Genomic DNA, 57,671 nt, shown 5'->3' with positions numbered 1-57,671 from the left:
TTTGTAAAGGGAGGACCTATTGATTTAATTGGTCATATTATATTTAGTGCACATATGTTTGAGATGGCAGTAATGTATATTGCGGTGCCTCCGTTATTACTGCTTGGTATACCGGTTTGGTTATATCGTTATATTACTTCTTTTAAGTTCGTTCAAATTGTGATAAAGTTTTTTGCTAAGCCGCTTATTGCGTTGTTTGTATTTAATGGCCTGTTTTCCTTTTATCATTTGCCAATTGTTTTTGATGCAGTAAAACAAAATCAAATAGCGCATCCTATTTGCCTTGCTATATTGTTTTTTGCAGCAATGATGATGTGGTGGCCGATGTTAAATCCGCTGCCAGAATATCAAACTTTAAGTGATATTAAGAAGCTTGGTTACATGTTTGCTAATGGTATTTTATTAACGCCAGCTTGTGCGTTAATAATTTTTGCGACTGCACCATTATTTGCAACATATACAGATCCGGCCGCTTGGATGAAGGCAATGGAACTCTGTGTACCGGCGGGTACTTTATCAGATTTAAATATAACTGGGCCAGAATTTTTACATTGGATGCCGGTAGTACAAGACCAGCAAACAGGTGGTATCATTATGAAAATTGTCCAGGAAATAGTGTACGGTACGATTATCGGTTATGTGTTCTTTAAATGGGCACGTAGAGAGCGTGAAAAGGATAAAGAGCAGCTGCAAGAATTACCTCCTTATTTGCAGACGAAATAAAAACTAGCGCATCGTATTAATGCGCTAGTTTTTTTGTTATTCAATAATTTGAAATTCTTTCAACTCTTTTTCAATATTTTGTAGGAGTTGTTCGCTTTTTTGAAGTACATTCGTTGGGAAAATCTCATCATCTCCATATTCAACGCCATGAGGATAATAATGTTTTCCTAATAAGGGTGGCAATAGTTTTACTTGAGCGTGTCTGCCGCCGATGTCACCTTCAACAGCAAATCCTTGTACACGTAAATAATAAATATCCTTTAATATTTCAAATTTATAATCATATGTAACGCGTTCGTAATCCCATTGTCCAGCAAGTACAAAATGATTGTTTTCCATAATCTCAGTTAAAAGAGTTAAATCAACGACTGCATCATTAAAGTTTGTATTTGTAAATTGCATAGAATACCTCCTTCTTTTAATGTTAGTGCATTATTTTTATAATAGTATGAATAATAAGAAAGTGCAATTCATATTGCGAGAAAAGGGATAATCCAGACTTTTTTCGTGAAAATATGATATAGTGAAAAGAGTACGGTACACACAAAAAAAGGAAAGAAAAGGATTTGTGTATATCTCGATTTTATGCTTTGTTCAGGAGGTATATCGTTTGAAGAAATTATTGCGTATCGTAATGATTACATTTTTAATTTTAGCTGTTGATTTATACGGGAAGTTACTCGTGTCACAATATATATTAACCCCATCTCACTCTAAGCAAGAAAATAAAATTGTGAAAAAGAAGAAGCAAGTAAATGAAGAATCCACAGACACGGTTTTAAGTATGATCGGTGGGGACTCTGAGAATTTATTAGCGAAGTGGGGCGAACCGTCTCGAATAGAGCCGTCTGCTTATGGATATGAATGGTGGGTGTATAATCAAGATTTAGCCCAGTATGTTCAATTTGGAGTTGCTGAACGTAAAGTTGTAACGGCGTATGTTGCTGGTGAGCAAGTTAAGGTGGCTCCCTATTATATAAATGAAAAGTATGAAGAGGTATATAAAAAGAATCCACTTTCACATGAGATTTCATTAAAAAGAGGAAAGAATAGTTATCAATTTGAGTTATCTGATACGGAAGTAATGGAACAACCGCTAGTACCTGTAGAAGATGGATGGGCACAATTATATTTTGATCACTTTACACATGAGCTTGTTGGTCTTCGTTATATGGATGATGAGACGTTATTAAGACAAAGACCATATCAACTTGTTTATTCGGGTGAATTAATAGCGGAACAGCCGCTGACGCCAGAAAAAATGAAGCAAGTAGAAAATGGAAATATGCAACAAATTCTCGATTTAACAAATATTATTCGAAGTCATCATCAATTACCGTTGTTAACATGGGACCAACAAACTGCAGATGTTGCATTTGGCCATAGTAAAGATATGAAGGATAATAATTATTTTTCACACGATTCACCTAATTTTGGTGCGTTAGGAGATCGTTTGCAACGTGGGCAAGTGGCTTTTCAACTTGCTGGTGAGAATATAGCGGCGCAACATAGTGATGGAATTTCGGCGGTACAAGGTTGGTTAAATAGTGAGGGTCACAGAAAGAATTTATTAAATGAACAATTTACTGGATTAGGTGTTGGGGTATATGATAAATTTTATACTCAAAACTTTATCCGAAAATAAAATGAAACTTTAATCAGTGGGGGCGCATTCTTCACTGATTATTTGCCTTCATCAATCGGGCTTTAACGGGCAGTAAGACTCCCGCCTATTCGTAGAAGTTTAAGGTGGGAGTCTTACTGTCCACAAATAGGGAGATAAAAAGGTGCATGAATCGTCTGAAAATAGGCGAACCATGTGCCTTTTTTTTTCTTACAATATAGTAGATATACATGAAGAGGTGAGGATTATGCCAACAACAAAAGGGCCGTTACATCCATCGGTTCAACAGTTTAAAGAGTTTGTAAACCATCACCCTAAAATGGTTCACGAGGTTAGAAGTGGTCAAAAAACTTGGCAGCAATTTTATGAAGAATGGTACTTACTTGGTGAAGAAGATCAAATATGGACAGCGTATAGACCTGATGGAGCGCCTGCTTTTTCTTCGGTAAAAGAAAATAAAGAAGAAAAAGAAAATCGAACAGAAGAGGAAAAAACTGCTGATGTGATGGGGCAAATGCTTTCTTTCTTTAAAAAGCTAGACGTAGAACAAATGCAACATCATTTAGCAAATGTGACGAGTGCGATTGGTAGCGTGCAACAAGTTATCCAACAATTTCAAGGGAACCGTGCGCAGCAAGAACAAAGTACTTCTGAAAATAATCCTTTTTTCTTTCAAAAGGATTAGGGGGAAAGAGGATGAGAGCAGAGCTTATGGAGTTTATAAAAGCTGATGAGGATTTAGCTCGCTATATTCGGGAACAGCCATACTGGTACCGGAAATTGACGCGTAACCCAGAAGAAAAAGAAGCTTTTGAGTTAGCTGCCATGCAGCATTTCAAAAAAACGATACCAGATAAAGTGGAAAAATTTCAAAATCAATTGGCGGTTGCTTCAATTATGATTGATATGTTCCAGTATATGAAGCAGCAAAATACGACGTAATTGGAAGGGAAAACTATGTCCGTTATGCAAAACTTTTGTTACAATAGAATCGGATTATTTAAAAAAGGAGTTGCAGCATGACGGAAATTTGTTTAGTACGACATGGACAAACTGATTGGAACTTTCAAGAGATTATTCAAGGGCGCGAAGATATTCCACTCAACGAAGTTGGGAAGAAGCAAGCGAGTCAAAGTGCAGCTGCCTTGCAAGCGGAATCGTGGGATATAATTATAAGTAGTCCGTTAATTAGAGCGCAAGAAACAGCTAAGGAAATTTCTGGGGCTATTGGATTACCATCTATTTTATTAGATGAGCGATTTATGGAACGTAATTTTGGGGAAGCTTCTGGGAAACCAGTTGCGGCCGTTAGAGAGCTAATTGCAGAAGGTAATGTAGAAGGAATGGAGCAGGATGAAGAAATTGTAGAGCGCTGTTTTACGGCTTTACAAGAGGTTGCAGCAGCACATGGAGATAAACGTATTATCATTGTTGCGCATTCACATGCAATAAAAGCTATTTTACACGCAATTGCACCAGATGAAATTACATTTAAAACGCCGTTAAAAAACGCATGTATTAGCTACGTGAAAGAGAATAGCGGGAAATGGGATGTTCTTAAATATAATATTGCGGAGCATATTAGTGTATAAGAGTGCAAGGGGATTGTATGAAAAGGAGTTAGAATCATATCTTTCTTTTAGGTGAGACACTTCAATTAGTAGTTCTGTTCCAAATGTGTTATGATGAATACTCGGAGGTGTCTCTCATGATTGTAGCGACGCTGGAAAGCGTATTGATTTTAGATAAGGCAGAGCAGCTTGCAAAAGCGATTATCTGTTCAGATATAGCAGAAGATTATCGTAAGTATTATAAGGATTTACAAGAAGATATAGAAGTCCAGACGCTAATTCAGCAGTTTACAGCGATGAAAGAGCGATACGAAGAAGTGCAACGTTTTGGTAAATATCATCCTGATTATACTTTCGTTTCGACGAAAATGAGGGAATTAAAGCGTTCTGTAGATATGCATGATAAGGTTGCAGCCTTTAAAAGAGCAGAAACTGCTTTACAAAAGTTATTAGATGAAGTTAGTGTAGCAATTGGTTCTGAGGTGTCTCCTTCCGTTAAAGTTCCAACAGGAAATCCGTTTTTTGATGCGGGTGGCTGTGGCGGTGGTTGTGGTACCGGAGGCGGTTGTGGTTGTAAAAAAACGGGGTAATTTACCCTGTTTTTTAGAATATAGAAGAAAACGTATACAGAGTTTGTCCTTTAATGTCATAAATTTTTGATTGGTTTTCATAAAATATAAGAATATAAGTTTTTAAAAGGAGAAGATGGAGAAGATTATGTTCGGGCAACGACAAAGTATGATTGTTTATTTACATTCATTGAAACATGCCAAGATTTTAAGGAAATATGGTAACATTCATTACATATCAAAACGTTTGAAATATGCCGTTGTATATTGTGATATGGAACAAATTGAGCATATGATGCAAAAATTGAATAAACTTCCTTTTGTAAAAAAAGTAGAACAGTCGTATCGCCCATTTTTAAAAACGGAATTCGAAAATTCGCGTCCTGATCGGGCAAAAGAATACGATTATAGCTAAGTAAAAAAATCCCCTGCTAAATTTAGCGGGGGATTTTTTTACTTGAAATAACGTGTTATTTCATTGGAGGAATGAAATTGTTCATTCGTAAAATACCAATTAGATGATTAAAGAATAGTTCTTTTTCAGGGAAAGTTGTTGATGGTTTTACAGTAAAGGGAGTAACTTTTTTCCCTATTTGTTCCGCCATTTCTTCAAATAAAACGACACGTTTACTTTTTTTATTTTCAAGTACAGGAATGCCTTCACGACATATGTATAATGGTTGGAAATCACCAGTAGTTGTCGGTTTTAGTATTACAACAAGTGAACACACTTTTTTTTCGTTTTTTACAGTTTCGAATTGTAACATATGTGTTACACGTTCTTGGTTTGTTTTGGCAATTTCAAGTAATTCATATAAGTCAGAGTAGCCTTCTCCGAGTTCTATAAAGCGTTGAATCATATTTTTTCCTCCTCTTTCTTTTACTGTACCACCTCACTTTTTAAATGAAAAGTAGACAAATAAAAAAACCCTGCAAAGCAGGGCCCTTCTAATACTAGTATGTACTAGTAAGAAGGAAAAGGGAGAGGAGAAACCGGAGGAAGAACTTATGGGGAAACGTAAGTCTTCTCCGCGGTTGGCAACAACATCGAAGATGATGTTGTTATATTTATTTATGTCCAATCTAAATGAAGATATACATAATGAAATTAAAATTTATGTTAGGCTTTTTATTTTTCTTTTTTTTATTTTATGATAGGATAAAAAAGGTAAAGTGGAACTGATGTACATAAAGGGTTTTTGTTCGCAAATAGTGAGATGAATATGCAAGAAATAGCGAACGGTTATTTTAACTAAAGTTCTCTATAGGTTAAGTAACGAATTAGTGAAGAATTGTATGGTTTGGTAGCGGTTACCGACTTGAGATGGATTTACTGTAATCGCTCGATAGATTGAAATAAAGGTAGTGACAACAGATGAGAGTAGTTTCAGGAAAATGTAAAGGGCACCCACTTAAAGCGGTACCTGGTAATACCACACGTCCAACGACAGATAAAGTGAAAGAATCTATTTTTAATATGATAGGTCCTTATTATGATGGTGGTACCGCTCTTGATTTATTTGGTGGTAGTGGTGGTCTTGGAATTGAGGCCATAAGTAGAGGGATTGATAAAGCGATTTTTGTTGACCGAGATAGTAAGGCGATAAAAGTCATTCATCAAAATTTAGAAAGCTGTAGAATACAAGAACAAGCTGAAGTGTATCGAAATGATGCGGAACGTGCGGTAAAGGCGCTTATAAAGCGTGAAATATCATTCGATCTTATACTAATTGACCCTCCATATAAAGGTCAAAAAATTTTGTCTTTAATTAGTGTGATGGATCAACATGGATTGTTAAATAAAGATGGCATCATTATGGCAGAGCATGGGGATGACGTGGTTTTACCTGATTCTATAGGAGAACTTGTAAAAGTACGGGCAGAAAACTATGGGATTACAGCAATTTCGATTTATAAGTATGAAGGTGAGGGGACAGAATGACAAGTATAGCTATTTCTTCAGGGAGTTTTGATCCGATTACCCTTGGACATTTGGATATTATTAAAAGGGGAGCAAAAGTATTTGATGAAGTATATGTAGTTGTTTTAAACAATTCATCAAAAAAACCATTCTTTTCGGTAGAAGAACGCCTAGAGTTAATTCGAGAGGCGACAAAGGATATTCCGAATGTAAAAGTTGATTCACATAGTGGATTATTGGTGGAATATGCAAAAATGCGTAATGCAAATGCAATATTACGTGGTTTGCGAGCGGTTTCTGATTTTGAATATGAGATGCAAATTACTTCAATGAATCGAAAATTAGACGAAAATATCGAAACCTTCTTCATTATGACAAATAATCAATATTCATTTTTAAGTTCAAGTATTGTGAAAGAAGTTGCGAGATATGGGGGAAGTGTAGTAGACCTTGTTCCTCCGATTGTAGAGCGTGCTTTAAAAGAAAAGTTTCAAACCCCGTTAAAGTGAACGGGGTTTTTCTTTATAAATGCGTAAAAACAATAAGATAACATATAAATATAAACAAAATAAGGTGAAGATTGGTCCGTAGTGTATAAATGATGTCCAAATATCAGTTAGTGTGTAAGAATGATTCAATAAAAATACGGGAAGATCTTCTTGCATAGGCGAGAAAGAATGAACTTTTTCATAAAATGGTCCCCAAAATATAAAAGTGAAAATTGGAGCGAGAATACTTTGGATAATTCGTGCTAAAAAATAAGGTTTAAAGCGGATGTCTGTCTCTGCTAATATGCTTGCTACTTGTGCCTGAATAGAAAGACCGCTAAAAGCTAAAATGAAGCTTGTCACCATCGCTTGTTGAAGAAGTGTTGATTCACTTATTTGACTGATCATTTGGCTTCCAAGCGTCATTTCAAAAAAACCGGATAATATCGGAATACTAAATTCGGATGTAAGTTGGAAGAATGATAAAATATGTTGCATAATAAAAGAAAGCGCTTTTGTAATTTCGAAAACAGTAATCATTTTATTTAAAACAGAGAATAAAATAATAAACCCGCCAATCATGAGTAATGTTTGAATAGAAGAAACGATAGCGTCTCCGAGTAATTTTCCAATGGGTCTTTTTTCTTGCATCCGCGTTTGGTGGAGGACTGAGAATGGGTTTTGAAAAGCACGCTTTTCGGTACTAGGTTTGTCTTTTATGTAAGTATTGTTATTACCATAAAAGCGCATAAGTAATCCGACGGTAAAGTTACTTATATAATGTGCGGCCGCTAATACGATCCCTAATTTCGGATTATTAAAAAAACCGATAGAAACTGCTCCGAAAATAAAAAGTGGATTAGAAGAATTTGTGAAAGATACGAGTCGTTCCGCTTCAATTTGTGTTAGTTGATTGCTCTTGCGTAGTCTAGCGCTTAATTTGGCCCCAGCAGGGAACCCTGAAGCCATTCCTATTGCCCAAACAAACCCGCCTACCCCTGGAACGCGAAAAAGTGGTCGCATTAGCGGTTCTAATATAACACCGATAAATTTTACAACACCAATACTGATTAGAAGTTCCGCAATGATGAAAAACGGTAGTAGTGAAGGGAATACAACTTCCCACCATATATTTAACCCGCGAATTGAAGCTTGCAAGGCAGCTTGGGGGTGGAGTACAAGAGAAAAGGTTAAAAATAACATTGATATGGTAAGAAAAGCAGTTTTCCATTTTTCGTACATGTAAAAAAATCCCCCTTTGTCCCAAAAACGTTCATTTCAGTATACGTGGATATGTGGTGAATTTAGACCATAAGTATGAAAAAGGAATGAAAAAAATTAAAGGGTGAGAAAAATGAAGGAACCAAAAATCGGTTTAGCACTTGGATCTGGAGGTGCGAAAGGTTTTGCTCACATTGGGGTAATAAAAGTGTTAAGGGACGCTGGCATCCCTATTCATATGATAGCAGGTAGTAGTATAGGAGCATTAATAGGTACATTTTATGCAGCGAGTTGTAACGTTGAAAGGTTGTATAAATTGGCAGCTGTTTTTAAAAGGAAATATTATTTAGATTTTACAGTTCCTAAAATGGGATTTATTGCTGGAAAACGTATTAAAGATATGATTAAAATGTTTACATATAATAAAAATTTAGAAGAGTTAGATATCCCGACGGCTGTTGTGGCTACTGACATTTTGAAGGGGGAAAAAGTTGTATTTACAAGTGGCCCAATTGCAGAGGCAGTTCGCGCTAGTATATCTGTACCGGGGGTGTTTGTTCCAGAAAAAATAGATGGCCGCTTATTAGTGGATGGAGGGGTAATTGACCGTATTCCCGTATCGGTTGCAAAAGATTTAGGGGCTGATATTGTTATTGCTGTTGATGTGTCTCCAATTAAGGTGAATGGAGAGGTAACGTCTATTTATGATGTGATTATGCAGAGCATTGAAATTATGCAACATGAACTTGTGATGAATCGGCAAATAGCATCAGATTTAATGATGCGACCAGCTGTTGAACAATTTAGTTCGCGTGCTTTTACACATATTGAAGACATCATTCGGGTCGGAGAAGTGGAAGCAGAAAAACACATTTCAAACATTTATTTACTAATTGAGCAGTGGAAGGAGCAACATAATGTTTAAGCGTTTTCGGTTTATATATGCAATTTTAATAGGGGTTATATTGGCGATGCTACTTGTTTATGTGCGTTTGCCGTATTATGTGACAAAACCAGGTATGGCGGCGAAATTAGCACCATACGTTCAAGTAGATGGTGGAACGAAAGAGTCGGGTGATTTCATGCTTGTCACTGTCTCAATGGGACCTGCCAATGTGGTGAATTTAATAGCAGCGCAATTTAATAAATATACACACGTTTCGAAGGCGGAAGAAATATTGCAAAAAGGCGAGAGTGATGAAGAATATCAATTTCGCCAAAATTATGCAATGAAAGATTCGCAAAATGCAGCAATCTATAATGCTTATAAACGTGCAAATCGCTCTGTTTCTTTTGAAAATAAAGGTGTACTAGTTGCTGGTGTAGCGAAGGGTATGCCGTCAGAAGGAAAGCTTAAGCTTGGAGATGTTATAGTAGCTGTCGATGGAAAAACATTCGACAAGACGGAACAATTTATTGAGTATATGACAGGGAAAAAAGAAGGGGATACAGTAAATGTTGAATATAAGCGGGGTGGAAAACAGTTTAAAGAAAATTTAAATGTAAAGACAATCCCTAATGGGAATGGACGCGTCGGTATAGGGGTCTCTATCGTTACGGAAAGAGAGTTAGTAGTAGATCCGAAAGTGAAAATTGATTCCCATGAAATAGGGGGGCCATCAGCAGGGTTAATGTTTACACTAGAAATTTATAATCAGCTCGTTGAAGAAGATTTAACAAACGGACATGAAATAGCTGGAACAGGTACAATCAATGATAAAGGAGAAATTGGTCCAATTGGTGGTATTCAGCAAAAAGTAGTAGCTGCTAGTGATGCAGGAGCTGAAGTGTTTTTTGCGCCAAATGAAAAAGGTGTAGAGAAATCGAATTATAAAGATGCTCTTGAAGCTGCGAAAGATATTAAAACAAAGATGAAAATTGTACCGGTGGACACACTGGATGATGCATTAACGTATTTGGAAAAAATGAGTAAAACAAAGTAAACCTCTCTGAAGAAGAGAGGTTTTTCTTATAGGAATTTTTTCATTATTTCATCATAACGAATTGGATGATGCGTTGCGTCTTGTTTTAGCAGTTGTGTCCGCAAAGGTTCTTGCATTATGGAGAAATATACAGCATTTGATTTCCGTTCTATGTCTAAAGTCGGATGTTCAAATGTTTTTGTATGAGTAAGGATTGGAAGTTCTATTTTTTTCTTATTTCTAGAAAGATAAGTTTGTCCCTTTTGTGACATTCCGAGAAGACGGATATACGGCGCATGTTGCTCTATATTTGCTTTGTGTATTTCTTCCTTCGTTGTATTTGTTAAAATATGTGTACAAGCTCTTTGCAATCTAGTCCATGTATAACGTTTTGTTTTTAATGCTTCCATGAATGAATAGAAAGATGAACTGTTTTGTATTTTTGATAAAATACGATGCTCTAAACCTTCTTCCATTTCATATATATGTTGTAAGTCTTGAGAAGACATCGTCATAAGTTTGTATTTAAAAAATGAAAAGTATTTTTCCCAGTTATGTAACGTCCCGTAGTTTTGCTTGTAGTTTTCTAAAAGAGAAGCAGTCATTTTCGGGATAAAAGGCTCAATAGTTGTAGAGGAACTGTTTTCATTAAATAGCTGTTTGCGAATACTTGTTGCACTTGCAATATGTTGATCGTGAAATGTTTCATCATGATAATGAGAGGCGAATCTTTTTATAGTTTGTGCTTGCATGGAACTATTTTGTAAGAGAATTGCTTTAATGTACTGTAAGCCTAAAATGTTATTTGGTTGTGACATATCTACGTTTTTTTCGGGTGGTAAGATGTGTAGAAAGGCTTCAGATGTAGCTTTTGCATAACTATTACCTGCATTCATAAATTGCTTCACAAAACGATTAAAAGTCTCTTCTTCATTTTTTTGTATAGCGATGGTATTGTAGAAATTTTCAGTTTGTCCATCTTCGCTACCAAAACAAATTTCAGAAACACCAAGGGCGTTTAAAATCGAAATTGCGCCATTTGCGAAAGTTTCGGCCTTTTGTGTTGCGAATGCATAAGGAAGCTCTACAACAAGGTCTACGCCGTTTGTTAAGGCCATTTTAGTACGATACCATTTGGAGATGAGTGCGGGCTCACCACGCTGCAAAAAAGGACCACTCATAACGGCGATAATAATATCAGACTGTGTTAACTTTTTTGTTTGTTGCACATGATAAGCATGACCGTTATGAAAAGGGTTATATTCAACAACAATACCACTGGATTTTATGGTAATCTCTCCTTTCGATGTAGCATCTTTTTGGAAAACGTGATAATCTATATATTATTTCCTATGATGACTTCATTATAGTGTAAAGAAAAAACATTGACAAATATAAAATGGCTAGCTATAATTTTGTTTGTTGCCTTGAGGTGATATGATATGAAATGGTCCATCCATCAATTGAATAAATTGAGAAATAAAGGATTGACATTAAATGAAATGGTAGATGTAAGTGAGCTAAAAGAGGTCGAGAAAGATATTCGTGAAATTAATCCTGTTCATGTAACAGGAAGAGTTGATTTTGGCTCCGGTAAGTTTACGTTTCATCTACATATAACTGGAAGCATGGTTTTACCATGTTCTCGCTCTTTAGTAGATGTGACATTACCATTTGACATTAAAACAACTGAGGTGTTCCAAACTTCAGAAGAAGAATTTGAAACAGAAGCTGAAATTCATTGTTTAGAAGGAGAAGTACTTGACTTACTGCCCGTAATCAAGGAAAATATACTTTTGGAGATTCCAATGCAAATTTTCAGTGATGATGTTTCTGGTGGAGCACCGATGCAAGGTCAAGACTGGCAAGTGATTTCGGAAGAAAACAAAGAAAAGACTGTTGATCCAAGATTAGCAGGACTTGCAAAGTTTTTTGACAAATAATCGGAAGACTGGTTTAGGCCTTCATATGAAAATAACTATTTCTTTTAAGGAGGTGGGAAGAATGGCTGTACCTTTTAGAAGAACTTCTAAAACAGTAAAAAGAAAGCGTCGTACGCATTTCAAATTATCAGTACCTGGTATGGTAGAGTGCCCAAGCTGTGGTGAAGCGAAATTAGCTCACCGTGTATGTAAAGCATGCGGTACTTACAAAGGTAAAGAAGTAATCAGCAAGTAATTGCGAAAAATAAACGTAGAAGATATCTTCTACGTTTATTTTTTTTTGTCTTATTCTTTATTTGTTGTATTCTATCTTTTCTAGTAACTGCATATGCTTAATAAAAAATGCATAGGGAGGACTAGAGAGATGGCGACAACAAGACAAGATGCTTGGACTGATGATGAAGATTTGCTTCTGGCAGAAGTAGTACTCCGGCATATTCGTGAAGGTGGAACGCAACTTTCCGCTTTTAAAGAAGTGGGGAGGCATTTGTCTCGTACACCTGCAGCTTGTGGATTTAGGTGGAATTCTTACGTTAGAAAGCAGTATAAAGCACGTATTGAAGAAGCAAAGCAACTTCGTAAGGTAGAAAATTATGAAGTGAAAGAGACAACGGTATTAGAGCCAAAATCTATTACGTTGAATGATGTTATTGAATTCTTGCGAAATTATAAAGATGAAAGCTCTTTAATGGTGTTGCAACAACAAATTGAATCGTTACAAACAGAGAAAGAACGTCTTCTGGAGCGATTATCAGTATATGAGGAAGAATATAGAACATTACTGGATTATATCGATCAAAAAAGAAGTGTAATGGTAGCAGAAAGAAATGGTGCTCGCTCGAATGGAGAATTAGAAAAATTAAAGAAATAAAAAACAGCTGCGTAACAGCTGTTTTTTTTATTTCTTATGCAGATTCTTCGTTTGTAATCGCATTCAAATTTGTTTCTGGATGCCAAATATAAAAATCACCATCAGTTACTGATACTGGCTGGAAGCTTAATTTATCCCAAAAACCAGCTGACTGGATACGTGCTATCGTTTTAATTGGGAATTGTAGTTGTTTCGCATAATTAACAAGCATTTGTCCGAATCCTTGTTTTTGAAAAGTCGGCAATACTTCAAGTTTATAAAGTTCTAGGTAAGTACCTGTAATTTCAAATGGTTCTCCACCGTTCCTTTTCATATATAGACTCATACGTGCGATTAGCGATCCTCCATAATAAATACCGTAAAATGGAGACTCACTATCATTTTCAATAATGTTTGCTTGTAATTCTTCCAACATGGATAGTTCTTGAGCTCCGCACCCTTTAAATTTTTTAAATTCATCTAATGTTTTATAATTGATGAGCAAGCGTTCAACTTTTGGGAATCCCATTACATCACATCCTATTCTTATCTTGTTGAATGCAGAAAAGTTAAAATATTTATAATAATATTATAACTCATTTTTTAATTTTTATGAAGAAGATAGAATATTTCTTTCATTATTTTTTTGAGGATTTGCTAAAATAAGAATAGAACTATGTATATAGGTAGTATATACATAGTGAAAGAAGAGATTGCATTTGTTAAAAGATAATTGAATCCTCAACTATGTAATTGTAATTTAATAAGATGTAAAGGGGGAAGGGCAAGGGAACTTATATCACTTGTTAATATGAGTTCTTTGTGTGAAGATGAAAATTGGAATTGTTGGACCGGGAGCTATTGGTCTCCTATATACATTTTATTTACAAAAAAGCAATCAAGATGTTACGTTGTTTACAAGAAACGCTAAGCAAGCAGAAGAATTAAACTTAACGGGTGTAACTTGTATTAGGAATGGAGAACGTGAAACGGTATTTCCGTCTATTTTACCGATAGAAAGTATGCTGGATAAACAGTTAGATTATACATTTATTGCTGTAAAGCAATATCATATAACTGATATATTACCTTTTGTGCAGGGAGAATCGTCATTAATCTTTTTGCAAAATGGAATGTCACATCTTCACGTTATGCAAAAAATAGGAAATGAATGTATAGCAGTCGGGATTGTGGAGCATGGTGCAAAAAAAGAGGATGGACATACAGTTCATCATACTGGAATAGGTGTTACAAAGTTTGGTGTAGTGCGTGGTCAATCTAGTTGTTTTAAAAAGGTATTTAATTGTTTTCCTTTTGATTATTTTCCGATTCAGATAGAAGGTGATTGGAAGGGGATTATGCGTAATAAATTAGTAGTCAATGTATGTATTAATCCATTGACGGCATTATTGCGGGTTGAGAACGGAGAGTTAATTTCAAATCCGTTTTTTTATCAAATGATGGAGCGAGTATTTCAGGAAGTTGCATTTCTTATTAAAGAAGAAGATAAGGAAATGGTATGGCAAATGGTATGCCAAGTATGTGAAAAAACATTTCATAATACTTCATCTATGTTAGCGGACGTAAGAGCGAATAGACAAACGGAAGTTAATGCGATTGTTGGATATGTACTAGAAGAAGCTAAGGAACAACAACGATCTGTTCCGACACTTCGATTTTTGTTCAATGCAATAAGAGGAATGGAATTATAAGTGTTTTTCTTTGCTTTTACGTGAAACATTGACTACAATGTGGGTTGGTGAGAGAACAGGATACGAAAGGAAGAATTATATGGAGATAAAAGAAATCTCTGTTCCACTACAAGGTGTTGTAGCGGACTATATGAACGGTGAAAAAGAGATACAGTCATGTTTTGATTATCTGTTAACAGAGGATGCTTTTAAACAGCGTTTACATGATTTACGTGAGAGAGAGTTTTTCCGTCAAGATTTAGTAACGCATTTATTAGAATATAATACACAATTGCAAGCGGGAGAATTTACAATTCAAAATATAAAAGCGCTTGAAGATGAAAATACATATGTTGTTATAGCTGGACAACAAGCGGGGTTATTAACTGGTCCGCTTTATACAGTGCATAAAATCATTTCAATTTTACAGCTTGCAAAAGAAAAAGAAGAGAGCTTAGGGATTCGGATTGTTCCTGTCTTTTGGATTGCCGGTGAAGACCATGATATGGATGAAATTAATCATACATTTGTAACGAAAAATAAAAAAATAAAAAAGACCATTTTTCATGATCGTTATCCGAAAAAGGCAAGTGCTTCTGAGTCTGAGCTTTCTATTGAAGACTGTAGAAAATGGGTCGAAGAGATTTTTAAAACATATCCGGAAACGAATTTTACAAAGGATGTATTACAATTTGTTGATGATGCTTTAGGTAAATCGCATACATATGTAGATTTCTTTGCACGCCTTATTACGAAAATGTTCGCAAATTCTGGTTTAATTCTTGTAGATTCACATCATCCTGCATTAAGAAAACTAGAAGTACCGTTTTTACAACAAATTATAAGTAAATATAAAGAAATTCAGGTAGGACTTCATAATCAACAGGAAGTAATTAAGGAATTAGGATTTAAACCGATTATTGAAACGAAGACAAATGCAGTGCATATATTTATGGAAATTGATAATGAGCGAGTATTGCTTGAAGAGAATCAAGGGAAGTTTATTGGAAAAGATGGAGTACATTCATTTTCGTATGAAGAATTGATGGAAGAGATGGAAAGAAGTCCAGAACGTTTTAGTAATAATGTTGTAACGCGCCCTCTTATGCAAGAATATGTGTTTCCTACGTTAGCGTTTATTGGCGGTCCGGGGGAGTTAGCTTATTGGAGTGAATTACAACAAGTGTTTCATACTGTCGGTTTTCAAATGCCACCCGTCGTTCCGCGTCTTACGATTACTTATATGGAGCGAGATATAGCGACAGATTTATATGATTTAGATTTGCAAGAAATTGATCCATTTCTAAATAATATAGATAATCTGCGTGACAATTGGCTTTCTAATCAAATAGAGGAACCGATAGACGAGCGATTTATAGAAGCGAAAAAAGAAATAATGGATATTCATACATCATTACAACAATTCGTGAAAAAAATAGATCCAGGGTTAAATGAGTTTGCTGGGAAAAATGAACTGAAAATTAATGAGCAAATTGAACTGTTAGAAAGAATGTTGAAAAGAAATGTTGAGAAGAAACATGAGGTTCAACTGAATAAATTCCGCCGTTTACAATTTGCGCTTCGTCCATTAGGAGCACCGCAAGAACGTGTGTGGAATGTCTGTTATTATTTAAATCAGTTCGGTCTTGATTTTGTTGATCGAGTAATGGAACAATCTTTTTCGTGGGACGGAAAACATCATGTAATAAAACTATAAAATCTTGCTCTTTTGAGCAGGATTTTATTTTTATTCCGTTGAATTAACTGTGAAGTGAAAAATTTCTGAATTATCCATCTTGTGTTAATGTAATGAATCGCTATGTATCAGGTATATATATATGACAAAATAGCACAAAATGTAAACGGATTATTATCTTTTTCGACAGGTTTTTGTTTAAATTCCCGCAAAAAATGATAAAATTTAGTATATAATAAAATAAAATAGCGATTTGTATAGCATGCTACCTTGTTGGAAGTTAAATGAGTCGTTCTTTAGTAGCATTTCATCCTCTAGTAGTAAATTTTGTTTGTAGAGTGAGAAATGTATTTAACATAATTAATTGGAAAAAGAGTAGGTGCAGCAATGTTCAAACACGTAACAGTACTTTTGAAAGAAACAGTAGATGGCTTAGATATAAAGCCGAGTGGTACATATGTAGATTGTACACTGGGTGGAGGAGGACATAGTTCTTATTTATTATCTCAGCTAACAGATGGTGGAAAATTAATAGCATTTGATCAAGATGAAATAGCGATTCAAAATGCGAAGGAAAAATTTTCTTCTTATGGTGAACAATTTGTAACAGTGAAGAGCAACTTCCGTTATTTATCTGAAAAACTACATGAATTAGGTATTACAGAAGTAGACGGGATTTTATTCGATTTAGGTGTTTCATCCCCACAATTAGATACACCAGAGCGTGGCTTTAGTTATCATCATGATGCACCGTTAGATATGCGGATGGATCAAGATGCCCCATTAACAGCATATGAAGTTGTGAACAGCTGGTCATATGAACAACTCGTAAGAATTTTCTTCCAATACGGAGAAGAGAAATTTTCAAAGCAAATAACAAGGAAAATTGAAGCTTATCGCGAGAATAAGGCTATTGAAACGACAGGAGAATTAGTGGAATTAATTAAAGAAGGTATTCCAGCTCCGGCACGTAGAACAGGTGGACATCCTGCGAAGCGAGTATTCCAAGCGATTCGTATTGCTGTAAATGATGAATTAAAAGTATTTGAAGAAGCGTTGGAATCTGCAATTGATATGGTCAAGCCTGGTGGAAGAGTTAGTGTTATAACATTCCATTCTTTAGAAGATCGTATTTGTAAAACGACGTTTAAGCGAAATAGCACAACGCCGCAATTACCACAGGGACTACCGATTATTCCGGATGAATTTAAGCCGAAATTAAAGCTTATTACAAGGAAACCGATTTTACCTTCTGACATTGAATTAGAAGAAAATAATCGAGCGCGTTCTGCGAAGTTGAGAATCGCTGAAAAACGATAAAAAGGAGAGAGAGGTATGACTAATTTAGCTGTAAAGTATAAACAACAGGCGCAAGAAGAGGTACAAATTCAAACGCCACCACAGCAGATGGTTAAGCCAAAAGTTAAAACGAAAATTACAAGAATTGAAAAGCTATTGTACGTAACGTTTATTGGATTTTTATTATATGCCTGTGTAGCTTTTATTGGGAATAAAGCGGGTTTATATCAAGTTAATGTAGAAGCAGCGACGATAGAAGAAGAAATTGTGAAAAAACAAAAGGAAAATCAAGAATTGCAGGCTGAAGTAGAGAAGTTAAGTCGTTATGAACGTATCGCTGAAGTTGCAAAAAAACACGGGCTAGAAATTAATGCGAATAATGTGAAAGGCCTAAAGTAAGGCAAATAGGTGTGAAGAAAAGATGAAGAGAACTATGAACAAATTTCATACCAATAAGGGAGCAGGTTATTTTATGATATTTTTCCTCCTGCTCTTTTTGCTGTTATTAGCCCGATTTTTTTACATACAAGTAACAGGAACAGTGGACAATCATGATTTGAAAAAACTTGCTGAACAGAAACATAGTAAAAAAGGAGTTCTCGAAGCGAATCGAGGAACAATTTATGACCAAAATGGCCATGTGCTAGCGCAAGATGCAAATTCTTATAAACTTGTAGCCGAGTTAAAAGGAGCCAACGCGGTTAAGGATAAAGAGGATACTTCAAAGAAAATCGCAGGAGTACTCGGAAAAGATGAAGATGAAATTTTAGCTACTTTAAATAAAGAAGGCAAAAGTCAAGTGGAATTTGGAACATTAGGTAAGGACTTGACGAAAGAAAAGAAAGAACAAATAGAAGCATTGAAATTGCCGGGAATCTCTTTTATTACTGAAAATGCGAGAGTTTATCCAAACGGTGATTTCGCATCTTACGTCATAGGGCATGCAAAACCGAATGAAGATGGAATTTCAGTAGGTCAATTTGGCTTAGAACAGAGTTTGGATAAGTATTTAGGTGCTTCTAATGGAGAGGTAGCTTATACAGGGGACCGTAAAGGAGTATCACTTGACGGTGGGAAAGTGGATGTAAAAGCGCCTAAAAATGGAGATAACGTGTATTTAACACTTGATCAACGTATTCAAAGTTATTTAGAAGACGCAATGAAAGAAGCGAGCAAACATTATGAACCAGAAAATTTAATTGGAATTGTTGCGGATCCGAAGACAGGGAAAATATTAGCGATGTCTAGTAAACCTAGTTATGACCCTAATGATCGTCAAATTAAATATTTCTTCAATGACGCAATTGCAAATGCATTTGAACCGGGATCAACAATGAAGATTTTCACATTAGCAGCGGCCATTAATGAAGGTGTATACAATGGACAAGACTTTTATCAGTCGGGTACATATCAAGTTGGTAATCGGAAAATAAAAGATCATAACGGCGGTGCTGGATGGGGTTCTATTACTTTTGATGAAGGGGTAGAGCGCTCTTCAAACGTAGCGTTTGCAATTTTAGGTGATCAAAAACTTGGTCCAGATCGTTTCCGAAAATATATTCATAATTTTGGATTAGATGAAAAAACAAACATTGATTTACCTGGTGAAGGGTCAAATACAATTTTATTTGATCAACAAATACAACAAGTAACAACAGCGTTTGGACAAGGTTCTACAGTTACACCAATTCAACTTGTACAAGCTGCAACAGCGATTGCAAATGATGGGAAAATGATGAAACCTTATACAATTGATAAAATTGTTGACCCAATAACAGGTAAAGTACAGCTAGAGCATAAACCAGAAGAAGTAGGAAAACCTGTTTCCAAAGAGACAGCAGCGCAAGTAAGGCAATTACTAGAACGTGTTGTTACATCACCGAAAGGAACAGGAACTGCATATAAAGTTGATGGGTACTCAGTCGGGGGTAAAACAGGTACAGCACAAATTCCTGACGGGAAAGGTGGCTATATGACAGGAAGAGAGAATTATATATTCTCATTCTTAGGTATGGCACCGATGGACGATCCGCAACTTGTTGTGTATGTGGCCGTTAAACAACCAAAATTAAAAGATGATGAAAACGGGGCTAAACCTTTAGCTGATATCTTTAAATATGTAACGAAAAATAGTTTAGAGTATTTAAAGATTAAGCCAAATGAAATAAAGGATCCGAAGAAATATGTGAAAGAGCAACAAACTGTCGTTCCAGATGTAACCGGAAAAACGATGGATGAAGCGAAGAAAGCAATTGATAAAGCAAAACTTCGTCCAATCGTATTAGGTGAAGGGAAAGTGCAGCAGCAAGTGCCGAAGGCAACTGAACAAACATTAAAGGGTGATCGAGTCTTCTTAGTAGGAGATAAACCTACAATGCCAAATATACAGGGATGGGCACTGCGTGATGTTATGAATTTAGCAAAAACATTAAAGCTTAACTTAAAACCTTCTGGTACAGGATATGTAACGGAACAAAGTGTGGCGGAAGGAACATTGTTGCAACCTGGTACAGAATTAGGTGTAACACTCGTACCACCACTTGAACCGCAGCAAGAAGCGGAAAAGCCATAATGGTAATAGGGAAGAAGTTCTAATTAAATAAGTACAAGCATATATTGGAACAAGCTAGGCGTAAGGGAGGCTTGTTCCAATATGCGTGTATCAAATGTAACAGTTAGGAAACGACTTATTTTTATACTTATATCGGGTATACTCATTTTCACCATTATCGATATTCGTCTTGGATATGTGCAATTTTTTCTTGGAAATATGTTAACGGATCGTGCGAAGGATTCATGGAGTCGTAATATTACTTTTGAACCAGAGCGAGGGAAAATTTTAGATCGAAATGGTGTGGAGCTTGCTACGAATAAAAGTGCACCGACCGTCTTTGTTGTGCCGAGGCAAATTGAAAAACCAGCAGAGACTGCAGAGAAGTTAGCTGCAGTATTAGGTGTGGAAAAAGATGATATTTATAAGCGGATTACAAAAAAAGAGTCGATTGTAAGGCTTGATAAAGGCGGAAGGAAAATATCGCATGACAAAGCGAAAGAAGTACGCGGATTAAGTTTAAAGGGTGTGTACATCGCAGAGGATTCTATCCGGTACTATCCATTCGGTAATTTTTTATCACACGTATTAGGATTTGCGGGCAGTGATAATCAAGGGCTTATGGGACTAGAGAAATATTATGATAAAGAGCTAAATGGTGATAAAGGTCATGTGCGATTTTTTGCAGATGCAAAAGGACAGAGAATGCCTAACGTTGGAGATGATTTCAAAAAACCAGAAGCTGGCTTGAATTTAGGATTAACAATTGATTCACGCATTACGAGGATTATGGAAAGAGAAATGAATATTGCGGAATCAACGTATAATCCTGATGGTATGATAGCAATTGCAATGAATCCGAAAAATGGTGAAATTTTAGGTATGTCAAGTCGGCCAAGTTTTGATCCAGCAGATTTCCAAAGTGTTTCTCCCGAAGTATATAACAGAAACTTACCTGTATGGAGTACGTATGAGCCGGGGTCAACATTTAAGATTATTACATTAGCTGCAGCCTTGAATGAAAATTTGGTAGACTTAGAGAAAGATACGTTTTATGATGATGGAGCAGCTGAAGTCGGTGGAGCTAGATTGCGATGTTGGAAAGCTGGAGGCCATGGTAGCCAAACGTTTTTAGAGGTAGTTCAAAACTCTTGTAACCCAGGATTTATTGAACTCGGTGATCGTCTTGGTAAAGATCGATTGTTTAAATACATTCGCAATTTCGGGTTTGGACAGAAGACCGGAATTGACTTACAAGGTGAAGGTAGCGGGATTTTATTTAATTTAGATAAAGTTGGTCCAGTCGAGCAAGCGACGACTTCATTTGGGCAAGGTGTTTCTGTTACACCGATTCAACAAGTAGCAGCTGTAGCGGCCGCTGTAAATGGTGGAACTTTGTATCAGCCATATATAGCGAAGGAATTTATTGATCCGAAGAATAATCAAGTTGTCAGCAAAAAGACACCTGTTGCGAAAAGGGAAGTTATTTCCAAGGAAACTTCAGAGAAAGTTCGTTACGCATTAGAGAATGTTGTAGCGAAAGGTTCTGGTAAAGGGGCTTATATTGATGGATATCGTGTAGGTGGAAAAACTGGAACTGCTCAAAAGGTGAAAGATGGAAAATATTTGGATAATAACTATATTGTATCATTTATCGGTTTTGCTCCAGCCGACGATCCGCAAATTGTTGTTTATGTGGCAGTGGATAACCCAAAAGGAGTCACTCAATTTGGTGGAGTTGTAGCAGCACCTATTGTTGGGAATATTCTTCGTGACGCACTTCCTGCAATGGGAGTGGAACCGAGAAAAGAGCAAGTTGAGAAAGAATATAAATGGGGCGATACACCAACTGTGGAAGTTCCGAATTTAATTGGTATGAAAAAGAAAGATTTACAAACGCAACTTGTAGACTTGAAGCTTGATATAAGTGGTGATGGTGGGAGAGTAATTAAACAATCACCAGAAGCAGGAGCTAAAGTAAAAGAGGGTTCAAAAGTTAGAATTTACTTCGGGAATTAAAGGTAACTGATTGTGTTTTATGGTACAATTGGTGGAAGTGAGTTCTTTATAGAAAAATTGCTTTATTTGAGACGATAAGTGTCTCATTAATAAATAAATCTATTGATTAGACTATAGTAGCACTTACCTCCTATTTTTATATAACTAGGAGGTAATGTGTTACTTGCTAAAATAAGAGATAAATAAACAATGTAGAGAGGGTTTAGTGAAATGAAGTTGCATACACTTGTATCATGTTTGCATGATTTTCCAGTTGTTCCAAAAGAAAATCCAGAAATAACATCTATTGAAGCTGATTCACGTAAAGTGAAAGAGGGAAGCTTATTTATATGTATGAAAGGATATACGGTTGATAGCCATGACTTTGCTAAGCAAGCAGCCGCACAAGGAGCGGCTGCTATTGTTGCGGAAAGACCAATTGATGTTGACGTTCCAGTTGTACTTGTGAAAAATACTTTTCGTTCGTTAGCGGTTTTAGCTGATTATTTTTATGGCCAACCAACACACAAGTTACATTTAATCGGTATTACAGGTACAAATGGAAAGACAACAACATCGCATATTATGGATGAAATTATGCGCGCACATGGTCATAAAACAGGGCTAATTGGAACGATTAATATGAAAATCGGTGATGAAACATTTGAGGTGAAAAATACAACACCAGATGCACTAACACTTCAACAGACGTTTTCAAAAATGGTTGAACAAGGTGTGGATAGTACAGTAATGGAAGTTTCGTCTCATGCTTTAGATCTTGGCCGTGTACACGGGTGCGATTATGATGTTGCAGTATTTACGAATTTAACACAAGATCATTTAGACTATCATAAAACGATGGAAGAATATAAACATGCGAAAGGGTTGCTTTTTGCACAGCTTGGCAATAGTTATCATCATAATCGTGAAAAATACGCTATATTAAACAGTGATGATCCAGTGGCAGAAGAGTATATGAGAAGTACAGCAGCTACTGTTGTAACATACGGTATAGATGTTGCAAGCGACATTATGGCACGAGATATCGTAATGACGAGTGGCGGTACAACATTTACACTTGTAACACCGTATGAAACTGTAAATGTTACGATGAAATTAATTGGTAAGTTTAATGTATACAATGTGTTAGCTGCTACAGCAGCAGGTCTTGTTTCAGGAGTGAGCTTACAAACAATTATTGATGTAATTAAAGAGCTTGCTGGCGTTCCTGGACGTTTTGAAGTTGTTGATGGTGGACAAAATTACACAGTTATTGTTGACTATGCACATACACCTGATAGCTTAGAGAACGTACTAAAAACAGCAAAACAGTTTGCAAAAGGTGATGTATATTGTATCGTTGGTTGCGGTGGAGATAGAGATAGAACGAAAAGACCAATAATGGCAAGTGTTGCAACCGAATATGCAACTCATGCAATTTACACATCAGATAATCCAAGAAGTGAAGATCCGAAGGCTATTTTAGATGATATGGTAAATGATGCAAATGGGAATAATTATGAAGTAATTGTTGATCGAAAAGAAGCGATACGTTCCGCTATCTCGAAAGTGAAAGCAGAAGATATTATTATTATTGCTGGTAAAGGGCATGAAACGTATCAAATTATTGGTAAAGAAGTTCATCATTTTGACGATCGTGAAGTTGCTAAAGAAGCAATCACGGAGCGTTTAAACAACGAAGTGTAACAGCATGAGAGGAGGACTACATGTGCTTGAACAAGGTTTATTAGTAACGGCTGGGGTAGCATTCTTAATTTCTGTTGCCCTTTCGCCATTATTTATTCCATTTTTAAGAAAGTTAAAGTTCGGACAGAGTATTCGTGACGAAGGACCGAAGTCACATCAAAAGAAATCAGGGACACCAACGATGGGTGGTATTGTCATATATGTATCTATGATGGTGACTACGCTTATTATGGCGATTAAATTTAACAATTTAGGTGCAGAAGTATCATTGTTATTATTAGTTACATTTGGGTACGGATTAATCGGATTTTTAGATGACTACATAAAAGTAGTAAAGAAAAGAAATCTTGGTTTAACATCAAAACAAAAATTGATTGGTCAGCTTGTAATTGCTATTGCGTTCTTTTTAATTGGAAAAGGGCAAGCATTTCACACTTATATCATGATTCCGGGAACTGATGTTAAATTTGAATTAGGCTGGGCATATTTTGTTCTTGTATTATTTATGCTTATTGGTGGATCAAATGCGGTTAATTTAACAGATGGTTTAGATGGTTTATTATCAGGAACAGCTGCTATTGCATTCGGAGCATTTAGTATTATTGCTGTAGCTCAAGAACAATTTGGGGTAGCGATTTTCTGTATGGCAGTTGTAGGAGCTGTACTTGGCTTTTTAGTATTCAATGCGAATCCAGCGAAAGTATTTATGGGGGATACAGGTTCTCTAGCTTTAGGTGGTGCTATCGCAGCTGTAGCGATTTTGTTAAAACAAGAATTGTTACTCGTTATTATTGGCGGCGTATTCGTAGCGGAAACTTTATCTGTTATTATCCAAGTTATTTCGTTCAAAACAACAGGAAAGCGTGTCTTTAAAATGAGTCCATTACATCATCATTATGAATTATGTGGTTGGTCAGAGTGGCGCGTTGTTGTAACGTTTTGGTCTGTAGGATTTTTATTAGCTGTGCTAGGAATTTATATCGGGGTGTGGATGTAATTGAAAACTGTAACTGAATATCAAAATAAAAATGTTCTTGTATTAGGTATTGCTAAAAGTGGTTATGCAGCAGCTACTTTATTAAAAAAATTAGGGGCAAACGTCATTGTAAATGATGGGAAACCATTAGTGGGTAATGTGCTTGCTGCTGAGTTACAAGCGGAAGGAATGGATGTTATATGTGGTGGGCATCCGTTAGAATTGCTGGAGAGAAACATTTCACTTGTCGTAAAAAACCCAGGAATTCCATATTCTAATCCACTCTTAGTGGCGGCGAAAGAAAAACAAATTCCAATTGTAACTGAGGTTGAATTAGCATATCGCATTTCAGCAGCACCGTTTGTTGGGATTACAGGATCTAACGGCAAAACAACAACGACAATGTTAACGTTTGAAATGTTAAAAGAAGGACAAAAGCACCCAGTTATTGCGGGGAATATAGGTACTGTAGCTTGTGAAGTTGCACAATTGGCGAAAGAAAATGAAGTTGTCGTTACGGAACTTTCATCGTTTCAATTGATGGGAGTGGAATCGTTCCAACCAAAAATTGCAGCCTTTTTAAATTTATTTGAAGCGCATTTAGATTATCACGGGACGAAGAAAGAGTATGGTTTGGCGAAAGCGAATATTTTCAAAAACCAAACTGAAACAGATTATAGTGTAATTAACGCAGATGATGCAGATGTCATGGCGTTATCGGCATATAGTAAAGGACAGAAAGTATTATTTTCGACGACGAAAGAAATTGAAGATGGTGCGTATATAAAAGATAACGCTCTTTATTTTAAAGGCGAAAAAGTAGTTAAAGTAAGTGATATTGTTTTACCTGGTAAGCACAATTTAGAAAATATTTTAGCAGCAATGAGTGTTGCTAAATTACTAGGTGTTTCTAATGAAGCAATTACTGCTGTGTTAAAAAGTTTTACAGGTGTAAAACATCGCTTAGAATATGTAACAACGATTAATAATCGTAAATTTTATAATGATTCAAAAGCGACGAATATGCTAGCGACAGAAAAAGCATTATCTGCATTTACACAACCGATTGTATTATTGGCTGGTGGACTTGATCGTGGTAATGAATTTGATGATTTAATTCCATACTTTAAACATGTCAAAGCGATTGTAACATTTGGACAAACTGCACCAAAATTAGTAAGAGCTGCAGAAAAAGCAGGATTAGATGTAATTGAAAGTGTCGATACTTTAGATGATGCAGTAGTGAAAGCTTATGCTCATTCTACCGATGGTGATGTTATTCTTCTTTCACCAGCATGTGCAAGCTGGGATCAATTTAAAACATTTGAAGAAAGAGGAGACATTTTTATACAAGCTGTGCATAAACTTATATAAAGTAAATCAAAACATCAGTAGGCTAACACCTACTGATGTTTTGTTACATAGGGCAAAAGGTTCTGCCCAAAGAGGTGGTGTTCATGGGTAATGAAGAAAACGCCTGATTTTATTCTCATCATCGTTACACTTGCGTTGTTAACAATCGGAATGATTATGGTTTATAGTGCGAGTGCGGTTTGGGCCTCTTATAAAATGGGGGATTCATTCTTTTTTGCAAAAAGACAATTGTTATTTGCAAGTCTTGGGGTAGTAGCTATGTTTTTTCTAATGAAAATTGATTATTGGGTGTGGCGTACGTATTCAAAAGTAATTTTGCTAGTTTGTTTCGTTCTTCTTATTCTCGTTCTTATTCCTGGAGTAGGTCTCGTTCGTGGGGGGGCGCGAAGTTGGATTGGAATCGGGGCATTTTCTATCCAACCGTCAGAGTTTATGAAATTCGCGATGATTATTTTCTTAGCAAAATTTTTAGCGGAACGACAAAAATTAATTACATCTTTTAAACGAGGTTTACTACCGGCTCTTAGTTTTGTATTTCTTGCTTTTGGGATAATTATGTTACAGCCAGATCTTGGTACGGGAACGGTAATGGTTGGGACATGTATTATTATGATATTTATTTCGGGAGCAAGGGTCTTTCACTTTGCAATGTTTGGTTTGCTTGGTGCAGCGGGATTTGTAGGGTTAATTGCATCAGCGCCATATCGAATGAAACGCATCACATCATATTTAGATCCGTGGTCGGATCCACTCGGAAGTGGATTTCAAATTATCCAATCGTTACTCGCAATTGGACCTGGTGGTTTATTTGGGCTTGGACTTGGACAAAGTAGACAAAAATTTCTTTATTTACCTGAACCACAAACAGACTTTATATTTGCAATCTTATCCGAGGAATTAGGTTTTATTGGTGGTTCATTTGTGTTATTATTATTTAGTCTATTATTATGGCGTGGGATTCGTATAGCATTAGGAGCGCCAGATTTATATGGTACGTTTTTAGCAGTAGGTATTGTGGCGATGATTGCGATTCAAGTAATGATTAATGTTGGTGTTGTAACAGGACTGATGCCTGTTACGGGTATTACTTTGCCATTTTTAAGTTATGGTGGATCAAGTTTGACCTTAATGTTAATGGCAGTAGGTGTATTATTGAATATAAGTCGCCATTCTCGCTATTAAACCCTGTTTAAAAGACAGGGTTTTTCGTGTGTGTGTGAAAATACAATATGTATATAGAAATAAATACGATTGAATAAGAACAGGGAAGTGGAGGAATCAGTAGTGCGAGTATTAGTAAGTGGTGGGGGTACTGGAGGACATATTTATCCAGCTCTTGCTTTAATTAGAGAAATAAAAAAACTAAATCCAGAAGCAAGGTTTTTATACATTGGTACAGAGAATGGATTAGAGAGTACCATCGTACCGAAAGCGGGTATTCAGTTCCAATCTATTGTTATAAGTGGATTTAAACGAAAAATATCTCTTGATAATGTAAAAACAGTGATGCGTTTCCTAAAAGGTGTTCAAGATAGTAAACGATATATTCGTCGTTTTAACCCTGATATTGTGATTGGCACGGGTGGATACGTATGTGGGCCAGTTGTATATGCTGCGGCTAAATTAGGTATTCCGACTATTGTACATGAACAAAATAGTGTACCTGGTGTAACGAATAAATTTTTAAGTCGTTATGTCGATAAAGTTGCAGTTTGCTTTGAAGCAGCTGCAGAACATTTCCCACAGTCAAAAGTGGTTATGACAGGTAATCCACGTGCATCAGAAGTAATGGACCAAAATGGAATGAAAGGAAAACGTTCGGTAGGACTATCCCCTTCTAAAAAATCCGTGCTTATTTTTGGTGGGAGTCGCGGGGCTAGACCGATTAACGATGCTTTTGTAGAAGCGATTGAACAATTTGGGAATAAAAGTTACGAAGTATTATATGTAACAGGCGAAGTACATTATGATAAAGTTATGGAAGCCGTGAAACAAAAAGGGAATCCGAATAATGTTATTATTAAACCTTTTATTCATAATATGCCAGAGGTACTGACGGGTGTAGATCTTGTTGTTTCAAGAGCAGGGGCTACAACGCTTGCAGAATTAACAGCGTTAGGAAAGCCAAGTGTATTAATTCCAAGTCCGTATGTAACAAATAACCATCAAGAAAAAAATGCACGATCAGTTGTTGATAAAGGAGCAGCTAAAATGCTACTTGAAAAAGATTTAACATCTGAAACGCTTATTCGTGACATTGATGAGATTTTATTGGATACACAAACATTACAAAATATGAAACTGGCTACTAAGCAACTTGGTATTCCAGATGCAGCAAATAAGCTATATGAAGTAATGAACAAGCTTATTAAAAAATAACATTAGGTGAACGCCCTGCATATTACTGTAATAAGGAGACTTAATATGGGGGAGATTGTCTATGGAACAATTAGTAAAAGAGCTTTTAGAAGCAAATGTTGGTCGCGTGTTAGTTAATGAACCGTTAGCGCGTTACACGACTATGAAAATAGGCGGACCAGCTGATATTTTAATTGTGCCAAAGCATGTTGCTGGTATTGAGAAGACGCTAGAGTTAGTAAAGAAGTACAAGACAGGGTGGACTGCAATTGGTCGTGGTTCAAATCTTCTCGTATCTGATCAAGGTATAGAAGGTGTGGTTATTCGTTTAGGAGAAGGATTAGACCATTTAGAAGTCGAAAAACATAGAGTAAGAGTTGGTGCTGGATATCCCCTTATTAAATTGTCAACTTTACTTAGTCGACAGGGATTAGCGGGCTTGGAATTTGCAAGTGGTATTCCAGGAAGTGTTGGCGGTGCAGTGTATATGAATGCAGGCGCTCATAAGTCCGACATATCGAGTGTATTAACGAAAGCTCGTATTTTGTTTGACAATGGAACAATTAATTGGTTGACGAATACCGAAATGGGATTTTCTTATCGCACATCTGTATTGCAAATGAAACGCCCTGGTATTGTTTTGGAAGCTGAATTCCAATTGGAGGTAGGCGAACGCGAGGAAATTGTAAGAAGCATGCAAAAGAATAAAGAGTATCGCCGTGAAACGCAGCCTTGGAATCACCCTTGTGCAGGAAGTATATTTCGAAATCCAGTCCCATATTTTGCAGGAGATTTAATAGAAAAATCAGGGCTTCGTGGCTATAAAATAGGTGGAGCTCAAATTTCTGAAATGCATGGGAATTTTATTGTTAATACTGGTGTGGCTTCAGCGCAAGATGTATTAGACTTAATCGTATTGGTAAAGCGTACAATTAAGGATAAATTTGGTGTTGATATGCATACAGAAGTAGAAATAATTGGAAGATAACGGTTGTTCGTTCCGCTCATTATCATTTATGTTATAATAAGAAGATAAGAACGGCATGAGGAACATGCCGTTCTTTATGTTACATAGGGGGATCGTACATGAAAAATAGTAAAGTGATTGAACTACAAGATCGTGTACCAAAATTAAAGAATCAAAAGAACAAGAATACGAAACCTGTTAATCATCGGTTAATTTTATACATATCGATTTTATTTTTATTAGTACTCTTTTTAATTTATTTTCGGTCTCCGCTTAGTAATATAAAAAAGATAAGTGTGTTTGGAAATCATTATATGACAGATGAACAAGTTATGAAGGAATCAGGTGTGACATATGATACGAGTTATTTCCGAGTAACAGCACATAAAGCAGAAGAAAACTTAACGAAACGAAAAGAAATTAAAGAGGTAAATGTAAAAAAACGTTTCCCAAACAAAATTGATGTTCATATCGAAGAATATTTGACAATTGGCTATATAAACAAAGATGGGAAATTACAACCGTTATTAGAAAATGGGAAAACACTCGATGTACTTCCGAACGGAAAACTTCCAGTTGCAGCACCAATTTTTGAACCGTTTAAAGAGGAAAAAATGAAGGAATTAATTGCAGAACTAGAAAAATTAACGCCGACTATTTTAAGGTCTATTTCTGAGATTCGTTATACACCAACGAACGCAAATGAAGATCATCTTACTTTATATATGAATGAAGGATATGAAGTGAGCACCACTATTCAAAATTTCGCAAAGCGAATGGAAACTTATCCACTTATTTTAAAAACAATTGAACCTGGTAAGAAGGTTTTAATTGACTTAGAAGTGGGTGCATATACGAAGGAACTAGGTGCTGAAGAAAAGAAAGAATAGAATGATAGTTTTTACTGCGTTATTACGTATGAAATGAAACAAACGTTCTTTTATATGGATGCTAATTTGCAAGAATGCTTAATTTGATGAAAAAAATGTAAATTTTCTTAGATTCATACTAGGATTGGTACAAGTTTCACTTTTCTACAAGTACATCTTAGTGTAGACTTATACTTGGCGGTAATCTTTACACTTGAAATATAATTATTTCAAGATAGAGCAGTTATTCACAGGTTACTGCGATATTCTTAAATGAATGTTAAATAAAAATAAGAAAAATATAAGGTTAAAAAAGGGAAACGTATAAAGACGTTGAATATTTTTCTTATAAATAGTAAAGTTGCGATTGTTGTTCCATATATTGAGTTGTATGGTATAAATAAAGAAGGAGGTGCCAAAGAATGAACAGCAATGAAATATATGTTAGTCTTGACATCGGTACATCCAATGTTAAAGTCATCATTGGTGAAATGGTTAATGACAGCTTAAACATTATTGGTGTTGGAAACGTAAAATCAAATGGTTTGAAGAAGGGATCGATAGTTGATATAGATGAAACTGTTCGATCAATTAAAAAAGCAATTGAACAGGCTGAGCGCATGGTGGGTATCCACATTGAGCAAGTTGTAGTAGGTGTCAATGCAAACCAGGTACAGTTGCTCCCGTGTCACGGAGTAGTCGCTGTTTCAAATGAAGATCGTGAAATCGGGAATGAAGATGTCTTACGCGTTCTAGATGCAGCGCAAGTTGTGTCAATTGCTCCTGAACGTGAATTTATTGATGTGGTACCTCGACAGTTCATTGTAGACGGTCTTGACGAGATTAACGATCCACGCGGGATGATCGGTGTAAGATTAGAAATGGAAGGTACACTTATTACAGGCTCGAGAACTTTACTACATAACCTACTTCGTTGTGTAGAAAAAGCAGGTCTTGAAATTGTTGATATTTGTCTGCAACCTTTAGCGGCAGCGACAGTTGCGTTATCTTCGGATGAAAGAAATAGAGGGGTAGCCCTTGTTGATATGGGTGGAGGATCTACGACCTTATCTATTTTTAAAGATGGAGAGTTGCAAGCAACGAGCGTATTGCCATTAGGTGGAGATCATATAACGAAGGATATAGCGATTGGGCTGAAAACTTCAACAGAAAATGCAGATCAAATTAAGCTGAAATATGGACATGCTTTTTATGATACAGCATCTGAAGAAGAGATGTTTACGGTTCCTATTATGGGAAGCGATCAAACAGAACAATATTCTCAGTTGGAATTATCGGATATAATAGAGGCTCGTGTAGAGGAAATTTTAATGTTTGTTCAAGATGAAGTGCGTAAGTTAGGAGTAAAGCAAGTAGCTTCTGGATATGTACTAACTGGTGGGATAGCTTCTATGCCAGGTATTCTTGATCTTGCATACGATATTTTACATGAAAATGTTCGTATAGCAACTCCTGATTATATTGGTGTTCGTGAGCCTCAATATACAAGTGGAGTTGGATTAATTAAACATTCTTATCAAAAAGCTAAATTACGTGGGAAAAATGTGCAGGAAAAGCAAGAACATTTTGAACCAGTACCAGCACCAATGCCGGTACAACAGCAACCTGCGAAACAAAAAACTCGTAATCAAAACAATACTAATCAAAATGATGACCGTATGATGTCAAAAGTAAAACGTGTATTCCGTTATTTATGGGATTAAAATTGGACACGAAAAATGAGGTTCTAGGGGGATTTCGACATGTTAGAGTTTGATACTACTCAAGATCAATTAGCGAATATAAAAGTTATCGGTGTCGGCGGTGGCGGAAACAATGCTGTAAACCGTATGATTGAACACGGTGTACAAGGTGTAGACTTTATCGCTGTGAATACTGATGCACAAGCATTAAATCTATCAAAAGCTGAAACGAAAATGCAAATTGGTGGAAAATTAACGCGTGGACTTGGTGCAGGCGCAAACCCTGAAGTAGGGAAAAAAGCTGCAGAAGAAAGTAAAGAACAGATTCAAGAAGCGCTTCGTGGCGCGGATATGGTCTTCGTAACTGCTGGTATGGGTGGCGGAACTGGAACTGGTGCAGCTCCAGTTGTTGCTCAAGTTGCAAAAGAACTAGGCGCGTTAACAGTTGGTGTTGTAACACGCCCATTTACATTTGAAGGGCGTAAACGTGCAACTCAAGCTGCATCTGGTATTGCGTCATTTAAAGAAAATGTAGATACACTTATTGTAATTCCAAATGATCGCTTATTAGAGATTGTTGATAAAAATACGCCAATGTTAGAAGCGTTCCGTGAAGCAGATAACGTATTACGTCAAGGTGTTCAAGGTATTTCTGATTTAATTGCTACACCAGGTCTAATTAACTTAGACTTTGCAGACGTAAAGACAATTATGTCTAATAGAGGTTCTGCTTTAATGGGTATCGGTTCTGGTAATGGTGAAAATCGTGCTGCTGAAGCTGCGAAAAAAGCGATTTCTAGTCCATTACTAGAAACATCTATTGATGGAGCTCAAGGTGTTATTATGAACATTACGGGCGGCGCAAACTTAAGTTTATATGAAGTACAAGAAGCAGCAGACATTGTAGCTTCAGCTTCGGATCCAGAAGTAAATATGATCTTCGGTTCTGTTATTAATGAAGGATTAAAAGATGATATCGTTGTCACTGTAATTGCAACTGGTTTTGATGATAGTGCTTCGATGCAGCCACCAAAACCAATTATCCGTCCGACTGCGAATCATTCACAACAGCAACAACAGCCAGTAGCTCAACCTTCAAAACAACGTGAAGTTAAGCGTGAAATGAAACGTGAAGAGCCGGTTGTGCATGATCGTCATACAGATTCAGATGACATCGATATTCCAGCATTCTTACGTAACCGTCGTAGACGATAAAAGAAAAGGAGCTTTCATGCTCCTTTTTTTGTTGTCTAAATGGAAAAGATCTGCTAAGCAGATCTTTTTTTATTATTTTGCATATGGAGAGTCCAGTCCTATTTTTAAGCTATAAGCTGTGATAAATAAAGTGAAAATTTAATTAGTTGGGGTTGTTCATCCAAAAATGATTGTTAGCCCGACTCCCACTTAACTTCTGTACTTTTGTATAGCTGAATTTTGAGGCAGGGGTCTTACTGCCCGCAAATAGCAAGATAAATTTTGTATATATATATAATTCAATTATTATGTATACAAGTAAGAAATTTATATTATTCTATGAAAAATACACTTTTATTTTTTACCGACAGATTATGTCTAGAAATCACAAAATAACAAAAAAATCCCTCCACCAATTGACACACTTTCCTATTGGATATGCATTATACTAGTCTCAACTTAAAAAAAGAGGTGAATTGTTTGGTTGTTTACGCCGACATTGTTTGGTTGTTAAACGCCTGCATTGATTTTCTTTTACTTTTATTAACAGCCACCGTGTTAAAAAAGAGAATCAAAAGATGGAGGCTTGTGTTAGGGGCATTTATAGGTTCAACTATTGTTATTTTCGCCTTTACGCCTTTTGCTTCTATGATGACACATCCAATTATGAAACTATTGTACTCGTTACTTATTGTGTATACAGCATTTGGGTTTTCGACATTTAGAAATTATGCACAAACTGTTTTTACTTTCTATTTTGTAACCTTTATGGTTGGTGGAGGATTAATTGGAACGCATTACTTTTTGCAAACGAACGAAATGGTAAATGGATTAGTTCAATCTAAATCAGTTTCTTACGGTGATCCAATTAGTTGGTTGTTTGTTATTTTTGGTTTTCCAGTAATTTATTATTTTTCTAAAAAGCGTATAGAAAGCGTAGAGGTCACAAAGATACACTATGATCAAATCGTGAAAGTGAAAATTCAATTAGCTGGAGAGGAACTAGAACTAGCAGGCCTAATTGATAGTGGGAACCAACTTTATGACCCGTTAACGAAAACACCCGTTATGATTATGCATATTTCATCATTAGAACATTGTTTGCCAGCTTGGTTAACAGAACAAATTTATTCCAAAACAGAAATTCCTCAAATACCAGAAAATGATTCTGGATGGGCGACGAAACTACGTTTAATTCCTTTCCGAGCAGTAGGAGTAGAGAATCAATTTTTATGGGCAATTAAGCCAGATTGTGTGCGAGTTTATCATGAAGGTAGTTCGATTGTTGTAAACAAAGTACTGATTGGATTAAATACACAACAATTATCTACCAATGGAGAGTATCAATGCATTGTACATCCGAAAATGTTGATTTCGCAAAAGATGGTAATTGCTTAATTATGAGAGGCGGGATAATATGGTGAAATTTAAATTTTATTTGGTATACCTTTGGTATAAAGTATTGCTGAAATTAGGAATTAAGACCGATGAAATTTATTATATTGGCGGAAGTGAAGCGTTGCCACCGCCGTTAACGAAAGAAGAAGAGGCAGTTCTTTTGAATAAATTACCAAATGGAGATCAAGCTGCGAGGTCGATGCTTATTGAACGTAACCTACGGCTTGTTGTATATATAGCAAGAAAATTTGAAAATACAGGGATCAATATTGAGGATTTGATTAGTATAGGAACAATTGGTCTTATTAAGGCAGTGAATACATTTAATCCAGAAAAGAAAATTAAATTAGCAACATATGCATCTCGTTGTATAGAAAATGAAATTTTAATGCATTTGCGTCGAAATAATAAAAATCGTTCGGAAGTTTCTTTTGATGAACCGCTTAACATTGATTGGGACGGAAATGAACTGTTATTATCAGATGTTTTAGGTACAGATGATGACATTATTACAAAAGATTTAGAAGCTACTGTAGATCGTCATCTTTTAATGAAAGCATTGCATCAATTAAACGATCGTGAAAAACAAATTATGGAGCTTCGGTTTGGACTCGCTGGTGGCGAAGAGAAGACACAAAAAGATGTGGCTGATATGCTTGGAATTTCACAGTCTTATATTTCTCGTTTGGAAAAAAGAATTATAAAAAGATTACGAAAAGAATTTAATAAAATGGTGTGAAGAATAAGACCAGTCGGTATCTAGACTGGTCTTATTCTCTTTTTGTGCATTAGGAAATATGATGTTTGTGAAAAACGATGGAAAAACCGTATGCATAAAATCCCCTTCAAAGGAAATACTTTACACTGTACAGCAACTCCCGATAGGAGGGAACACTTTGACGAGAAACAAAGTAGAAATTTGCGGTGTTGATACAGCTAAACTTCCAGTACTAAAAAATGAAGAGATGCGTAAATTATTTCGTGAAATGCAAAGTGGAGAGATAAGCGCCAGAGAGAAATTAGTGAATGGAAACTTACGTCTTGTACTGAGCGTCATCCAAAGATTTAATAACAGAGGAGAATATGTTGATGATTTATTTCAAGTTGGTTGCATTGGACTTATGAAATCCATTGATAACTTTGATTTAGGCCAAAATGTAAAATTTTCAACGTATGCTGTGCCGATGATTATTGGGGAAATACGCAGATATTTGCGTGATAACAATCCAATTCGCGTATCTCGCTCATTACGAGATATTGCGTATAAAGCGTTGCAAGTAAGAGAAAAATTGATTGCTGAAAATTCAAAAGAACCAACAGCAATGGATATTGCCAAAGTTCTTGAAGTGACACATGAAGAAATTGTTTTTGCGTTAGATGCTATTCAAGATCCAGTTTCATTATTTGAACCGATTTATAATGATGGAGGAGATCCTATCTTTGTTATGGATCAGTTAAGCGATGAAAAACAAAAGGACGAGCAGTGGGTTGAAGAACTAGCGTTGAAAGAAGGGATGAAGCGTTTAAATGATCGTGAGAAAATGATTATTCGAAAACGGTTCTTCCAAGGAAAGACACAGATGGAAGTTGCCGAAGAAATTGGGATTTCTCAAGCACAAGTATCACGTTTGGAGAAGTCTGCTATTAAGCAAATGAATAAGACGATTCAAGGATAAAGGACCTCACCAGTTATGGTGAGGTCTTTTTTATATATAATATTTTGCGCTCATAGTAGAGTGGGTAGGTTCATATAATGAAAATAAAATGGATGTTCTATTAGTAGCGGTTATATACTGTTTATCCGCTTCGAAATTCGGCTGAAGTAAGAAGTTAGATGGAAGCGGAGCTACCCGTGAAAGTCCGATTAGCATGGACTAATAATCAGTAGGGATGGGAAAAATCCCACTGATTAAGGTTTCACTTTATTTGAGAGCGTACTTACGATTCATGATATAAGGGAGAGGATGAATATGATACGAGTTTCGGAGTTTCAAATGAAGGATGTTGTAAATATTTCAGATGGAAAAAGGCTTGGAAATATTGGAGATATTGATTTTGATATAGACACAGGGAAGATTAGGGCAGTTATTATTTCCAAGCAGACACGTATGCTAGGACTCTTTGGAAAGGAAGTAGAATTTGTGATTCCTTGGGAGCAAATTATGAAAATTGGGGAAGATGTCATACTTGTCAGAGTAGATAATATTAATTCTGTAACAGAATCAATACAAACACCGACAATTTCATAAAGAATATTACAAATTCCTCTTTTTTTTCAGTTGTCATTATGAAAAAATAAAAGTATGGTAAAATAGACAGGAAGTACCATGCTTTTTTCTATTATTTTAATTAAAAGGAGCCGCTTTTATGAGAGAACCATTTAAATATGTGGACGGTATACTGTATTTACAAGCGTGGAAAGAACTTGGAAACATTACTGTTGGATTTACGACAAAAGATGGTGGCGTAAGTACAGGCTCCTTTCATGCGATGAATTTAGGATTACATGTGAATGATATCGTGGAGAATGTTCATGAAAACAGACGCATTTTAGCGAATAAGTTACAAAAACCATTAGAAAAATGGATTTGCTCTGAACAAGTTCATGACCATCATGTTGAGAAAGTAGGAGTGCAAGAAAAAGGGAAAGGCATTTATTCATATGAAGACGGTATTCCAAAAACGGATGGCATTTATACGACTAACAAAGATGTTCTCTTAACATCTTGTTACGCTGATTGTGTTCCGCTCTATTTTTATGCACCATCACATGATATGATAGGACTTGCGCATGCTGGGTGGAAAGGGACTGTAACAGAGATTGCGAAAGAAATGATTCAAAAGTGGAATGCAGAAGGTGTTTCAAGTGATGAAATTCATGTCGCGATTGGTCCTGCAATCGGATCATGTTGTTATGTTGTTGATGATCGTGTATTAACAGCAACACAGCAAGTAGTAAACGGATCTGTTCCCTATAAAGTAATTTCTGATGGTCAGTATGCAATTAATTTAAAAGAAGTTAATCGTATATTATGTGTACAAGCAGGCATAAAAGAAGAACATATTGTAATGTCATCTCTTTGTACAAGCTGTGAAGAACAATTATTTTTCTCTCATCGTCGTGATCAAGGTAAGACGGGGAGAATGTTGAGTTTCATAGGTTTTAAGGAGGAGTGAAGTAAGTGACAGTGCAAGGGAATTTAGTAGATGTAAACGAAGCAATTAAAGAATCTTGTGTACGAGCTGGACGTTCGATGAAAGATATTAAGCTCGTTGCAGTTACAAAAACTGTAGGAATTGAAAAAACAAGCGAAGTAATTGAAGCAGGAATTATTGATTTAGGTGAAAATAGAAATGAAGGTTTCTTACAAAAATACGAGCATTTCGGTTCAAAAGTGAATTGGCATTTTATTGGATCATTGCAAACGAGAAAAGTAAAAGAAATCATTAATGAGATTGATTATTTACATTCATTAGATCGTCTTTCGCTTGCAAAAGAAATTCAAAAACGTGCTGATAAGAAAGTTAAATGCTTTATTCAAGTGAAAACATCATCTGAAGAATCAAAGCAAGGATTGGCGATAGAAGAAACAATTTCTTTTATTCAAAGTTTGCAAGAATTGGATAAGATTGAAGTGGTAGGATTAATGACAATGGCTCCGTTTACAGGAGAAGAGGAAGAGATTCGTCGCTGCTTTAAGGAATTGCGCATGCTACAAACAGAGGTGCAGGAGCTAGAATTATTACATGCACCATGTAAAGAATTATCAATGGGAATGTCAAATGATTACACGATTGCAATTGAGGAAGGCGCTACATATATTCGTTTGGGAACGGTTTTAGTAGGAAAAGCGTAGGAGGAAGGAGAAAGTTATTATGAGTTGGTCAAAAGTAAAATACTTCTTTTTTGACACACCGGAAGAAAAAGAAGCAGCTCAATATAGTTATGAAAAGGAGCAAACAGACATGAAAAAGCAACAAAATCCCCCAGAACAACAAGATGTTCCGTTTGCGAAAGTGCAACCGAAGCAAAATGTAGTGAGTATTGAAACAGCGAAGCAATCTTCAAAAGTTGTTTTACTAGAACCACGCACATATTCGGAAGCGCAAGGCATTTCGGATCACTTAAAAGGTAGACGAGCTGTTGTAATTAATTTGCAAAGAATGTCTACAGATCAAGCTGTACGTATCGTTGACTTTTTAAGTGGTACTGTATACGCTATAGACGGGGATATTCAAAAAATAGGCCCGAAAACATTTATGTGTACACCTGAAAATGTTGATATCGTTGGTGCGATTTCAGAGTTATTCGGTGAAGAAGAAGAGACAAATATAAAGAGGTGGTAATACGCCATGACAACAGTTTTAACAGTGTTACTTACTGCTATCGAGATTTACTCGTGGGCACTAATTATTTACATTCTCCTATCATGGTTTCCTGGTGCAAAGGAATCAGCTTTTGGAGATTTTCTTGCGCGTATTTGTGAACCGTATTTAGAGCCATTTAGGAGGTTTATTCCACCATTTGGTATGATTGATATTTCTCCACTTGTTGCTATTATTGCCTTGAAACTTGCTAGAGGTGGTTTAGTAAGTTTATTCAACTATTTTTTATAGTGTGAGGTTAAATACATGAGCATCTACGAGCATTTTAGACCTGATGAACAGGTCTTTGTGGATAAAGTATTAGAGTGGAAACAGGCTGCTGAGTACCATCAAGTCAAGTTAACAGATTTTCTTGATCCAAGACAGCAACAAATTGTTTCTATGGTAATAGGGCAAGGAGATGTAGCTGTACGGTTTGATGGTGCGATGCCTGAAGCCGAACGGAAAAGAGCACTAATTTATCCAGATTATCTAGAATTAAATGAAGAGGAATTTCAAGTAGAAGTATTAGAAATTGACTACCCTTCCAAGTTTTTCACGCTAGAACATAGGCAAATATTAGGTGCATTCATGTCACTTGGTTTAACAAGGGAAAAATGTGGTGATATTTTGCTTCAAGAAGATCGTGCCCAAATTGCAGTTGCGAAAGAAGTTGTATCCTATATTGAAATGAACTTACAATCAATAGGGAAAATGAAAGTCACACTCTCTCCTATACAAGTAGAGAAAATTTTGCGTGTAGGTGAAAAGTGGGGAGAAAAATCTGGAACAGTTTCGTCACTTCGTCTAGATGTTTTATTAGCTGAAATGCTGCATATATCTAGGCAGAAGGTACAGCCTCTTATAAAAGGTGGCTTAGTAAAAGTCAATTGGAAAACAGTAGAGCAAACTTCGTATGAATGTTTTCCGGGGGATGTTTTCTCGGTTAGAGGGTATGGACGAAGTAAATTATTTTCTGTAGAAGGTAAAACGAAGCGCGACAAATGGAGAGTTTTGTATGGTATACTAAAATGATTGGTTTTTTAGAAGGAAATTCTCTTATTTTGTCGAAGAAAAGATATAATTGAAAGAGGAAATTTAGATAACTACTTGGAGGTGGCGTTGTGCCGTTAACACCATTAGATATTCATAACAAAGAATTTGGTCGCGGATTTCGTGGCTACGATGAAGATCAAGTAAATGAGTTTCTTGATCAAATCATCAAAGATTATGAATTAGTCATTCGTGAGAAAAAAGCTTTAGAAGAAAAGGTTGCACAATTAGAAGGAAAGTTAGACCATTTTTCTAATATTGAAGATACGCTGAACAAATCTATCATTGTCGCACAAGAAGCTGCTGAAGAAGTGAAGCGTAATGCACAAAAAGAAGCAAAATTAATTGTACGTGAAGCAGAAAAAAATGCAGATCGTATCATTAATGAAGCGTTAGTGAAATCAAGAAAAGTTGCTTTTGATATTGAAGAGTTGAAGAAACAAGCGAAAGTATTCCGAACTCGTTTCCGTATGTTATTAGAAACACAACTTGAAATGTTAAACAACGATGATTGGGATAAACTAATTGAATTAGAAGACGAAGTGGACGAGCTGTTGAAAAAAGAAGAAACAGTGTAAGCTTGACGTTTTTCTCATTATTACATATAATTTTAAACAACATATTTATTAAGAAAAACGAAGATAGGGATAAGTACCTTTTTCATACCTTATATAGCGAACTGAGGATGGTGTAAGCTCAGGATAAGGAGATAATGGGAAATATCACCCTGGAGTTCCGCGCTGAACAAATGAAGTAAGCGTAGGCGTATATTCGCGTTAAGAATATAAAGAGGATTTTATGCATACGTATAGGATCTACTAGGGTGGTACCGCGGGAGACTTTCTCGTCCCTTTTTGGGATGAGAAAGTCTCTTTTTTATTCCGTTTTTTAGGTATTTCTTTTATACATGTAAGGAGGAATTGAGCATGGAGTACAAAAATACATTACTAATGCCAAAAACAGAGTTCCCAATGCGTGGGAATTTACCGAAACGCGAGCCTGCAATGCAAGAAAAATGGGCTGAAATGAATATTTATGAAAAAGTGCAAGAACATACGAAAGGTCGTCCTTTATTTGTACTACATGATGGACCTCCATATGCGAATGGTGACATTCATATGGGACATGCATTAAATAAAGTATTAAAGGACTTTATTGTTCGCTATAAATCAATGACTGGATACTGTGCACCATATGTACCAGGTTGGGATACACACGGTTTACCGATTGAACAAGCTTTAACGAATAAAGGTGTAAAACGTAAAGAAATGACAGTTGCTGAGTTCCGTAAGTTATGCGCAGAGTATGCATATGAGCAAGTAGAACGTCAACGTGAACAATTTAAGCGTTTAGGTGTACGTGCAGATTGGGATAATCCATATATTACTTTAGAGCCAGCTTATGAAGCACAACAAATTAAAGTGTTTGGTGACATGGCGAAAAAAGGTTATATCTATAAAGGACAGAAACCAGTTTACTGGTCTCCAACGAGTGAATCAGCTTTAGCAGAAGCTGAAATTGAATACCAAGATAAAAAATCAGCATCTATTTACGTAGCATTCCCTGTAAAAGACGGAAAGAACGTATTAGAAGGTGATGAGAAGTTCATTATTTGGACAACAACACCTTGGACGTTACCTGCTAACTTAGGTATTTCTGTTCATCCAGAACTTGAATATGCTATTGTGAAAGTAAATGATGAGAAATATATTATTGCTTCTGAACTATTTGAGACAGTTGAAAAAACGTTAGAATGGGAAAATGCTGAAGTTGTGAAAACGGTAAAAGGTAGCGAACTTGAGTATACAGTTGCAAAACACCCATTCTACGATCGTGACTCATTAGTTATGCTAGGGGAGCACGTTACAACAGATGCTGGTACAGGTTGTGTTCATACAGCACCTGGGCACGGGGAAGACGATTTCCTTGTTGGTAAGAAATATGGTTTAGAAGTTCTTTGTCCAGTTGATGATAAAGGTGTATTAACAAATGAAGCACCTGGATTTGAAGGCCTATTCTATGATAAAGCTAATAAACCAATTACGGAAAAATTAGAAGAAGTAGGTGCGTTACTAAAATTAACATTTATTACGCATTCATACCCACATGATTGGAGAACGAAAAAACCAATTATTTTCCGTGCAACAGCACAGTGGTTTGCATCTATTGAAGCATTCCGTAAAGAATTATTACAAGCTGTTGAAGAAACGAAATGGGTGCCAGCGTGGGGTGAGACTCGTCTTCATAATATGGTTCGTGACCGTGGTGATTGGTGTATTTCTCGTCAACGTGCATGGGGTGTACCAATTCCAGTGTTTTATGCGGAAAATGGAGACCCAATTATTACAGATGAAACAATTAGCAATGTAGCAAATTTATTCCGTGAACACGGTTCTAACATATGGTTCGAGCGTGAAGCGAAAGATTTATTACCAGAAGGATTTACACATCCAGGTAGCCCAAATGGTGAATTCCGTAAAGAAACAGATATTATGGATGTATGGTTTGATTCAGGTTCTTCTCACCAAGCGGTATTAGAAGAGCGTGATGATTTACAACGTCCAGCAGATTTATATTTAGAAGGATCTGACCAATATCGTGGTTGGTTTAACTCTTCATTATCAACAGCAGTTGCTGTAACAGGTAAAGCACCGTATAAAGGTGTTCTAAGCCACGGTTTCGTACTAGATGGTGACGGACGTAAAATGAGTAAGTCGATTGGAAACATCGTTGTACCGAAGAAAATTATGGATCAATTAGGCGGAGATATTTTACGCTTATGGGTTTCTTCTGTTGACTATCAATCTGATGTACGTATTTCAGATGATATTTTAAAACAAGTAGCAGAAGTATATCGTAAAATCCGTAATACATTCCGTTTCTTATTAGGAAACTTAGATGACTTTAATCCAAGTGAAAATACAGTGGCGGCAGCTGAGCTTCGTGAAGTGGACCGTTACATGTTAGTAAAATTAAATGACTTAATTACAAAAGTAAAAGAAGCATATGAAGCATATGACTTTGCGGCAGTATATCACGCAATCCATAACTTCTGTACAATTGATTTAAGCTCATTCTATTTAGACTTTGCGAAAGACATTTTATATATTGAAGGTGCAAATCACCACGATCGCCGCGCAATTCAAACAGTATTATATGATGTTCTTGTTGCATTAACAAAACTTGTAACACCAATCTTACCTCATACAGCTGATGAAGTATGGCCTTATGTTCCTGGTGCAGAAGAAGAAAGCGTACAGTTAACTAATATGCCAGAAGTTGTAGAAGTAGATGGTGCTGAAGCGTTAAAAACAAAATGGGATGCATTTATGACGTTACGTGATGACGTATTAAAAGCTTTAGAAGTTGCTCGTAATGAAAAAGTAATTGGTAAGTCATTAAATGCAAGTATTACACTATATCCGACTGCAGAAATGAAAGCTATGTTAGAGTCTATTAGTGAAGACTTAAAACAACTATTTATCGTTTCTGAGTATAAACTTGGTGGTATGATAGAAGAAGCGCCAGCAGATGCGCCTAAGTATGAGCATACAGCGGTTGTTGTAGCTCAGGCAACGGGTGACACATGTGAACGTTGTTGGGTTGTTTCAGAAACAATTGGTAAAGATGCGGAACATGAAACATTATGTGAGCGTTGTGCAACGGTTGTTAAAGAAAACTATGTAAAATAATGAAAAAACTGACTGCTCATAATAGCAGTCAGTTTTTTGTTGATGATATACCGAAATAACTTTCACTCTCTTTCCTATGAAGGAAAAATGTGTGTGAGGTAAGCGTGGAAATTTCGGACACACTAATTGTACATTGCAGCTGGGAGGAATGTACACGTGAATGGAATTTATATGGAAATAAAAGAAGAATTGCAATTGATGAGAAAAGAGTTGCAAGATAGACTGGCGAAAGAAGTAATGCACACATACTATATGGAATTTGGGCAAGAACTTGGACACGAAATAAAGGAAGAGACAAAGAAAAAATTGCTATTACATGATATAAAAGAGGATTTAAAAGATGTAGAACGTGCATTGTTTAAAATGGAAATAGATATGTACGGTATTTGTGAAGAAACTGGAAGAGCGATTCCTACAAAACAAATGAAAACAATGCCGACTGCTCGTACTATTCATGAATTTTTCTATGAAAAGGTAAATGTATGAATGCACACAACGATATTATGTTACCTTTTTTTAATTTATTTTATTCTTCCGTAAAGGTTCATTGTGAAAAGTTAGCAGCTATGCTAAAATTTTGAGGTACACTGTCTTTGTGGGGGAAATGAAAATGATATATTATGTAATAGCGTTATTTGTCATTGCCATCGATCAAATATCGAAGTGGCTAATTGTAAAGAACATGGAATTGGGTACGAGCATTCCGATTATCGATAATGTATTATACATAACATCACATCGAAATAGAGGAGCTGCCTGGGGTATTTTAGAAAATAAAATGTGGTTTTTCTACATTATTACAGTCATTTTCGTAGTATTTATCGTATTTTATATGAAAAAATATGCGAAAACGGACAAGCTTCTAGGTATTTCATTAGGTCTAATTTTAGGCGGAGCAATTGGCAATTTTATTGATCGTGTATTTAGACAAGAAGTAGTGGATTTCATTCACGTGTATATTTTCTCGTACAACTATCCAGTATTCAATATAGCTGACTCAGCATTATGTATTGGAGTTGTATTAATTATTATTCAAACAGTATTAGAAGGAAAGAAAACGAAGGAGTAATTGAATGAGTGAAGTAGTACAAGTAACAGTTGCAGAAGAACAAAAAAGCGAGCGAATTGATAAATTTGTTGCAGAAATAAATAGTGAATGGTCACGTTCACAAGTACAGCAATGGATTAAAGATGCTGTTGTGACGGTAAATGGAAAATCAGTTAAAGGGAATTATAAAGTAAAAGGAAATGATGAAATTACAGTAACAATTCCCGAGCCAGAAGAGTTAGATATTCAACCGGAAGATATGAATTTAGAAGTTTATTATGAAGATGCCGATGTACTAGTTGTAAATAAGCCGCGTGGAATGGTAGTACATCCAGCACCAGGGCATACGAAAGGTACGCTTGTAAATGGACTTATGCACCATTGTACAGACCTATCAGGTATTAACGGTGTAATGCGCCCTGGTATAGTGCACCGTATTGATAAGGATACATCTGGACTATTAATGGTTGCTAAAAATGATATGGCGCACGAATCACTTGTAAATCAACTTGTAGCAAAAACGGTAACAAGACGCTATAAAGCGATTGTACATGGTGTAATTCCACATGATAAAGGAACAATTGATGCTCCAATTGGTCGTGATAAAAAAGAACGTCAAAGTATGACCGTTGATGAAAACGGTAAGAATGCTGTTACACATTTCCAAGTGTTAGAGCGATTTAAGGATTTCACACTTGTAGAATGTCGCTTAGAAACGGGACGTACACACCAAATTCGTGTTCATATGAAATATATTGGTTATCCACTTGCAGGGGATCCAAAGTATGGTCCGAAGAAAACATTAGATATGAATGGACAAGCACTTCATGCAGGGATTTTAGGTTTCAATCACCCTCGTACTGGTGAATATATTGAGTTTGAGGCACCGATTCCAGAAGTGTTTGAAGAAGCACTAAATATTTTACGGAAATAGTATTGACAAATCATAAGAAAACTGAGATACTGACAACAGTTAAATAATGATCCTTTAACACAGCCCCGTGAGGTTGAGAAGGTAACGGTTTGAAATACTTAGGGTATGCTGTACCCTTTTTTCAAAAGTCCTCTCACACACGCTGAGAGGACTTTTTTTATACCATTACTCTCACGCAAGAAAAAAAAACTTGGAGGTGTAGAGCATGCAAGAGAAAGCTGTCGTTTTAGATGACCAAATGATTCGCCGCGCTTTAACACGAATTAGTCATGAAATCGTGGAACGAAATAAAGGTGTCGATAATTGTGTTCTTGTCGGAATAAAAACACGTGGAATTTTTATTGCACAACGTTTGGCAGAACGAATTGGTCAAATTGAAGGAAAAGAGATGGAAGTAGGAGAGTTAGATATTACGTTATATCGTGATGATTTAACACTACAATCGAAACATAAAGAACCACTTGTAAAAGGTTCTGATATTCCTGTAGATATTACGAAGAAAAAAGTTATCCTTGTGGATGATGTGTTATATACAGGAAGAACAGTTCGAGCAGCAATGGATGCTCTTATGGATTTAGGTAGACCATCACAAATCCAATTGGCTGTTCTTGTTGATAGAGGTCATCGTGAATTACCAATTCGCGCTGATTATGTAGGAAAGAACATCCCAACATCTAGTGAAGAGCGTATCGAGGTTGATTTGCAAGAGACAGATCAACAAGATCGAGTAAGCATATACGATAAGTAAAGCCCTTTTAAATGTAGTCCTGTGAGGCTGCCAAAGGGTCTTGGCTTTCATATGTCAAATTTGGCATATGAAAGTGTAGGACTCTTTGTGCACAGGCACAAAGAGTTTTTTTATTGCAAAAATTAAAACTGAAGGAGGATGTAACAATGGAGCAAAAGCCAGTGTTAGACATTCATGAAGTACCGAAACCGGGAAAATGGTTATTATTAAGTATACAACATTTGTTCGCGATGTTTGGATCAACAGTGCTTGTTCCGTTTTTAACAGGACTGAATCCATCAGTAGCTTTAATATCAAGTGGGTTAGGAACGCTAGCGTTTCTTCTAATAACGAAAGGTCAAGTACCAGCATATTTAGGATCATCATTCGCCTTTATTGCACCAATTATTACAGCAAAAACAGCAGGGGGACCTGGAGCAGCAATGCTTGGTGGCTTGCTAGCGGGACTTGTGTACATCTTAATCTCACTCGGAATTAAGAAATCTGGGTCAGAGTGGATTATGAAATTACTTCCGCCAATCGTAGTTGGACCAGTCGTAATGGTAATCGGTTTAGCTTTAGCACATACAGCAGTGAACATGGCGATGAACGGTGCGGATGGTAAGTATAGCATTACACACTTTTCAGTAGCATTAGTAACATTAGCAATTACAATCATTTGCTCCATATTCGGGAGAGGTTTTTTCAGTATCATACCAGTTCTACTTGGAATCATCGGCGGGTATATATTCGCTTACTTCCAAGGGCTAGTAGATTTAAAGCCCGTAGCTGAGGCAAAATGGTTTGTCATACCAGACTTCACAGTACCGTTTGTAACATATACTCCGGAGTTTTCATGGAAAATTGTACTCTTAATGGTACCAGTTGCACTTGTAACAATTTCAGAACATATCGGACATCAAATTGTACTTGGAAATGTTATTAAAAGAGATTTAATTGAAAAACCAGGTTTACATCGTTCAATCTTCGGTGATGGGGTAGCAACATTGATCGCATCACTAATAGGTGGACCACCGAATACAACATACGGTGAAAACATCGGTGTGCTAGCAATTACGAGAGCATACAGTGTATACTTATTCATCGGTTCAGCAGTATTCGCAATCATATTCGGGTTTATCGGTAAGATTTCCGCACTGATTCACTCCATACCAACACCGGTTATGGGTGGTGTATCAATCTTACTATTCGGTGTAATCGCATCAAGCGGTTTACGCATGATGGTAGATGATAAAACAGACTTAAGTGACAAACGAAACTTAATGATTGCATCAGTTATACTAGTAATCGGTATTGGCGGAGCGGTACTGCACGTAGGGGAATCGTTCCAAGTAGAAGGAATGGCACTAGCAGCAATTGTAGGTGTACTGCTAAATTTACTACTACCAGAAACGAAACAATCTAAGCAGATTGCTTCATAAAAACAACCTTTTAATTCAGTCCTGTGAGACGGAAAGGGTGGCTTCTTCCTTGCACCCTAGTCTCACACGACTAGGGTATTTTTATGCAGTTGTTGTTATATAAATACAAAAGTGATAACATAAAAATCAGAAAGATGAGGGATGACGATGAGCCATTTGTTAACGATGAGTGAATTATCGGAACGAGAAATTTCAGAAATCCTAAAAGACGCAGAAGATTTTGCGAATGGAAAAGAGAGCAAAACGACAGAGCAAACATTTGTTGCGAACTTGTTCTTTGAGAATAGTACGAGGACGAGATTTAGCTTCGAAGTTGCTGAGAAGAGATTAGGACTTGAAGTATTAGACTTTTCAGCAGATTCATCTAGCGTACAAAAAGGAGAAACTTTATACGATACGATAAGAACACTAGAATCAATCGGAACAAAAGCGGTAGTCATCCGCCATGAGCAAGATCGTTACTTCGATGAATTAAAAGATCAGGTGAATATCCCAATCTTGAACGCTGGAGATGGATGTGGAAATCATCCAACGCAATGTCTACTCGATCTTCTAACAATTAAACAAGAGTTTGGAAGATTTGAAGGTTTGAAGATTGCAATAGTTGGGGATGTTCGTCATAGCCGAGTAGCACGTTCTAATGCAGAGGCATTAACGAAACTGGGCGCGACAATTTACTTTGCAAGCCCAGAAGATTGGAAAGATGAAGAGAACTCATTTGGAACGTACAAGAGTTTAGATGAACTTGTTCCAGAAGTGGATGTGATGATGTTACTTCGTGTACAACATGAGCGTCATGACCATTATGAAACAGACATTATGAAAGAGTATCACGAGCAACATGGGTTAACAGTTGAAAGAGAAAAACGTATGAAAGAAGGAAGCATTATTATGCATCCAGCCCCTGTAAACCGTGATGTTGAAATTGCGAGTGAACTTGTCGAGTGTGAACGCTCACGCATATTTAAGCAAATGGAAAACGGGGTCTACGTAAGAATGGCTGTACTAAAACGCGCATTACCAAATGTATTAGGAGGAATGAAACATGAATTATTTGTTTAAAAACGGTCGTTATATGAATGAAGAAGGAAAAATTGTAGCAACAGATCTTCTCGTACAAGATGGTAAAATTGCGAAGGTAGCAGAAAATATTACGGCAGATAATGCTGAAGTAATCGATGTAAATGGAAAGTTAATCGCACCTGGATTAGTAGATGTACACGTTCATCTTCGTGAACCAGGTGGTGAACATAAAGAAACAATTGAAACAGGAACACTTGCAGCAGCAAAAGGTGGATTTACTACAATTTGCGCAATGCCAAACACACGCCCAGTACCAGATTGTAAAGAACATATGGAAGACCTACAAAAGCGTATTAAAGAAAAAGCACATGTAAATGTATTACCATATGGAGCAATTACAGTACGTCAAGCAGGTTCTGAAATGACTGATTTTGAAACGTTAAAAGAACTTGGAGCGTTTGCTTTCACAGATGATGGAGTAGGCGTGCAAGATGCAAGCATGATGTTAGCTGCTATGAAGCGTGCATCGAAATTAAATATGGCAGTTGTTGCACACTGTGAAGAGAACACACTTATTAATAAAGGATGTGTACATGAAGGGAAGTTTTCTGAGAAACACGGATTAAACGGTATCCCATCAGTATGTGAATCCGTACATATTGCCCGGGACATCTTACTTGCGGAAGCTGCAAATTGTCACTATCACGTGTGTCACGTAAGTACAAAAGGATCTGTACGTGTAATCCGTGATGCGAAACGTGCTGGAATTAAGGTGACAGCAGAAGTAACACCGCATCACTTAGTATTATGTGAAGATGATATCCCATCGGCTGATCCTAACTTTAAAATGAATCCACCGCTTCGAGGAAAAGAAGATCATGCAGCGTTAATTGAAGGACTATTAGATGGAACAATTGATATAATCGCAACTGACCATGCACCGCATACTGCAGAAGAGAAAGCGCAAGGGATTGAAAGAGCACCGTTCGGAATTACTGGTTTTGAAACAGCATTCCCGCTTTTATATACGAACCTTGTGAAAAAAGGAATCATTACATTAGAGCAACTAATTCAATTCTTAACAGAAAAACCAGCTGACACATTCGGTTTAGAAGCAGGGCGCCTAATAGAAGGTAGAACAGCTGATATTACAATTATCGATTTAGAACAAGAAGAAGAAATTGATCCAACAACATTCTTATCAAAAGGAAAAAATACACCATTCGCAGGTTGGAAATGCCAAGGTTGGCCGGTTATGACAATCGTTGGTGGTAAGATCGCATGGCAAAAGGAGAGTGCATTAGTATGAAAAGACAACTTATCTTAGAAGATGGAACAGTATTAATTGGAAAAGGTTTCGGAGGAGAAATCGAAAAGTCAGGTGAGGTTGTATTTACAACTGGGATGACTGGATATCAAGAAACTTTATCTGATCCATCATACTGCGGTCAAATCGTAACATTTACGTATCCATTAATCGGAAACTACGGCATTAACCGTGATGATTTTGAATCAATTCACCCATCTGTAAATGGCTTAATCGTAAACGAAATTTGTGATTATCCATCAAACTTCCGTAATGAAATTTCGTTAAATGATTACTTGAAAGAAAGAAATATCCCAGGATTAGCAGGAATTGATACGAGAAAATTAACAAGAAAAATTCGTCAATATGGAACTTTACGCGGACGTCTTTGCAATATGGATGTGGATGTAGAGGACATCGTTAGCCAATTGAAAGCAACTGTCTTTACAGATCATGTGAAACGCGTAACAACAAAAGATCCATATCCAAGTCCAGGCCGTGGTCATCGCGTTGTACTTGTAGACTTCGGAATGAAACATGGTATTTTACGAGAATTAAATAAGCGTGACTGTGATGTAATTGTTGTACCTTATAATACAACAGCAGAAGAAATTTTACGCCTTAGCCCAGATGGAATTATGTTAAGTAATGGACCTGGGGACCCAAAAGATGTACCAGAAGCAATTGAAATGTTAAAAGAAATTATTGGTAAAGTTCCTTTATTCGGGATTTGCCTAGGACATCAATTGTTCGCGCTAGCATCTGGTGCGAATACAAGTAAGTTAAAATTCGGTCACCGTGGTTTAAATCATCCAGTAAAAAATCTTGCAACTGGAAAAGTAGCAATTACATCTCAAAACCATGGTTACGCAGTAGAAGAAGAATCAGTTGGAAATACAGAACTTGAAATTACACATGTTGCTTTAAATGATGGAACAGTAGAAGGTCTTCGTCATACGAAGTTCCCAGCATTTACAGTGCAATACCATCCAGAAGCTTCTGCAGGACCAGAAGATGCAAATGATTTATTCGAAGATTTCTTAGCAATGATTGAAAACTTCAAGAAAGAAGGGGAAGAGTTATGCCAAAACGCCTAGACATTAACACAATTTTAGTAATCGGATCAGGACCAATTGTAATTGGGCAAGCAGCAGAGTTTGATTACTCTGGTACACAAGCTTGTCAATCTCTTAGAGAAGAAGGTTACAAAGTAATCCTTGTTAACTCTAACCCAGCAACAATTATGACAGATACTGCAACAGCAGATAAAGTATATATAGAACCATTAACACTAGAATTCGTAAGCCGTATTATTCGTAAAGAACGTCCAGATGCAATCCTACCAACATTAGGTGGTCAAACAGGCCTAAATATGGCAGTTGAACTTGCGAAATCAGGCATACTTGAAGAGTGCGGAGTTGAAATTTTAGGAACAAAATTATCAGCAATCGAGCAAGCGGAGGATCGTGATTTATTCCGTACATTAATGCAGGAATTAAATGAACCAATTCCATCTAGCACGATTATTCATACGCTGGAAGAAGCACATGAATTTGTAAAAGAAATTGGTTATCCAGTTATTGTTCGCCCAGCATTTACAATGGGGGGAACAGGTGGCGGAATCTGTAGTAATGAAGAAGAACTAATTGAAATCGTATCAGGTGGATTAAAACATAGTCCAGTAACACAATGTCTATTAGAAAAGAGTATTGCTGGTTGTAAGGAAATTGAATATGAAGTAATGCGTGATTCGAATGATAACGCGATTGTAGTATGTAACATGGAAAATATCGATCCGGTTGGGGTTCACACAGGTGATTCTATCGTTGTAGCACCGAGCCAAACATTAAGTGACCGTGAGTATCAAATGTTACGAAACACTTCATTAAGAATTATTCGTGCATTAGGAATTGAAGGTGGATGTAACGTTCAGCTTGCACTTGATCCACATAGCTTCCAATACTATGTAATCGAAGTAAACCCGCGTGTGAGTCGTTCGTCTGCACTAGCATCTAAAGCAACTGGATATCCAATTGCGAAGCTAGCGGCGAAAATTGCAGTCGGTTTAACATTAGATGAAATTGTAAACCCAGTAACACAAAAAACATACGCTTGCTTCGAGCCAGCATTAGATTATGTTGTTTCAAAAATTCCACGTTGGCCATTTGATAAGTTTGAATCAGCAAACAGAACACTTGGTACACAAATGAAGGCAACTGGTGAAGTTATGTCAATCGGACGTAACTTAGAACAATCATTATTAAAAGCGATTCGTTCTTTAGAGCTTGGCGCTTATCACCTAGAGTTAGACCACTTAAAAGAGCTTGATAAAGAAACGATGAAAAAGCGTATTATAAAAGCTGATGATGAGCGACTGTTTGTTGTAGCAGAAGCGATCCGTCAAGGTGTAACGAAAGAAGAAATCAACGAATGGTGTGAAATGGACTTCTTCTTCTTACAAAAAGTTGAAAATATCGTAAACATGGAACGCGAAGTAAAAGCGAATGTAGGAAATATGGAAGTGTTACAATCTGCGAAAGAAATGGGCTTCAGTGACCATTACATCGCCAATGCTTGGAACAAAACAGAGCGTGAAATTTACGATATGCGTAAAGAAAGCAATATGACTCCTGTTTATAAGATGGTAGATACTTGTGCAGCAGAGTTTGAATCTGCAACACCATACTACTACAGCACATATGGTGACGAGAATGAATCGATTGTAACAGATCGTAAGAGTGTAGTTGTACTAGGATCTGGTCCAATCCGTATTGGTCAAGGTGTTGAGTTTGATTATGCAACAGTTCACTCTGTATGGGCAATAAAAGAAGCTGGATATGAGGCAATCATTGTTAATAACAACCCAGAAACAGTTTCAACAGACTTCAGTATTTCTGACAAATTATACTTTGAACCATTAACAATCGAAGATGTAATGCACATTATCGATTTAGAAAAGCCAGAAGGTGTTATCGTCCAATTTGGTGGACAAACGGCAATTAACTTAGCAGCTAAATTAGAAGCACACGGTGTAAAAATCTTAGGAACATCACTTGAAGATTTAGACCGTGCAGAAGATCGTGATAAGTTTGAAGCAGCTTTAACAAAGCTTGGTATCCCGCAACCAGTTGGTAAAACAGCAACGACTGTAGAGCAAGCAGTAGCAATTGCTGACAAAATTGGTTACCCAGTATTAGTAAGACCATCTTACGTACTAGGTGGACGTGCGATGGAAATCGTATATCGTCAAGAAGAATTACTGCACTACATGAAAAATGCGGTTAAAGTTCACGCAGATCACCCAGTATTAATCGACCGTTATATGGTTGGTAAAGAAATTGAAGTAGATGCAATTTCAGACGGTGAGAATGTATTCATTCCAGGTATTATGGAACATATCGAACGCGCTGGAGTCCACTCTGGGGATTCAATTGGAGTATATCCACCACAGAGCTTATCTGAAAAACTAAAAGAACAAATTATTGAACATACAATTGCGCTTGGAAAAGGTTTAAACATTGTTGGATTACTAAACATTCAGTTTGTAGTATTCAAAGATGAAGTGTATGTAATTGAAGTAAATCCACGTGCGAGCCGTACAGTACCATTCTTAAGTAAAATTACAGGCGTACCGATGGCAAATATCGCAACGAAAGTTATTTTAGGTCAAAACCTTGTAGAACAAGGATATGGAACTGGCTATCACCCAGAAGAGAAGGAAGTGTATGTAAAAGCACCAGTATTCTCATTTGCAAAACTACGCTCAGTTGATACAACATTAGGGCCTGAAATGAAATCAACAGGGGAAGTAATGGGTAAAGATTTAACGCTTGAAAAAGCATTATATAAAGGACTTGTTGCTTCAGGAATTAACATTCCAACGCACGGATCAGTAATCATCACTGTAGCGGATAAAGATAAAGAAGAAGCGATGGAAATCGCAAAACGTTTCCATGAAATCGGCTATAACTTATTAGCAACAGCTGGAACAGCACAATCATTAACAGAACAAAACATTCCGGTGCAAGTTGTAAACAAAATTGATTCGGAAGACTACAACTTACTTGATATTATTCGTCAAGGAAAAGCACAGTTTGTAATCAATACATTAACAAAAGGAAAACAACCAGCGCGTGATGGTTTCCGCATTCGCCGTGAATCAGTAGAAAATGGTGTGGCTTGCTTAACATCACTTGATACAACGAGAGCAATCTTGGGAGTATTAGAATCTATGACATTCTCAGCTCATTCAATGAAAGAAATTACGCAAACGAAGCGTCACGAGGTGGTACATGCATGATGCAAAAGCAAAATATGATCGTCGTTAACCAAAAAGAAATCGCAAAAAACATTTACGAATTAGTGCTTCAAGGAACTATAGTGCAGCAAATGAACGATCCAGGGCAGTTTGTACACATTAAGGTAGCAGAGGGGATTACGCCCCTTCTGCGCCGCCCAATTAGTATTTGTAATGTCGATCAAGACAAGAACGAATTTACAATGCTATATCGTGCGGAAGGACAAGGAACAAAAACATTAGCGAAAAGAAAACAAGGTGAACTTGTAGATGTGTTAGGACCACTTGGTCATGGATTTCCTGTAGAAGAAGCGGAATCTGGACAAACGGCTCTATTAGTTGGTGGGGGAATTGGTGTACCACCACTATATGAATTGTCACAGCGTCTTGTAGCAAAAGGAGTACGCGTTATTCACATCTTAGGTTTCCAAACGAAAGATGTTGTTTTCTATGAAGAGAAATTCGCAGAACTTGGTGATACGTATGTTGCAACAGTTGATGGTACACATGGTACAAAAGGGTTTGTAACAGATGTAATTGATAGCTATGGAATTGACTTTGACATTCTATACTCATGTGGACCTTTAGCGATGCTTCGTGCATTAGAAGGACGCTATAAGGAGAGAAAAGCCTACATTTCATTAGAAGAACGTATGGGCTGTGGCATCGGAGCATGTTTCGCATGTGTATGCCATTTGCAAGCAGATCCGAGTGGACATTCTTACAAGAAGGTGTGTAGCGACGGACCAGTATTTCCAATCGGGGAGGTTGTACTATGAACAGATTGCAAGTTGAATTACCAGGGTTATCATTAAAAAATCCAATCATCCCAGCATCTGGTTGCTTCGGATTTGGTCGTGAGTATGCACAGTTCTATGATTTAAGTGTACTTGGATCAATTATGATTAAAGCGACAACAGAACAGCCTCGTTATGGAAACCCAACGCCTCGTGTTGCTGAAACACCAGGCGGAATGCTAAATGCAATCGGGCTTCAAAATCCTGGATTAGAAAAGGTAATGAATTCTGAATTACCTTTTCTCGAGCAATTTGATCTTCCGATAATTGCAAACGTCGCTGGTTCACAAGCTGAGGACTACGTAGCGGTTGCGAAGGAAATTTCAAAAGCACCAAATGTTCATGCGCTAGAATTAAATATTTCTTGTCCAAACGTAAAAACGGGTGGTATCGCTTTTGGTACGAATCCTGAAATTGCTGCTGATTTAACGAAGCGAGTAAAAGAGGTTTCTGAAGTACCGGTATATGTGAAATTGTCACCGAACGTGGCAAACATTGTGGAGATTGCAAAAGCAATTGAAAATGCAGGTGCGGACGGTTTAACGATGATTAATACATTGCTTGGTATGCGTCTAGATTTAAAAACTGCAAAACCAATTTTAGCAAACCGTACGGGCGGACTATCAGGGCCTGCGATTAAGCCAGTAGCAATTCGCATGGTACATGAAGTAAGTCAAGCGGTTAACATTCCGATTATCGGAATGGGTGGTATTGAAACAGCGGAAGATGTAATTGAATTCTTCTATGCTGGCGCAAGCGCGGTCGCAGTTGGAACAGCGAACTTTATCGATCCGTTCGTATGTCCGACAATTATTGAAGAATTACCAGCATTACTAGATGAATTAGGATTTGATCACATTTCGGAATGTCAAGGAAGGAGCTGGAAGTAAGTATGTCACAGTCGCTAATTGTTGCACTAGATTTTCCAGGGAAACAAGAGGTAGAACAATTCTTATATCACTTTGAAGGGGAAGAGTTATTTGTCAAAGTTGGTATGGAGTTATTTTACAAAGAGGGTCCTGCAATTATTACGTACTTAAAAGAAAAAGGACATAAGATTTTTCTAGATTTAAAACTTCATGATATTCCGAATACGGTAAAAAGTGCTATGCGTAGCCTAGCTAGTCTAGATGTAGATATGGTAAATGTTCATGCTGCTGGGGGAAGTAGTATGATGAAAGCTGCGATTGAGGGATTAGAGGAAGGTAAGCAAGAAGGAAAAGAGAGACCGATTTGTATTGCAGTTACACAACTAACAAGCACTTCGGAAGCTATGATGAAAAAAGAGATTGGCATTGAGAAAACGTTAGAAGAAGCGGTTACTCATTATGCAAAATTAACGAAAGAAAGTGGACTTGATGGAGTTGTTTGTTCAACACTTGAAGTACCAAAATTACGTGAAGTATGCGGAAATGAATTTGTAACAGTAACACCGGGGATTCGTCTTGCAAGCGATGATGTAAATGACCAAGTGCGCGTAGCAACACCGAAACGTGCGAGGGAACTTGGTTCAAGCTACATCGTAGTTGGACGTAGTATTACAAAAGCAGAAAATCCGCTTGAAGCGTATAAAACAGTAAAACAACAGTGGGAAGGTGTAACAGTATGAAAAAAGAAATCGCATCGCATTTATTAGAAATTGGAGCAGTATTTTTACAACCGAATGATCCATTTACTTGGTCTTCTGGTATAAAATCACCAATTTATTGTGATAATCGTTTAACTTTATCTTATCCAAAAGTACGCCAAGCGATTGCAGCTGGATTAGAAGAGTTAATTAAAGAGCACTTCCCAACTGTAGAAGTTATTGCAGGAACAGCAACGGCTGGTATTGCGCACGCAGCATGGGTAAGCGATCGTATGGATTTACCAATGTGCTACGTACGTAGTAAAGCAAAAGGTCACGGTAAAGGGAACCAAATCGAAGGAAAAGCTGAAAAAGGTCAAAAAGTAGTAGTAGTAGAAGACTTAATTTCAACTGGTGGTAGTGCAATTACATGTGTAGAAGCACTTCGCGAAGCTGGTTGTGAAGTATTAGGAATCGTATCAATCTTCACATACGAGCTTGAGTCAGGAAAAGAGAAACTAGAAGCAGCAAACGTAGCATCATATTCTTTAAGTGATTACAGTGCATTAACTGAAGTTGCAGCAGAAAAAGGTATGATCGGACAAGCTGAAACGAAAAAATTACAAGAGTGGCGTAAAAATCCAGCTGACGAGGCTTGGGTTACAGCGTAACATGAAAAAAGACGACTGCGGGGGAAATAATCTGTACCCTTTGTAAAGGACATTTTGAAAAAAGTTAGGCAACATCAAGAAGATGATTTCTGTATCCAACAGGAGTCATCTTTTTTAAATTCCATTGATATCTATA

59 protein-coding genes and 1 other annotated feature (1 of these 60 running past the window's edge) are annotated in these 57,671 nt (G+C 36.7%); of the genes, 53 read left to right on the top strand and 6 right to left on the bottom strand.

Annotation, left to right across the window (positions count from 1 at the left end; translation table 11 throughout):
* Positions 1 to 723: the 3' portion of a cytochrome c oxidase assembly factor CtaG gene (gene ctaG / locus MR071_RS08310; RefSeq protein ID WP_105584770.1), read on the top strand. The gene continues 183 nt to the left of window position 1, outside the view; only the last 723 of its 906 coding nucleotides appear in the window; the start codon falls outside the window, past its left edge; its stop codon occupies positions 721 to 723.
* A gap of 36 nt (positions 724 to 759) precedes the next feature.
* Here the strand turns inward: ctaG and MR071_RS08305 are convergent, their stop codons facing one another.
* A complete protein-coding gene (locus MR071_RS08305) occupies positions 760 to 1,125 on the bottom strand; it encodes a YugN family protein (protein ID WP_002066906.1) in 366 nt (121 codons plus the stop codon).
* A 208-nt stretch (positions 1,126 to 1,333) separates the two neighbouring features.
* Between MR071_RS08305 and MR071_RS08300 the strand changes: the two genes are divergently transcribed.
* The 6 genes from MR071_RS08300 (at position 1,334) to MR071_RS08275 (ending at position 4,902) form a co-directional block, all read left to right on the top strand.
* A complete protein-coding gene (locus MR071_RS08300) occupies positions 1,334 to 2,368 on the top strand; it encodes a CAP domain-containing protein (RefSeq protein ID WP_242235682.1) in 1,035 nt (344 codons plus the stop codon).
* 226 nt (positions 2,369 to 2,594) lie between these two features.
* The gene (gene ylbD / locus MR071_RS08295) at positions 2,595 to 3,032 is read left to right on the top strand and encodes a YlbD family protein (RefSeq protein WP_002088296.1); all 438 of its coding nucleotides are present in this window, start codon (positions 2,595 to 2,597) and stop codon (positions 3,030 to 3,032) included.
* A gap of 11 nt (positions 3,033 to 3,043) precedes the next feature.
* Complete coding sequence (locus tag MR071_RS08290; RefSeq protein WP_002014770.1) at positions 3,044 to 3,289, top strand: YlbE-like family protein; 246 nt, start codon at positions 3,044 to 3,046, stop codon at positions 3,287 to 3,289.
* A gap of 77 nt (positions 3,290 to 3,366) precedes the next feature.
* On the top strand, positions 3,367 to 3,939 hold the full coding sequence (locus MR071_RS08285) for a histidine phosphatase family protein (RefSeq protein WP_105584719.1): 573 nt from the start codon (positions 3,367 to 3,369) through the stop codon (positions 3,937 to 3,939).
* 116 nt (positions 3,940 to 4,055) lie between these two features.
* Positions 4,056 to 4,508, top strand: a complete 453-nt coding sequence (locus MR071_RS08280; RefSeq protein WP_070144653.1) for a YlbF/YmcA family competence regulator — start codon at positions 4,056 to 4,058, stop codon at positions 4,506 to 4,508.
* Positions 4,509 to 4,635: 127 nt separating this feature from the next.
* Positions 4,636 to 4,902, top strand: a complete 267-nt coding sequence (locus tag MR071_RS08275) for a YlbG family protein (protein WP_002088292.1) — start codon at positions 4,636 to 4,638, stop codon at positions 4,900 to 4,902.
* A gap of 55 nt (positions 4,903 to 4,957) precedes the next feature.
* Here MR071_RS08275 and MR071_RS08270 read toward each other — a convergent pair whose 3' ends face one another.
* On the bottom strand, positions 4,958 to 5,347 hold the full coding sequence (locus MR071_RS08270) for a DUF7147 family protein (protein WP_002014762.1): 390 nt from the start codon (positions 5,345 to 5,347) through the stop codon (positions 4,958 to 4,960).
* Between the two features lie 515 nt (positions 5,348 to 5,862).
* On the opposite strand from MR071_RS08270, the gene rsmD reads away from it, so the two are divergent.
* Together rsmD and coaD are read left to right on the top strand one after the other, a co-directional pair.
* On the top strand, positions 5,863 to 6,429 hold the full coding sequence (gene rsmD, locus MR071_RS08265) for a 16S rRNA (guanine(966)-N(2))-methyltransferase RsmD (protein ID WP_105584720.1): 567 nt from the start codon (positions 5,863 to 5,865) through the stop codon (positions 6,427 to 6,429).
* Entirely contained in the window at positions 6,426 to 6,917 is a 492-nt protein-coding gene (gene coaD, locus MR071_RS08260) for a pantetheine-phosphate adenylyltransferase (RefSeq protein ID WP_000200601.1), read from the top strand. The genes rsmD and coaD overlap by 4 nt, the downstream gene beginning before the upstream one ends.
* On the opposite strand, the gene ylbJ is transcribed toward coaD, so the two are convergent.
* Entirely contained in the window at positions 6,909 to 8,138 is a 1,230-nt protein-coding gene (gene ylbJ, locus MR071_RS08255; RefSeq protein WP_242235679.1) for a sporulation integral membrane protein YlbJ, read from the bottom strand. The genes coaD and ylbJ overlap by 9 nt on opposite strands.
* Before the next feature lie 112 nt (positions 8,139 to 8,250).
* Between ylbJ and MR071_RS08250 the strand changes: the two genes are divergently transcribed.
* Positions 8,251 to 9,042, top strand: a complete 792-nt coding sequence (locus MR071_RS08250; protein ID WP_105584722.1) for a patatin-like phospholipase family protein — start codon at positions 8,251 to 8,253, stop codon at positions 9,040 to 9,042.
* The gene (locus MR071_RS08245) at positions 9,035 to 10,060 is read left to right on the top strand and encodes a SepM family pheromone-processing serine protease (protein ID WP_105584723.1); all 1,026 of its coding nucleotides are present in this window, start codon (positions 9,035 to 9,037) and stop codon (positions 10,058 to 10,060) included. Before MR071_RS08250 ends, MR071_RS08245 begins: the two co-directional genes overlap by 8 nt.
* A 26-nt stretch (positions 10,061 to 10,086) precedes the next feature.
* On the opposite strand, the gene MR071_RS08240 is transcribed toward MR071_RS08245, so the two are convergent.
* Entirely contained in the window at positions 10,087 to 11,328 is a 1,242-nt protein-coding gene (locus MR071_RS08240) for a nucleotidyltransferase (RefSeq protein ID WP_181149442.1), read from the bottom strand.
* Positions 11,329 to 11,481: 153 nt separating this feature from the next.
* Here MR071_RS08240 and MR071_RS08235 point away from each other — a divergent pair, with 153 nt between their 5' ends.
* The 3 genes from MR071_RS08235 to MR071_RS08225 all read left to right on the top strand — a co-directional run bounded on the left by MR071_RS08235 (position 11,482) and on the right by MR071_RS08225 (position 12,853).
* The gene (locus MR071_RS08235) at positions 11,482 to 11,982 is read left to right on the top strand and encodes a YceD family protein (RefSeq protein WP_000872151.1); all 501 of its coding nucleotides are present in this window, start codon (positions 11,482 to 11,484) and stop codon (positions 11,980 to 11,982) included.
* A 61-nt stretch (positions 11,983 to 12,043) separates the two neighbouring features.
* Complete coding sequence (rpmF, locus tag MR071_RS08230; RefSeq protein ID WP_001984764.1) at positions 12,044 to 12,217, top strand: 50S ribosomal protein L32; 174 nt, start codon at positions 12,044 to 12,046, stop codon at positions 12,215 to 12,217.
* 129 nt (positions 12,218 to 12,346) lie between these two features.
* Positions 12,347 to 12,853: an RsfA family transcriptional regulator gene (locus tag MR071_RS08225; RefSeq protein ID WP_105584725.1), complete on the top strand. Its 507-nt coding sequence runs from the start codon at positions 12,347 to 12,349 to the stop codon at positions 12,851 to 12,853.
* A 34-nt stretch (positions 12,854 to 12,887) separates the two neighbouring features.
* Here MR071_RS08225 and MR071_RS08220 read toward each other — a convergent pair whose 3' ends face one another.
* Entirely contained in the window at positions 12,888 to 13,361 is a 474-nt protein-coding gene (locus MR071_RS08220; protein WP_105584726.1) for an N-acetyltransferase, read from the bottom strand.
* 295 nt (positions 13,362 to 13,656) lie between these two features.
* Between MR071_RS08220 and panE the strand changes: the two genes are divergently transcribed.
* The 39 genes from panE to pyrE all read left to right on the top strand — a co-directional run bounded on the left by panE (position 13,657) and on the right by pyrE (position 57,535).
* The gene (gene panE / locus MR071_RS08215) at positions 13,657 to 14,544 is read left to right on the top strand and encodes a 2-dehydropantoate 2-reductase (protein ID WP_105584727.1); all 888 of its coding nucleotides are present in this window, start codon (positions 13,657 to 13,659) and stop codon (positions 14,542 to 14,544) included.
* 79 nt (positions 14,545 to 14,623) lie between these two features.
* Positions 14,624 to 16,240, top strand: a complete 1,617-nt coding sequence (bshC, locus tag MR071_RS08210; RefSeq protein WP_105584728.1) for a bacillithiol biosynthesis cysteine-adding enzyme BshC — start codon at positions 14,624 to 14,626, stop codon at positions 16,238 to 16,240.
* A gap of 366 nt (positions 16,241 to 16,606) precedes the next feature.
* Complete coding sequence (rsmH, locus tag MR071_RS08205; protein ID WP_242235676.1) at positions 16,607 to 17,539, top strand: 16S rRNA (cytosine(1402)-N(4))-methyltransferase RsmH; 933 nt, start codon at positions 16,607 to 16,609, stop codon at positions 17,537 to 17,539.
* Between the two features lie 15 nt (positions 17,540 to 17,554).
* Positions 17,555 to 17,917 (top strand): cell division protein FtsL, encoded by a 363-nt coding sequence (gene ftsL / locus MR071_RS08200; protein WP_016106033.1) that lies wholly within the window; start codon positions 17,555 to 17,557, stop codon positions 17,915 to 17,917.
* A 22-nt stretch (positions 17,918 to 17,939) separates the two neighbouring features.
* Complete coding sequence (locus tag MR071_RS08195; protein ID WP_472926928.1) at positions 17,940 to 20,090, top strand: penicillin-binding protein; 2,151 nt, start codon at positions 17,940 to 17,942, stop codon at positions 20,088 to 20,090.
* A gap of 81 nt (positions 20,091 to 20,171) precedes the next feature.
* Positions 20,172 to 22,088 (top strand): stage V sporulation protein D, encoded by a 1,917-nt coding sequence (locus MR071_RS08190; protein WP_105584730.1) that lies wholly within the window; start codon positions 20,172 to 20,174, stop codon positions 22,086 to 22,088.
* Positions 22,089 to 22,298: 210 nt separating this feature from the next.
* Positions 22,299 to 23,774 (top strand): UDP-N-acetylmuramoyl-L-alanyl-D-glutamate--2,6-diaminopimelate ligase, encoded by a 1,476-nt coding sequence (gene murE, locus MR071_RS08185; protein ID WP_193655671.1) that lies wholly within the window; start codon positions 22,299 to 22,301, stop codon positions 23,772 to 23,774.
* A gap of 22 nt (positions 23,775 to 23,796) precedes the next feature.
* Positions 23,797 to 24,771, top strand: a complete 975-nt coding sequence (mraY, locus tag MR071_RS08180; RefSeq protein ID WP_002014738.1) for a phospho-N-acetylmuramoyl-pentapeptide-transferase — start codon at positions 23,797 to 23,799, stop codon at positions 24,769 to 24,771.
* On the top strand, positions 24,772 to 26,124 hold the full coding sequence (gene murD / locus MR071_RS08175) for a UDP-N-acetylmuramoyl-L-alanine--D-glutamate ligase (RefSeq protein ID WP_105584732.1): 1,353 nt from the start codon (positions 24,772 to 24,774) through the stop codon (positions 26,122 to 26,124).
* A 90-nt stretch (positions 26,125 to 26,214) separates the two neighbouring features.
* On the top strand, positions 26,215 to 27,306 hold the full coding sequence (spoVE, locus tag MR071_RS08170) for a stage V sporulation protein E (protein ID WP_078184359.1): 1,092 nt from the start codon (positions 26,215 to 26,217) through the stop codon (positions 27,304 to 27,306).
* Positions 27,307 to 27,408: 102 nt separating this feature from the next.
* Positions 27,409 to 28,503, top strand: a complete 1,095-nt coding sequence (gene murG, locus MR071_RS08165) for an undecaprenyldiphospho-muramoylpentapeptide beta-N-acetylglucosaminyltransferase (protein WP_242235674.1) — start codon at positions 27,409 to 27,411, stop codon at positions 28,501 to 28,503.
* Between the two features lie 61 nt (positions 28,504 to 28,564).
* Positions 28,565 to 29,470: a UDP-N-acetylmuramate dehydrogenase gene (gene murB / locus MR071_RS08160; RefSeq protein ID WP_105584734.1), complete on the top strand. Its 906-nt coding sequence runs from the start codon at positions 28,565 to 28,567 to the stop codon at positions 29,468 to 29,470.
* A gap of 98 nt (positions 29,471 to 29,568) precedes the next feature.
* Positions 29,569 to 30,339, top strand: a complete 771-nt coding sequence (divIB, locus tag MR071_RS08155; protein ID WP_105584735.1) for a cell division protein DivIB — start codon at positions 29,569 to 29,571, stop codon at positions 30,337 to 30,339.
* 401 nt (positions 30,340 to 30,740) lie between these two features.
* On the top strand, positions 30,741 to 32,042 hold the full coding sequence (gene ftsA / locus MR071_RS08150; protein ID WP_105584736.1) for a cell division protein FtsA: 1,302 nt from the start codon (positions 30,741 to 30,743) through the stop codon (positions 32,040 to 32,042).
* A gap of 39 nt (positions 32,043 to 32,081) precedes the next feature.
* Positions 32,082 to 33,236 carry a cell division protein FtsZ gene (ftsZ, locus tag MR071_RS08145; protein WP_105584737.1) on the top strand — a complete coding sequence of 385 codons (1,155 nt, stop codon included), beginning with the start codon at positions 32,082 to 32,084 and terminating at the stop codon, positions 33,234 to 33,236.
* Positions 33,237 to 33,695: 459 nt separating this feature from the next.
* Entirely contained in the window at positions 33,696 to 34,613 is a 918-nt protein-coding gene (gene spoIIGA, locus MR071_RS08140; protein WP_142395765.1) for a sigma-E processing peptidase SpoIIGA, read from the top strand.
* 19 nt (positions 34,614 to 34,632) lie between these two features.
* Complete coding sequence (sigE, locus tag MR071_RS08135; protein ID WP_002128857.1) at positions 34,633 to 35,352, top strand: RNA polymerase sporulation sigma factor SigE; 720 nt, start codon at positions 34,633 to 34,635, stop codon at positions 35,350 to 35,352.
* Positions 35,353 to 35,509: 157 nt separating this feature from the next.
* Positions 35,510 to 36,289, top strand: coding sequence for an RNA polymerase sporulation sigma factor SigG (gene sigG, locus MR071_RS08130; RefSeq protein WP_000197755.1), 780 nt, complete (start codon positions 35,510 to 35,512; stop codon positions 36,287 to 36,289).
* Positions 36,290 to 36,583: 294 nt separating this feature from the next.
* Entirely contained in the window at positions 36,584 to 36,862 is a 279-nt protein-coding gene (locus MR071_RS08125; protein WP_105584739.1) for a YlmC/YmxH family sporulation protein, read from the top strand.
* A 118-nt stretch (positions 36,863 to 36,980) separates the two neighbouring features.
* Entirely contained in the window at positions 36,981 to 37,790 is an 810-nt protein-coding gene (gene pgeF, locus MR071_RS08120; RefSeq protein WP_242235670.1) for a peptidoglycan editing factor PgeF, read from the top strand.
* A gap of 5 nt (positions 37,791 to 37,795) precedes the next feature.
* Complete coding sequence (locus tag MR071_RS08115; protein ID WP_105584741.1) at positions 37,796 to 38,470, top strand: YggS family pyridoxal phosphate-dependent enzyme; 675 nt, start codon at positions 37,796 to 37,798, stop codon at positions 38,468 to 38,470.
* 19 nt (positions 38,471 to 38,489) lie between these two features.
* Entirely contained in the window at positions 38,490 to 38,960 is a 471-nt protein-coding gene (locus MR071_RS08110) for a cell division protein SepF (protein WP_105584742.1), read from the top strand.
* A 6-nt stretch (positions 38,961 to 38,966) separates the two neighbouring features.
* Positions 38,967 to 39,230 carry a YggT family protein gene (locus tag MR071_RS08105; protein ID WP_002088250.1) on the top strand — a complete coding sequence of 88 codons (264 nt, stop codon included), beginning with the start codon at positions 38,967 to 38,969 and terminating at the stop codon, positions 39,228 to 39,230.
* A 15-nt stretch (positions 39,231 to 39,245) separates the two neighbouring features.
* A complete protein-coding gene (locus tag MR071_RS08100; protein WP_105584743.1) occupies positions 39,246 to 40,013 on the top strand; it encodes a YlmH family RNA-binding protein in 768 nt (255 codons plus the stop codon).
* Positions 40,014 to 40,102: 89 nt separating this feature from the next.
* The gene (divIVA, locus tag MR071_RS08095; RefSeq protein WP_001131609.1) at positions 40,103 to 40,609 is read left to right on the top strand and encodes a septum site-determining protein DivIVA; all 507 of its coding nucleotides are present in this window, start codon (positions 40,103 to 40,105) and stop codon (positions 40,607 to 40,609) included.
* A 51-nt stretch (positions 40,610 to 40,660) separates the two neighbouring features.
* Positions 40,661 to 40,886: a binding site (T-box leader), on the top strand.
* Positions 40,887 to 40,957: 71 nt separating this feature from the next.
* Positions 40,958 to 43,723 (top strand): isoleucine--tRNA ligase, encoded by a 2,766-nt coding sequence (ileS2, locus tag MR071_RS08090; RefSeq protein ID WP_242235668.1) that lies wholly within the window; start codon positions 40,958 to 40,960, stop codon positions 43,721 to 43,723.
* A gap of 156 nt (positions 43,724 to 43,879) precedes the next feature.
* Positions 43,880 to 44,209 carry a TraR/DksA C4-type zinc finger protein gene (locus MR071_RS08085; RefSeq protein ID WP_242235665.1) on the top strand — a complete coding sequence of 110 codons (330 nt, stop codon included), beginning with the start codon at positions 43,880 to 43,882 and terminating at the stop codon, positions 44,207 to 44,209.
* A gap of 124 nt (positions 44,210 to 44,333) precedes the next feature.
* Positions 44,334 to 44,792, top strand: a complete 459-nt coding sequence (lspA, locus tag MR071_RS08080) for a lipoprotein signal peptidase LspA (RefSeq protein WP_002111421.1) — start codon at positions 44,334 to 44,336, stop codon at positions 44,790 to 44,792.
* A 4-nt stretch (positions 44,793 to 44,796) separates the two neighbouring features.
* Entirely contained in the window at positions 44,797 to 45,705 is a 909-nt protein-coding gene (locus tag MR071_RS08075; protein ID WP_105584746.1) for an RluA family pseudouridine synthase, read from the top strand.
* A 205-nt stretch (positions 45,706 to 45,910) separates the two neighbouring features.
* Positions 45,911 to 46,453, top strand: a complete 543-nt coding sequence (gene pyrR / locus MR071_RS08070; protein ID WP_001156489.1) for a bifunctional pyrimidine operon transcriptional regulator/uracil phosphoribosyltransferase — start codon at positions 45,911 to 45,913, stop codon at positions 46,451 to 46,453.
* A gap of 146 nt (positions 46,454 to 46,599) precedes the next feature.
* The gene (uraA, locus tag MR071_RS08065) at positions 46,600 to 47,874 is read left to right on the top strand and encodes a uracil permease (protein WP_142395766.1); all 1,275 of its coding nucleotides are present in this window, start codon (positions 46,600 to 46,602) and stop codon (positions 47,872 to 47,874) included.
* Between the two features lie 147 nt (positions 47,875 to 48,021).
* The gene (pyrB, locus tag MR071_RS08060) at positions 48,022 to 48,936 is read left to right on the top strand and encodes an aspartate carbamoyltransferase (RefSeq protein ID WP_105584748.1); all 915 of its coding nucleotides are present in this window, start codon (positions 48,022 to 48,024) and stop codon (positions 48,934 to 48,936) included.
* The gene (gene pyrC / locus MR071_RS08055; RefSeq protein ID WP_105584749.1) at positions 48,920 to 50,206 is read left to right on the top strand and encodes a dihydroorotase; all 1,287 of its coding nucleotides are present in this window, start codon (positions 48,920 to 48,922) and stop codon (positions 50,204 to 50,206) included. The genes pyrB and pyrC overlap by 17 nt, the downstream gene beginning before the upstream one ends.
* Positions 50,203 to 51,300, top strand: a complete 1,098-nt coding sequence (locus tag MR071_RS08050; RefSeq protein ID WP_105584750.1) for a carbamoyl phosphate synthase small subunit — start codon at positions 50,203 to 50,205, stop codon at positions 51,298 to 51,300. The genes pyrC and MR071_RS08050 overlap by 4 nt, the downstream gene beginning before the upstream one ends.
* Positions 51,285 to 54,503: a carbamoyl-phosphate synthase large subunit gene (carB, locus tag MR071_RS08045; RefSeq protein WP_242235663.1), complete on the top strand. Its 3,219-nt coding sequence runs from the start codon at positions 51,285 to 51,287 to the stop codon at positions 54,501 to 54,503. Before MR071_RS08050 ends, carB begins: the two co-directional genes overlap by 16 nt.
* Positions 54,500 to 55,279 (top strand): dihydroorotate oxidase B electron transfer subunit, encoded by a 780-nt coding sequence (gene pyrK, locus MR071_RS08040; RefSeq protein ID WP_105584752.1) that lies wholly within the window; start codon positions 54,500 to 54,502, stop codon positions 55,277 to 55,279. Before carB ends, pyrK begins: the two co-directional genes overlap by 4 nt.
* The gene (gene pyrD / locus MR071_RS08035) at positions 55,276 to 56,187 is read left to right on the top strand and encodes a dihydroorotate oxidase B catalytic subunit (protein ID WP_002121858.1); all 912 of its coding nucleotides are present in this window, start codon (positions 55,276 to 55,278) and stop codon (positions 56,185 to 56,187) included. The genes pyrK and pyrD overlap by 4 nt, the downstream gene beginning before the upstream one ends.
* Positions 56,188 to 56,189: 2 nt before the next feature.
* Entirely contained in the window at positions 56,190 to 56,906 is a 717-nt protein-coding gene (pyrF, locus tag MR071_RS08030; protein WP_105584753.1) for an orotidine-5'-phosphate decarboxylase, read from the top strand.
* Complete coding sequence (pyrE, locus tag MR071_RS08025) at positions 56,903 to 57,535, top strand: orotate phosphoribosyltransferase (RefSeq protein WP_215553984.1); 633 nt, start codon at positions 56,903 to 56,905, stop codon at positions 57,533 to 57,535. The genes pyrF and pyrE overlap by 4 nt, the downstream gene beginning before the upstream one ends.
* A 64-nt stretch (positions 57,536 to 57,599) precedes the next feature.
* On the opposite strand, the gene MR071_RS25770 is transcribed toward pyrE, so the two are convergent.
* Positions 57,600 to 57,671, bottom strand: a 72-nt coding sequence (locus tag MR071_RS25770; protein ID WP_325782561.1) for an IS3 family transposase, incomplete at its 5' end; no start/stop codon positions are given.

Source organism: Bacillus cereus group sp. BfR-BA-01316 (assembly GCF_022664195.1).
Taxonomy (GTDB): domain Bacteria; phylum Bacillota; class Bacilli; order Bacillales; family Bacillaceae_G; genus Bacillus_A.
Note: the sequence above shows the minus strand (reverse complement) of the source record. Positions and strands in the feature narration are given on the sequence as shown.

Excerpts from the sequence above, each read along its gene's own strand:
- MR071_RS08190 (WP_105584730.1), top strand. The coding sequence starts at position 20,172 with ATGCGTGTATCAAATGTAACAGTTAGGAAACGACTTATTTTTATACTT.
- MR071_RS08270 (WP_002014762.1), bottom strand. The coding sequence starts at position 5,347 with ATGATTCAACGCTTTATAGAACTCGGAGAAGGCTACTCTGACTTATAT.
- MR071_RS08280 (WP_070144653.1), top strand. The coding sequence starts at position 4,056 with ATGATTGTAGCGACGCTGGAAAGCGTATTGATTTTAGATAAGGCAGAG.
- coaD (WP_000200601.1), top strand. The coding sequence starts at position 6,426 with ATGACAAGTATAGCTATTTCTTCAGGGAGTTTTGATCCGATTACCCTT.
- MR071_RS08285 (WP_105584719.1), top strand. The coding sequence starts at position 3,367 with ATGACGGAAATTTGTTTAGTACGACATGGACAAACTGATTGGAACTTT.
- rpmF (WP_001984764.1), top strand. The coding sequence starts at position 12,044 with ATGGCTGTACCTTTTAGAAGAACTTCTAAAACAGTAAAAAGAAAGCGT.
- MR071_RS08110 (WP_105584742.1), top strand. The coding sequence starts at position 38,490 with ATGAGTTGGTCAAAAGTAAAATACTTCTTTTTTGACACACCGGAAGAA.
- MR071_RS08220 (WP_105584726.1), bottom strand. The coding sequence starts at position 13,361 with ATGGGATTCCCAAAAGTTGAACGCTTGCTCATCAATTATAAAACATTA.
- uraA (WP_142395766.1), top strand. The coding sequence starts at position 46,600 with ATGGAGCAAAAGCCAGTGTTAGACATTCATGAAGTACCGAAACCGGGA.
- MR071_RS08235 (WP_000872151.1), top strand. The coding sequence starts at position 11,482 with ATGAAATGGTCCATCCATCAATTGAATAAATTGAGAAATAAAGGATTG.
- pyrB (WP_105584748.1), top strand. The coding sequence starts at position 48,022 with ATGAGCCATTTGTTAACGATGAGTGAATTATCGGAACGAGAAATTTCA.
- MR071_RS08105 (WP_002088250.1), top strand. The coding sequence starts at position 38,967 with ATGACAACAGTTTTAACAGTGTTACTTACTGCTATCGAGATTTACTCG.
- ylbD (WP_002088296.1), top strand. The coding sequence starts at position 2,595 with ATGCCAACAACAAAAGGGCCGTTACATCCATCGGTTCAACAGTTTAAA.
- pyrD (WP_002121858.1), top strand. The coding sequence starts at position 55,276 with ATGAACAGATTGCAAGTTGAATTACCAGGGTTATCATTAAAAAATCCA.
- sigE (WP_002128857.1), top strand. The coding sequence starts at position 34,633 with ATGGTGAAATTTAAATTTTATTTGGTATACCTTTGGTATAAAGTATTG.
- ylbJ (WP_242235679.1), bottom strand. The coding sequence starts at position 8,138 with ATGTACGAAAAATGGAAAACTGCTTTTCTTACCATATCAATGTTATTT.
- carB (WP_242235663.1), top strand. The coding sequence starts at position 51,285 with ATGCCAAAACGCCTAGACATTAACACAATTTTAGTAATCGGATCAGGA.
- MR071_RS08245 (WP_105584723.1), top strand. The coding sequence starts at position 9,035 with ATGTTTAAGCGTTTTCGGTTTATATATGCAATTTTAATAGGGGTTATA.
- MR071_RS08195 (WP_472926928.1), top strand. The coding sequence starts at position 17,940 with ATGAAGAGAACTATGAACAAATTTCATACCAATAAGGGAGCAGGTTAT.
- ftsZ (WP_105584737.1), top strand. The coding sequence starts at position 32,082 with ATGTTAGAGTTTGATACTACTCAAGATCAATTAGCGAATATAAAAGTT.
- bshC (WP_105584728.1), top strand. The coding sequence starts at position 14,624 with ATGGAGATAAAAGAAATCTCTGTTCCACTACAAGGTGTTGTAGCGGAC.
- pgeF (WP_242235670.1), top strand. The coding sequence starts at position 36,981 with ATGAGAGAACCATTTAAATATGTGGACGGTATACTGTATTTACAAGCG.
- MR071_RS08225 (WP_105584725.1), top strand. The coding sequence starts at position 12,347 with ATGGCGACAACAAGACAAGATGCTTGGACTGATGATGAAGATTTGCTT.
- murB (WP_105584734.1), top strand. The coding sequence starts at position 28,565 with ATGGAACAATTAGTAAAAGAGCTTTTAGAAGCAAATGTTGGTCGCGTG.
- rsmH (WP_242235676.1), top strand. The coding sequence starts at position 16,607 with ATGTTCAAACACGTAACAGTACTTTTGAAAGAAACAGTAGATGGCTTA.
- pyrC (WP_105584749.1), top strand. The coding sequence starts at position 48,920 with ATGAATTATTTGTTTAAAAACGGTCGTTATATGAATGAAGAAGGAAAA.
- pyrR (WP_001156489.1), top strand. The coding sequence starts at position 45,911 with ATGCAAGAGAAAGCTGTCGTTTTAGATGACCAAATGATTCGCCGCGCT.
- pyrE (WP_215553984.1), top strand. The coding sequence starts at position 56,903 with ATGAAAAAAGAAATCGCATCGCATTTATTAGAAATTGGAGCAGTATTT.
- lspA (WP_002111421.1), top strand. The coding sequence starts at position 44,334 with ATGATATATTATGTAATAGCGTTATTTGTCATTGCCATCGATCAAATA.
- MR071_RS08125 (WP_105584739.1), top strand. The coding sequence starts at position 36,584 with ATGATACGAGTTTCGGAGTTTCAAATGAAGGATGTTGTAAATATTTCA.
- spoVE (WP_078184359.1), top strand. The coding sequence starts at position 26,215 with ATGAAGAAAACGCCTGATTTTATTCTCATCATCGTTACACTTGCGTTG.
- MR071_RS08305 (WP_002066906.1), bottom strand. The coding sequence starts at position 1,125 with ATGCAATTTACAAATACAAACTTTAATGATGCAGTCGTTGATTTAACT.
- ftsA (WP_105584736.1), top strand. The coding sequence starts at position 30,741 with ATGAACAGCAATGAAATATATGTTAGTCTTGACATCGGTACATCCAAT.
- pyrF (WP_105584753.1), top strand. The coding sequence starts at position 56,190 with ATGTCACAGTCGCTAATTGTTGCACTAGATTTTCCAGGGAAACAAGAG.
- MR071_RS08050 (WP_105584750.1), top strand. The coding sequence starts at position 50,203 with ATGAAAAGACAACTTATCTTAGAAGATGGAACAGTATTAATTGGAAAA.
- divIB (WP_105584735.1), top strand. The coding sequence starts at position 29,569 with ATGAAAAATAGTAAAGTGATTGAACTACAAGATCGTGTACCAAAATTA.
- ileS2 (WP_242235668.1), top strand. The coding sequence starts at position 40,958 with ATGGAGTACAAAAATACATTACTAATGCCAAAAACAGAGTTCCCAATG.
- MR071_RS08275 (WP_002088292.1), top strand. The coding sequence starts at position 4,636 with ATGTTCGGGCAACGACAAAGTATGATTGTTTATTTACATTCATTGAAA.
- MR071_RS08100 (WP_105584743.1), top strand. The coding sequence starts at position 39,246 with ATGAGCATCTACGAGCATTTTAGACCTGATGAACAGGTCTTTGTGGAT.
- MR071_RS08250 (WP_105584722.1), top strand. The coding sequence starts at position 8,251 with ATGAAGGAACCAAAAATCGGTTTAGCACTTGGATCTGGAGGTGCGAAA.
- ftsL (WP_016106033.1), top strand. The coding sequence starts at position 17,555 with ATGACTAATTTAGCTGTAAAGTATAAACAACAGGCGCAAGAAGAGGTA.
- rsmD (WP_105584720.1), top strand. The coding sequence starts at position 5,863 with ATGAGAGTAGTTTCAGGAAAATGTAAAGGGCACCCACTTAAAGCGGTA.
- pyrK (WP_105584752.1), top strand. The coding sequence starts at position 54,500 with ATGATGCAAAAGCAAAATATGATCGTCGTTAACCAAAAAGAAATCGCA.
- murE (WP_193655671.1), top strand. The coding sequence starts at position 22,299 with ATGAAGTTGCATACACTTGTATCATGTTTGCATGATTTTCCAGTTGTT.
- MR071_RS08075 (WP_105584746.1), top strand. The coding sequence starts at position 44,797 with ATGAGTGAAGTAGTACAAGTAACAGTTGCAGAAGAACAAAAAAGCGAG.
- MR071_RS08290 (WP_002014770.1), top strand. The coding sequence starts at position 3,044 with ATGAGAGCAGAGCTTATGGAGTTTATAAAAGCTGATGAGGATTTAGCT.